The 56,269-nt window shown below is 66.4% G+C and carries 54 protein-coding genes (1 of these 54 cut by a window edge); 34 read left to right on the top strand and 20 right to left on the bottom strand.

The features are described from left to right. From AC5RW2_RS18840 to AC5RW2_RS18825, 4 genes are all read right to left on the bottom strand, one after another. On the bottom strand, positions 1–1,509 hold the 5' portion of the coding sequence (locus AC5RW2_RS18840; RefSeq protein WP_493963586.1) for a SulP family inorganic anion transporter. Its footprint begins 138 nt before the window's first position; 1,509 of the gene's 1,647 nt are visible here — the first part of the coding sequence; the start codon lies at positions 1,507–1,509; the stop codon falls past the left edge of the window. Then, entirely contained in the window at positions 1,506–1,910 is a 405-nt protein-coding gene (locus tag AC5RW2_RS18835; RefSeq protein WP_493963585.1) for an ArsR/SmtB family transcription factor, read from the bottom strand. The genes AC5RW2_RS18840 and AC5RW2_RS18835 overlap by 4 nt, the downstream gene beginning before the upstream one ends. Before the next feature lie 173 nt (positions 1,911–2,083). Then, the gene (locus AC5RW2_RS18830; protein WP_493963584.1) at positions 2,084–3,259 is read right to left on the bottom strand and encodes a cytochrome P450; all 1,176 of its coding nucleotides are present in this window, start codon (positions 3,257–3,259) and stop codon (positions 2,084–2,086) included. 187 nt (positions 3,260–3,446) lie between these two features. Continuing rightward, the gene (locus tag AC5RW2_RS18825; RefSeq protein WP_493963583.1) at positions 3,447–3,920 is read right to left on the bottom strand and encodes an HtaA domain-containing protein; all 474 of its coding nucleotides are present in this window, start codon (positions 3,918–3,920) and stop codon (positions 3,447–3,449) included. A gap of 219 nt (positions 3,921–4,139) precedes the next feature. Here AC5RW2_RS18825 and AC5RW2_RS18820 point away from each other — a divergent pair, with 219 nt between their 5' ends. Genes AC5RW2_RS18820 through AC5RW2_RS18810 form a run of 3 tightly spaced genes read left to right on the top strand, consistent with a single transcriptional unit; the run spans position 4,140 to position 6,864 of the window. Further along, entirely contained in the window at positions 4,140–4,328 is a 189-nt protein-coding gene (locus AC5RW2_RS18820) for a ferredoxin (RefSeq protein ID WP_127513154.1), read from the top strand. Further along, positions 4,325–5,866, top strand: coding sequence for a sugar ABC transporter ATP-binding protein (locus AC5RW2_RS18815; protein ID WP_494074337.1), 1,542 nt, complete (start codon positions 4,325–4,327; stop codon positions 5,864–5,866). The genes AC5RW2_RS18820 and AC5RW2_RS18815 overlap by 4 nt, the downstream gene beginning before the upstream one ends. After that, positions 5,863–6,864, top strand: coding sequence for an ABC transporter permease (locus AC5RW2_RS18810; RefSeq protein ID WP_493963581.1), 1,002 nt, complete (start codon positions 5,863–5,865; stop codon positions 6,862–6,864). Before AC5RW2_RS18815 ends, AC5RW2_RS18810 begins: the two co-directional genes overlap by 4 nt. A 357-nt stretch (positions 6,865–7,221) precedes the next feature. On the opposite strand, the gene AC5RW2_RS18805 is transcribed toward AC5RW2_RS18810, so the two are convergent. Continuing rightward, a complete protein-coding gene (locus tag AC5RW2_RS18805; protein ID WP_493963580.1) occupies positions 7,222–8,394 on the bottom strand; it encodes a sugar ABC transporter substrate-binding protein in 1,173 nt (390 codons plus the stop codon). A gap of 53 nt (positions 8,395–8,447) precedes the next feature. Continuing rightward, positions 8,448–9,629, bottom strand: a complete 1,182-nt coding sequence (locus AC5RW2_RS18800) for a cytochrome P450 (RefSeq protein WP_493963579.1) — start codon at positions 9,627–9,629, stop codon at positions 8,448–8,450. 352 nt (positions 9,630–9,981) lie between these two features. Between AC5RW2_RS18800 and AC5RW2_RS18795 the strand changes: the two genes are divergently transcribed. Continuing rightward, complete coding sequence (locus tag AC5RW2_RS18795) at positions 9,982–10,158, top strand: hypothetical protein (RefSeq protein ID WP_493963578.1); 177 nt, start codon at positions 9,982–9,984, stop codon at positions 10,156–10,158. 405 nt (positions 10,159–10,563) lie between these two features. Here the strand turns inward: AC5RW2_RS18795 and AC5RW2_RS18790 are convergent, their stop codons facing one another. The 3 genes from AC5RW2_RS18790 to pgm form a co-directional block, all read right to left on the bottom strand. Continuing rightward, a complete protein-coding gene (locus tag AC5RW2_RS18790) occupies positions 10,564–10,773 on the bottom strand; it encodes a dodecin (RefSeq protein WP_493963577.1) in 210 nt (69 codons plus the stop codon). A 165-nt stretch (positions 10,774–10,938) separates the two neighbouring features. After that, on the bottom strand, positions 10,939–12,264 hold the full coding sequence (locus AC5RW2_RS18785; protein WP_493963576.1) for a uracil-xanthine permease family protein: 1,326 nt from the start codon (positions 12,262–12,264) through the stop codon (positions 10,939–10,941). A gap of 126 nt (positions 12,265–12,390) precedes the next feature. Next, positions 12,391–14,037, bottom strand: a complete 1,647-nt coding sequence (pgm, locus tag AC5RW2_RS18780; RefSeq protein ID WP_493963575.1) for a phosphoglucomutase (alpha-D-glucose-1,6-bisphosphate-dependent) — start codon at positions 14,035–14,037, stop codon at positions 12,391–12,393. A gap of 153 nt (positions 14,038–14,190) precedes the next feature. Here pgm and AC5RW2_RS18775 point away from each other — a divergent pair, with 153 nt between their 5' ends. Then, positions 14,191–14,634: a DUF4190 domain-containing protein gene (locus AC5RW2_RS18775; protein ID WP_493963574.1), complete on the top strand. Its 444-nt coding sequence runs from the start codon at positions 14,191–14,193 to the stop codon at positions 14,632–14,634. 86 nt (positions 14,635–14,720) lie between these two features. On the opposite strand, the gene AC5RW2_RS18770 is transcribed toward AC5RW2_RS18775, so the two are convergent. The 3 genes from AC5RW2_RS18770 to AC5RW2_RS18760 all read right to left on the bottom strand — a co-directional run bounded on the left by AC5RW2_RS18770 (position 14,721) and on the right by AC5RW2_RS18760 (position 18,519). Next, complete coding sequence (locus AC5RW2_RS18770; RefSeq protein ID WP_493963801.1) at positions 14,721–16,124, bottom strand: peptide MFS transporter; 1,404 nt, start codon at positions 16,122–16,124, stop codon at positions 14,721–14,723. 195 nt (positions 16,125–16,319) lie between these two features. Next, the gene (locus AC5RW2_RS18765) at positions 16,320–17,702 is read right to left on the bottom strand and encodes an amidase (RefSeq protein ID WP_493951785.1); all 1,383 of its coding nucleotides are present in this window, start codon (positions 17,700–17,702) and stop codon (positions 16,320–16,322) included. Positions 17,703–17,775: 73 nt separating this feature from the next. Then, complete coding sequence (locus AC5RW2_RS18760) at positions 17,776–18,519, bottom strand: Type 1 glutamine amidotransferase-like domain-containing protein (protein ID WP_493963573.1); 744 nt, start codon at positions 18,517–18,519, stop codon at positions 17,776–17,778. A gap of 130 nt (positions 18,520–18,649) precedes the next feature. Here AC5RW2_RS18760 and AC5RW2_RS18755 point away from each other — a divergent pair, with 130 nt between their 5' ends. The 3 genes from AC5RW2_RS18755 (at position 18,650) to AC5RW2_RS18745 (ending at position 20,314) form a co-directional block, all read left to right on the top strand. Beyond that, positions 18,650–18,976, top strand: coding sequence for a rhodanese-like domain-containing protein (locus tag AC5RW2_RS18755; protein WP_493940158.1), 327 nt, complete (start codon positions 18,650–18,652; stop codon positions 18,974–18,976). Next, the gene (pheA, locus tag AC5RW2_RS18750; RefSeq protein ID WP_493951787.1) at positions 18,976–19,902 is read left to right on the top strand and encodes a prephenate dehydratase; all 927 of its coding nucleotides are present in this window, start codon (positions 18,976–18,978) and stop codon (positions 19,900–19,902) included. The genes AC5RW2_RS18755 and pheA overlap by 1 nt, the downstream gene beginning before the upstream one ends. Before the next feature lie 82 nt (positions 19,903–19,984). Continuing rightward, positions 19,985–20,314, top strand: a complete 330-nt coding sequence (locus AC5RW2_RS18745; protein WP_493951788.1) for a hypothetical protein — start codon at positions 19,985–19,987, stop codon at positions 20,312–20,314. Between the two features lie 42 nt (positions 20,315–20,356). Here the strand turns inward: AC5RW2_RS18745 and AC5RW2_RS18740 are convergent, their stop codons facing one another. After that, complete coding sequence (locus AC5RW2_RS18740; protein WP_493963572.1) at positions 20,357–21,442, bottom strand: diacylglycerol/lipid kinase family protein; 1,086 nt, start codon at positions 21,440–21,442, stop codon at positions 20,357–20,359. A 107-nt stretch (positions 21,443–21,549) separates the two neighbouring features. Between AC5RW2_RS18740 and serS the strand changes: the two genes are divergently transcribed. Continuing rightward, positions 21,550–22,839 carry a serine--tRNA ligase gene (gene serS, locus AC5RW2_RS18735; protein ID WP_493963571.1) on the top strand — a complete coding sequence of 430 codons (1,290 nt, stop codon included), beginning with the start codon at positions 21,550–21,552 and terminating at the stop codon, positions 22,837–22,839. Positions 22,840–22,967: 128 nt separating this feature from the next. Further along, positions 22,968–23,873 carry an HAD family hydrolase gene (locus AC5RW2_RS18730; protein ID WP_493951791.1) on the top strand — a complete coding sequence of 302 codons (906 nt, stop codon included), beginning with the start codon at positions 22,968–22,970 and terminating at the stop codon, positions 23,871–23,873. 66 nt (positions 23,874–23,939) lie between these two features. Here the strand turns inward: AC5RW2_RS18730 and AC5RW2_RS18725 are convergent, their stop codons facing one another. The 3 genes from AC5RW2_RS18725 to AC5RW2_RS18715 form a co-directional block, all read right to left on the bottom strand. Next, positions 23,940–24,365: a DUF1761 domain-containing protein gene (locus tag AC5RW2_RS18725; protein ID WP_493963570.1), complete on the bottom strand. Its 426-nt coding sequence runs from the start codon at positions 24,363–24,365 to the stop codon at positions 23,940–23,942. A gap of 93 nt (positions 24,366–24,458) precedes the next feature. Continuing rightward, positions 24,459–25,085: a hypothetical protein gene (locus AC5RW2_RS18720; protein WP_493963569.1), complete on the bottom strand. Its 627-nt coding sequence runs from the start codon at positions 25,083–25,085 to the stop codon at positions 24,459–24,461. A gap of 128 nt (positions 25,086–25,213) precedes the next feature. Continuing rightward, the gene (locus AC5RW2_RS18715) at positions 25,214–25,738 is read right to left on the bottom strand and encodes an inorganic diphosphatase (protein ID WP_493963568.1); all 525 of its coding nucleotides are present in this window, start codon (positions 25,736–25,738) and stop codon (positions 25,214–25,216) included. A gap of 162 nt (positions 25,739–25,900) precedes the next feature. Here AC5RW2_RS18715 and dacB point away from each other — a divergent pair, with 162 nt between their 5' ends. The 20 genes from dacB to AC5RW2_RS18615 all read left to right on the top strand — a co-directional run bounded on the left by dacB (position 25,901) and on the right by AC5RW2_RS18615 (position 47,187). Continuing rightward, positions 25,901–27,313 carry a D-alanyl-D-alanine carboxypeptidase/D-alanyl-D-alanine endopeptidase gene (gene dacB, locus AC5RW2_RS18710; protein WP_493963567.1) on the top strand — a complete coding sequence of 471 codons (1,413 nt, stop codon included), beginning with the start codon at positions 25,901–25,903 and terminating at the stop codon, positions 27,311–27,313. Between the two features lie 57 nt (positions 27,314–27,370). Then, the gene (locus AC5RW2_RS18705; RefSeq protein ID WP_493963566.1) at positions 27,371–28,543 is read left to right on the top strand and encodes a zinc-dependent metalloprotease; all 1,173 of its coding nucleotides are present in this window, start codon (positions 27,371–27,373) and stop codon (positions 28,541–28,543) included. After that, positions 28,540–29,652 carry a tRNA lysidine(34) synthetase TilS gene (tilS, locus tag AC5RW2_RS18700; RefSeq protein ID WP_493963565.1) on the top strand — a complete coding sequence of 371 codons (1,113 nt, stop codon included), beginning with the start codon at positions 28,540–28,542 and terminating at the stop codon, positions 29,650–29,652. Before AC5RW2_RS18705 ends, tilS begins: the two co-directional genes overlap by 4 nt. A gap of 15 nt (positions 29,653–29,667) precedes the next feature. Then, a complete protein-coding gene (gene hpt / locus AC5RW2_RS18695; protein ID WP_136785597.1) occupies positions 29,668–30,219 on the top strand; it encodes a hypoxanthine phosphoribosyltransferase in 552 nt (183 codons plus the stop codon). 157 nt (positions 30,220–30,376) lie between these two features. Next, positions 30,377–32,416 (top strand): ATP-dependent zinc metalloprotease FtsH, encoded by a 2,040-nt coding sequence (gene ftsH, locus AC5RW2_RS18690; protein WP_493951798.1) that lies wholly within the window; start codon positions 30,377–30,379, stop codon positions 32,414–32,416. Between the two features lie 10 nt (positions 32,417–32,426). Next, the gene (folE, locus tag AC5RW2_RS18685) at positions 32,427–33,035 is read left to right on the top strand and encodes a GTP cyclohydrolase I FolE (RefSeq protein WP_493951799.1); all 609 of its coding nucleotides are present in this window, start codon (positions 32,427–32,429) and stop codon (positions 33,033–33,035) included. A 26-nt stretch (positions 33,036–33,061) separates the two neighbouring features. Then, entirely contained in the window at positions 33,062–33,967 is a 906-nt protein-coding gene (gene folP / locus AC5RW2_RS18680) for a dihydropteroate synthase (RefSeq protein ID WP_493951800.1), read from the top strand. Between the two features lie 7 nt (positions 33,968–33,974). Beyond that, complete coding sequence (folB, locus tag AC5RW2_RS18675; protein ID WP_493951801.1) at positions 33,975–34,358, top strand: dihydroneopterin aldolase; 384 nt, start codon at positions 33,975–33,977, stop codon at positions 34,356–34,358. Continuing rightward, complete coding sequence (gene folK, locus AC5RW2_RS18670; protein WP_493951802.1) at positions 34,355–34,864, top strand: 2-amino-4-hydroxy-6-hydroxymethyldihydropteridine diphosphokinase; 510 nt, start codon at positions 34,355–34,357, stop codon at positions 34,862–34,864. Before folB ends, folK begins: the two co-directional genes overlap by 4 nt. Positions 34,865–34,886: 22 nt before the next feature. Next, positions 34,887–35,384, top strand: a complete 498-nt coding sequence (locus tag AC5RW2_RS18665; protein WP_493951803.1) for a DUF3180 domain-containing protein — start codon at positions 34,887–34,889, stop codon at positions 35,382–35,384. Continuing rightward, entirely contained in the window at positions 35,377–35,889 is a 513-nt protein-coding gene (locus AC5RW2_RS18660) for a PH domain-containing protein (protein ID WP_493963564.1), read from the top strand. Before AC5RW2_RS18665 ends, AC5RW2_RS18660 begins: the two co-directional genes overlap by 8 nt. Beyond that, a complete protein-coding gene (locus tag AC5RW2_RS18655) occupies positions 35,886–37,673 on the top strand; it encodes a PH domain-containing protein (protein WP_493963563.1) in 1,788 nt (595 codons plus the stop codon). The genes AC5RW2_RS18660 and AC5RW2_RS18655 overlap by 4 nt, the downstream gene beginning before the upstream one ends. Then, positions 37,657–38,574 (top strand): Rossmann-like and DUF2520 domain-containing protein, encoded by a 918-nt coding sequence (locus AC5RW2_RS18650; RefSeq protein ID WP_493951806.1) that lies wholly within the window; start codon positions 37,657–37,659, stop codon positions 38,572–38,574. The genes AC5RW2_RS18655 and AC5RW2_RS18650 overlap by 17 nt, the downstream gene beginning before the upstream one ends. Beyond that, positions 38,571–39,467 carry a pantoate--beta-alanine ligase gene (gene panC / locus AC5RW2_RS18645; RefSeq protein ID WP_493963562.1) on the top strand — a complete coding sequence of 299 codons (897 nt, stop codon included), beginning with the start codon at positions 38,571–38,573 and terminating at the stop codon, positions 39,465–39,467. The genes AC5RW2_RS18650 and panC overlap by 4 nt, the downstream gene beginning before the upstream one ends. Positions 39,468–39,517: 50 nt before the next feature. Next, positions 39,518–41,035 carry a lysine--tRNA ligase gene (gene lysS / locus AC5RW2_RS18640; RefSeq protein WP_493963561.1) on the top strand — a complete coding sequence of 506 codons (1,518 nt, stop codon included), beginning with the start codon at positions 39,518–39,520 and terminating at the stop codon, positions 41,033–41,035. Positions 41,036–41,037: 2 nt separating this feature from the next. After that, positions 41,038–41,196, top strand: a complete 159-nt coding sequence (locus tag AC5RW2_RS18635; RefSeq protein ID WP_493951809.1) for a hypothetical protein — start codon at positions 41,038–41,040, stop codon at positions 41,194–41,196. A 220-nt stretch (positions 41,197–41,416) separates the two neighbouring features. After that, positions 41,417–41,749 (top strand): histone-like nucleoid-structuring protein Lsr2, encoded by a 333-nt coding sequence (locus AC5RW2_RS18630; protein WP_493951810.1) that lies wholly within the window; start codon positions 41,417–41,419, stop codon positions 41,747–41,749. A gap of 166 nt (positions 41,750–41,915) precedes the next feature. Then, positions 41,916–44,414 carry an ATP-dependent Clp protease ATP-binding subunit gene (locus AC5RW2_RS18625; protein WP_493951811.1) on the top strand — a complete coding sequence of 833 codons (2,499 nt, stop codon included), beginning with the start codon at positions 41,916–41,918 and terminating at the stop codon, positions 44,412–44,414. Between the two features lie 133 nt (positions 44,415–44,547). After that, positions 44,548–46,668 (top strand): S9 family peptidase, encoded by a 2,121-nt coding sequence (locus AC5RW2_RS18620; protein WP_493963560.1) that lies wholly within the window; start codon positions 44,548–44,550, stop codon positions 46,666–46,668. Between the two features lie 9 nt (positions 46,669–46,677). Next, entirely contained in the window at positions 46,678–47,187 is a 510-nt protein-coding gene (locus AC5RW2_RS18615) for an amino-acid N-acetyltransferase (protein WP_493963559.1), read from the top strand. Positions 47,188–47,230: 43 nt separating this feature from the next. On the opposite strand, the gene AC5RW2_RS18610 is transcribed toward AC5RW2_RS18615, so the two are convergent. Next, positions 47,231–48,199, bottom strand: coding sequence for an HhH-GPD family protein (locus AC5RW2_RS18610; protein WP_493963558.1), 969 nt, complete (start codon positions 48,197–48,199; stop codon positions 47,231–47,233). Positions 48,200–48,286: 87 nt separating this feature from the next. On the opposite strand from AC5RW2_RS18610, the gene AC5RW2_RS18605 reads away from it, so the two are divergent. Further along, the gene (locus AC5RW2_RS18605) at positions 48,287–48,913 is read left to right on the top strand and encodes a hypothetical protein (protein WP_493963557.1); all 627 of its coding nucleotides are present in this window, start codon (positions 48,287–48,289) and stop codon (positions 48,911–48,913) included. Between the two features lie 17 nt (positions 48,914–48,930). On the opposite strand, the gene disA is transcribed toward AC5RW2_RS18605, so the two are convergent. From disA to AC5RW2_RS18590, 3 genes are all read right to left on the bottom strand, one after another. Further along, complete coding sequence (disA, locus tag AC5RW2_RS18600) at positions 48,931–50,004, bottom strand: DNA integrity scanning diadenylate cyclase DisA (protein WP_493940189.1); 1,074 nt, start codon at positions 50,002–50,004, stop codon at positions 48,931–48,933. A gap of 105 nt (positions 50,005–50,109) precedes the next feature. Then, complete coding sequence (gene radA / locus AC5RW2_RS18595; protein ID WP_493940190.1) at positions 50,110–51,477, bottom strand: DNA repair protein RadA; 1,368 nt, start codon at positions 51,475–51,477, stop codon at positions 50,110–50,112. Between the two features lie 29 nt (positions 51,478–51,506). Further along, positions 51,507–52,634, bottom strand: coding sequence for an FUSC family protein (locus tag AC5RW2_RS18590; RefSeq protein WP_493963556.1), 1,128 nt, complete (start codon positions 52,632–52,634; stop codon positions 51,507–51,509). Between the two features lie 274 nt (positions 52,635–52,908). On the opposite strand from AC5RW2_RS18590, the gene pstS reads away from it, so the two are divergent. The 3 genes from pstS (at position 52,909) to pstA (ending at position 56,217) form a co-directional block, all read left to right on the top strand. Further along, positions 52,909–54,021: a phosphate ABC transporter substrate-binding protein PstS gene (pstS, locus tag AC5RW2_RS18585; RefSeq protein WP_493963555.1), complete on the top strand. Its 1,113-nt coding sequence runs from the start codon at positions 52,909–52,911 to the stop codon at positions 54,019–54,021. Positions 54,022–54,175: 154 nt separating this feature from the next. Continuing rightward, positions 54,176–55,102 (top strand): phosphate ABC transporter permease subunit PstC, encoded by a 927-nt coding sequence (gene pstC, locus AC5RW2_RS18580; protein ID WP_493952508.1) that lies wholly within the window; start codon positions 54,176–54,178, stop codon positions 55,100–55,102. Further along, positions 55,102–56,217 carry a phosphate ABC transporter permease PstA gene (gene pstA, locus AC5RW2_RS18575; protein WP_493952509.1) on the top strand — a complete coding sequence of 372 codons (1,116 nt, stop codon included), beginning with the start codon at positions 55,102–55,104 and terminating at the stop codon, positions 56,215–56,217. Before pstC ends, pstA begins: the two co-directional genes overlap by 1 nt. Positions 56,218–56,269 lie beyond the last annotated feature (52 nt).

The raw sequence follows: 56,269 nt of genomic DNA, 5'->3' as shown, positions 1-56,269 counted from the left end.
ATCCTGGATCCCCTTGATGAGCACGGTGATGCCCCGGCGCTCCAGCTCCGTGACCAGGTCGGCAATGACCTTCGCCCCGGTGGCGTCGAGGATCTGCAGCTGGGACATCCGAATGATCACCACCTGCACGTTGCGGATAGCGCTGGCGCGTTCCAATACGCGGTCCGCCACACCGAAGAAGAGGGCGCCGTCCAGCCGGAACACGGCGATCTGTTCGTCGCCGTCCTGGGCCGGGCCGGGGATTTCCTCCCGGTGCACGCCGCTGGAATTGACCAGTGAGCGGAGCGCGAAGAACGCCGCTACGACGATTCCGATGACCACAGCCTGGATCAGGTCGAAGGACACGGTGATGATCGCGGTGACAATGAAGACGGTGGAGTCGGCGCGGGTGGAGCCCAGCACGCTGCGCAAGGTGCTGAGCGAGACCATCCGGAAGGCGGTCACCATCAGGACCCCGGACAGTGCGGCCAGCGGGATCTGGGAGACCGGCCCGGTGGCAAAATAGACCACCGCCAGCAACACCAGCGAATGCACGACGGCGGAGGCACGGGTGCGTGCGCCGGCCCGGAGGTTGACGGCTGTGCGGGCGATGGCTCCGGTGGCCGGCATGCCGCCGAAGAAGCCGGAGGCCAGCGAGGCCAGGCCCTGCCCCACCAGCTCCCGGTCCGCGTCGTAGGGCCCGGTGTCGGAGATGGACGCCGCCACTCTGGCTGAGAGCAGAGATTCGATGGCAGCCAGTGCCGCGATGGTCACGGCTGGTCCGGCCAGCGCGGCAACCACGGCCACATCGATGTCCGGCAGGGACGGGGCCGGCAGCGCACTGGGCAGGGCGCCGATCCTGGCGACATCCAGCCCGGCCAGCTGGGCCACCAGGGTGGCGACGATGATGCCGATGATGGATCCGGGCAGTTGCGGATGAATTTTTGGTGCCCCCAGCATGATGGCAGCCACGATCAGCACGAGGACCACGGGCCAGAACATGTCGGCCAGGGACGCGGTGCCCAGGGCTTGGACTGCGGAGACTGCCGCGTTCGTGCTCGGGCCCGGCGCGGTCCCGAATGCAGCCGGTACCTGCTGCAGAAAAATGATGACGGCGATGCCCAGCGTGAAGCCCTCGATCACCGGCCACGGGATAAAACTGACCGCGCGGCCCAGCTTCAGCACTCCGGCGACGAGCACCAAGAGCCCGGCCATCAAGGTCACCACGGCCAGCGAGGCTAGGCCATGGCTGGCGATGACCGGCGCCAGCACAACCACCATGGCTCCGGTAGGACCGGACACCTGGATGTTGGAGCCGCCGAAAACAGCGGCGACAATGCCGGCAATGATGGCGGTGATCAGACCGGAGGCAGCGCCCGCGCCTGAACTAACGCCGAAGGCCAGGGCCAGCGGCAGGGCAACGATGCCGACGGTAATCCCGGCCATGAGGTCGTTTTTCCACGTGCGCGGAAGCTGGGTGTAATCGGCGGCGCCGGGCAGCAGCGCAGCGGCTCCCTTCAAGGCCTTCACCGTAACGACGCCTCTTCGGCGGCGGCTCCTGCCGTCGACGGGGAAGCCTCGCCGGCCGGCGGGCTGAAGCCGGCGAGCTGCTGCGTGGCGGTGTGCAGGAGCTGCTGCAGCAGGCTGCGTGCAACGGTCAGCAGGTCGGCCACTTGCGGATAGGCCAAGCGGTAGAAGACCTGCACGCCGCGCCGCTGTGCCAGCACCAGGTTGTGCCGCCGCAGCACCGCCAGATGCTGGGACAGATTCGACGCTTCCTGGTTCGTGCCGTGCATCAGTTCCGTCACGGTCACTTCAGGGGAATCCGCGAGCAGTTCCAGCACCCGGATCCTTACCGGGTGCGAAAGTCCTTTGAACAGATTCGCTTTGACTTCATACAACGGGGCATCGGCGGCGGGAAAACGGTCCACAAGGTTCCTTCAGGAGTTCACTACTTTAGGATTCCATCATATAACCTTTCCCCCAGAGGCCCGGCGGGCAAAGAGACGCCCGCACCCTGGCCGGCTGCAATGCCTGACTGAGGGTGCGGGCGTGACCATGTGCGTGGAGATGTTCGCGAAGGATCAGATGCGGCCGGGACGGCTCAGGCGGGAACCACCTCAAGCACGGGCAGGCTGTCCAGACCGCGGCTGGAGTTGTTGATCTTCCGCACGCCCTCGCCGACAGTGAACGACTTGACCCGGCGGCGGAGTGCGTCCAGCACAGCGTAGGCCTCGAGCCGGGCCAAGCCCTGTCCGGCACAGCCGTGGATCCCGTAGCCGAAAGACAGGTGGTCAATTGGGTTGCGTTCCACCCGGAAGGTGTCGGGGTCCTCGTAATGGCGGGGGTCCCGGTTGCCGGCGTAGAAGAGGAGGGCAACCTGGGAGCCAGCCGGGATGATGGTGCCGTCGACGTCGACGTCCCGCGTGGTGCCGCGGCCTTGGGCGTGCATCAGCGCCTCATAGCGGAGCGTTTCGTTGAAAGCAGCCGGAATGAGCGAGGCGTCCTGCCGGAGCAGTTCATATTGGTCGGGGTTAGCGCCGAAGGCTGCGATGGCGTTGCCGATCGAGGCGATGGTCGTATCCAGGCCGGCTGCCACGTATTGGTGCACGATCTTGCCGCAGTTCGCAGCGGGAATCTCGCCGCGGTGCCCGGCGTCGAAAATGGCCCGGCCCATGCTGCCCTCAACGAGTTCCTCGCGCTGAAGCGTGGTGGCCCAGTGGAACAGTTCCCCGGCCAGCGGGAAGTTCTGTGCGGTACGTTCGTTCATCGGACCGAGCACATTGAAGGCCGCAGCCCCCCAGTCAAGGATCTTGTTGCGGACGTCGCCCTGCACACCAATGAGGTCCAGCACTACCTGAAGCGGCAGTTCGCGGGCGAGGTCGCTAATGGCGTCGAACGAGCCCCGTTCCACCACGCCGGCCACCAGATCATCGGCCTTCTGGTCGATGCTGGCCTTCAGCTTGCGCAGTGCGCGGGGGGTGAGGTTCTCTGTGAGGGCGCTCCGCAGAGCCTCGTGCTTTGGCGGATCCGTGGCCAAGCTGGTGCCGACCAAGGCGCCGTTCATGTCCGGATTGAACGCCACCGCCGTCGACGAGAAGGCCTCCCAGTTGCCGAGGGCTTCACGGATCTCCTGGTATCGGGTCAATACCCACACGTCGTTCTTTTCCAGCCGGACGGCTGCTGCCTGTTCGCGGAGTTCCGTGAAGGCCGGGTGGGGATCGAGCAATACTTCGTCGGACCAAAGGTCGATGTCGGACGTCTGCTGCACTGCAACCATTCCGTGGCACCTCGCATCTGTAAGGGCCGCAGGCAGCGGCACGCGCTTCTGCGGGGTTCGGGCATTGGGCCGTGGGCCGGACGGAGTCAGCTGACTCCATGTGTCCGGCACCACTATGGCTATCCAACGGTGTCAGCTCGCATAAGACAAATGAATGTTTTGAATTGGACGCATGCGGGGCGTGCATTCACAGCGGTCGGGAATTGGGTGGTGTGAGGTTCAGTCGCAACGGGCTCAGTGTCGTTCCTGCTGGGTACTGCCCGCCGAGCAGGAAGGCGCCTTCGCCGGTGAGAGCCGCCGAGAAATCGGCTGCGGCTGCCACTGTTTCAGGTTGGCGGGTCAGGCGGGCGATGGCCACGAACCGGTCCTGCCTGACGCCCCCGCGTTCGCGGACAAGCAGGACTGCGCCAGCATCATCGAAGTCCAGGCGGGGGTCCCGGAACTCGACGTCGAGCATGCCCCAGTGGCCGGTCAACCGGACGGAGCCGGCGAATGCCATGCTGCAGCCCGGTTCGGTCGTGGCTCCGGTATCCCGCAGGGGAAACCAGAAACCCTCCGGACGCCTGGCTGCGGGTTCGGTGACCTCGATATTGCCGTCGTCGAGGGACTCGATGTAGGCCGTCAGGCTCGTCTTGATCGGCCAGAGTATTCCTGCATCCATCGCTGCTCCCTGCGGTAGTCGTGCCTGAACCCGTTTCAAGCACGTGGTGGATGTTGACGATACAAGAACACCTCAGAGGTCGTTTCCAAGTCGTCTCCGCAGCATGGCTTTACTCTGTGAGTTTTCACACGACAGTGTGTATTCTGAGTGTAAGCAGGATCACACAGCCGTCTGGCTGCGGTGGAACGGTGCGGCAGCGCGGCCGCGAGGAGGCTCAAGATGAAGATCGTTGTTGACTGGCCCCGGTGCGAGGGGCATGGGCTGTGTGAAGAGGCAGCCCCTCAGCTGATGCACCTCGATGACGAGGGGGAACTGGTCGTAGACGTTGAAGACGTTGACGCTGCAAACCTCGAAGCAGCTAAGGCTGCCGTCCGAGTTTGCCCCGTGGCAGCCCTCCGGCTCGCATGACGACGGGCGGGCTACCAGCACGACTCGAAGTGCGCGGGTTGTCGAAAACGTTCGCGGGAGTAACCGTCCTCAACGACGCCCATCTGGTCATCGAGCCGGGAGAGGTGCACGCGCTCGTTGGCCAGAACGGTTCCGGAAAATCGACGCTCATCAAGCTCATCAGCGGCGTCTACCGCGCAGACCCAGGCGGGGAAGTTTTTGTCGACGGTCACCGCATCGGCACTCCGGTTAACCCCGGTGGGCTGCATGAGGAAGGCCTTGCCTTTGTGCATCAGGACCTTGGCCTAGTGAACGACCTCAGCGTGAGTGAGAACGTCCGCGTTGGGCGGCATGCGACCCGGCCGTTCACGGGTTGGATCGATAAGGCCCGGGATACTCAGGCAGTACAGGAAGCCTTCGACTTCCTAGGCGTCCAGATAGATCCGCATGCTAAGGTCGCCACGCTCAAGCCGAGCCAACGCGTCGCCGTCGCCGTTGCACGTGCGCTCCAAGAGCGCACACCTGGCAGCGGCGTAGTTGTCTTCGACGAGTCGTCCCGCGCCATTCCGCACGAGGCACTAGACGACTTCTACGGAATGATCCGGCTGCTCGCAGACCAAGGTACCGCCGTGCTGATCGTCAGCCACGACCTCAGGGAAGTGCTGCGGATCGCCGACCGGGTCTCGGCTCTGCGCAACGGCAACGTGGTGGAGATGGGCGTGCCAACGGCTGAACTCGACGAGGCAGCGCTCACCCGCCTGGTTTTGGGCCACAATGGCGAGCTTGACGATTACGCGAGTTCGATGTCCGCCACAGTCGGTGACGGCGGTGTTGAATTGCGAAACATCAGCGGCGGACGTATCCGGGACGTGAGCGCCCAGGTAAGGCGCGGCGAGGTGGTCGGCTTCACTGGCACTGTCGACTCCGGTCTGTCCAGCCTGGCCCCCCTGATCGGTGGTGCCATCCGCGGCCAGGGGCAGGCAGTGGTCGATGGAAAGACGCTCGATCTGGGTTCATCTTCCCCGTCGACTGCCTTGCGCGCGGGCATCGCCTACATCCCGCAGGACCGTCACGGTGAGGGCCTCGCGACCGAGCTCACCGTCGAGGAGAACGTGACCATCCCGCATCTCAAGATGAAGGGGAGTCCCTGGTGGTCGGGTGGACGGTGGCAGCGGTCCGAAACAAACGCTGTTCTTGCCGGCTTCGACGTGCGCCCTCATGATCCGCGCGCAGTGGTTGCCACCCTCAGCGGCGGCAACCAGCAAAAGGTACTGATGGGCAAGTGGCTGCTGGGCGGACCAAGCCTTCTAGTACTGGATGACCCGACGCAGGCGGTAGACGTTGGCGCGCGCGGCTCGGTGTTGCGTGCCACCAGGCAAGCGGCCGTCGACGGCGCCGCCGTCGTCCTGTGCAGCAGCGAACCGGACGACCTGGTGTCCGTGTGCGACCGCGTCCTTGTACTGAACGAGGGGGAAATGGCCGTGGAGTTGGTTCGCCCGTTTACAGCTAAAGACATTCTCGCCGCAGTATTCGGCGCTAACGATGGAGGACTCGAGTGAGTGCCACAACGACTACGCCAGTCCAAGCCCGACCGGAACCCGCCCGGCTCCGCAGGTTCTGGGCCATTGTGCTGCAGCGCTACAGCCTGGTGTTGCTCTGGCTGCTGATGATCATCGTGCTCATCATCGCGGTGCCCGGCGACGTCAGCGTCGTGAGTGCGCTGCGGGCGGTCCTAGGACAGCAAACACCCCTGATCTTTTTGGGCCTGGCCGTCGTCATCACCATGGCGGTGGGCGAGTTCGACTTGTCCTTCGCGGGGATCTTCGGAATCGCGGCAGTCACCGTCCCCGCCCTGGTGGTGCTGTACGGCTGGCCGTATCCGCTCGCGGCCTTGGCCGCCCTCGTCGTCGCTTTGGCCTTCGGGGCCATCAATGCCGGGCTGATTGTCGGTGTGGGAATCAACTCCGTCGTGGTGACCCTCGGCGTCTCCAGCGTGGCCGGCGGACTCGCGTTCCTTTTGTCGGGGGAGACGACGGTCAGCGGGATGGACCCGGCACTGTCGGGCCTGGCGCTGGGCCGGTTCCTCGGCCTCCCCTTGGTGTTCTGGTACGGCCTGGTGCTGGCGGTGGCGGTCACCTATGTGATGAGCGCGACACCGCTGGGCCGACACATGTTGTTCGTTGGCGCCAACCGCTCGGTGGCCCGGCTCGCGGGTGTGTCCGTCTCCCGGGTCCGCACCGGAGCCTATCTGTCCTCCGCATTGCTCTGTGGTTTTGCGGGTGTGGTCATTTCCACCGGCCTTGGCGGCTTCAATCCCGGCACAGCGACGACGATGCTGATGCCCACGTTTGCGGCCGTCTTCTTGGGTACTGTCGCGGTTGTTCCTGGTCGGTTCAATCCGCTGGGTACGTTGATTGCTGCGTACTTCCTGCTCACCGGTGTGTTCGGCCTGCAGTTGCTCCGGCTCACCGGCTGGGTCACCGAAGTCTTCTTCGGTGTTGCCCTAGTCGCAGCCGTCACCATTTCGTTCCTCCTGCAGCGCAGGGTCCGCGGCTGACTCCTCTCGTAGACGCGGAAGCCGCGGCCTGCCCGGTAGGGGCAGGCCGCGGCATTTAAGGGTCCTGCTGCCCGGGTCATCCTGCGAAACGCCGGACCGGCTGCGGGATGCCCGGACCGCCTGTGGGACACCGGACCGGCCGTGGGCCGCTAACTGTGCGGGCAGCGGACTGAGAAGGGCCGCCAACCTTGTCGCTCGCGACGGAGCCGGGGCGCGTCCATGGCAGCTCGGCCCGCGTTGCTTCGAAGATAACGCGAAAATGGCGGGTGCCCCGCAGCACTTTCGTACCTGCAGGACACCCGCCATCAGTCGGGCGGTGTTAGTCGGAACTGCGACAACCGCCGCCCATCGGATTGGTCAGTCCAGTCCCCAGAGCTTGGTGAAGCCCTCGCGGAAGGAAGCGTCGCCGTACCATTCGCCCGAGGCTTCGGCCTCCGGCGTCAGTGTCAGCTCCTTGGTGGCTTCCTGATTGAACAACATGCGGTAGGGGAACTTCAGGTTCTGCACGCTGGGCTGGCCGCTCATCATCCGCAGCGTTTGGTCAGCGGAATACCATCCCAACGCCTGCAGGTTGGTGCCCACTTCAGCGTTCATGAAGCGGCCGTCCGCCAGCAGCTGCATGACTGCGAGCGAACCCTCCATGCTGATCACCTTGATGTCATCCGGGCTGATGCCTGCCGACTGCAGACCCTGCTGGATCGGCTGCACCAGGCTGTCCGCCAAGGCATGGATATGGGTGATGCCGGGATTGGCCACCAAGGCGCTGCTGATCTGGCTCGGCAGCTTGTCCATCTGCCCGGTGTTGATCTCCTGGAAAGTCACCTTGCAGTCGGCGCACTTCTCCTTGTAGGTCGCGAGTGCACCCTGCTCCATCCACAGCTTGGTCGCCGGGGTGTCGGACAGGCCTACCGCAAGGACATCCGCCTTGGCGTTGGAGTCGGCAATGACCCAGTTGGCCATCCAGGCCTGCATTTCGATGTTGTCCGGCGACAGGTAGCCTACCTGCTTCGGGTCGCCCGGCCCGGCCGGAGCAACCTGGGTGTACAGCAGGGGGATGCCTGCCTTGGTGACCGAGTCAAACGCCACGCTGGCGAGTTCGTAGGGAACGGATCCGGAAATCACGGCCCCAGCGTCAGCTTGGACGGCCTGGTCGATGCACGTAGCGATGGACTGGGGGTTGGCCTTGCCATCGCACACTTGGAGGGACACGCCGGCCTCCCCGAGTGCCTCCTCCAGCGCGTCGGCGATGACGGTGAACATGGGCACCGACAAGGTTGCAGCGACGTAGTAGACCGTCTTGCCCGACAGGTCGCTGGTGTTTTCGAGCGCAGGTCCGGGGGCGGTGAACTCCCCCACGGGCTGCGAAATGGTGTCGACGATCTCTTGGGCTGCCTGTGCCGCGGGTGAAAGTTCTTCGGCCGGACCGGACGCGGCCGGTGCCGCATCCGAACCGGCGCCGCAAGCTGCGAGCGAGACCGCGGCCGTAGCCACGACCAGCCCGCGCAGCAGGTTGGTGATTCGTTTCTTCATGGTTTTCATTCCCTCTTTTCTTTTCTCCCCAAGGGGATGACTGGACGGCGCACTCATGAAATCAAGTGCGCCTGAAGCGGCAGATGCGCCAGGCCGTTGATCAGTGGGTGTTCACGCTGCTCGGGGGTGCCAGTGAGCTCGAACCTATCGACGCGCCGCAGCAACGAGGCGATGACGCTTTGCGCTTCCATTCGCGCCACGGCCTGGCCGACGCACCCGTGCACGCCATAGCCGAACGACAGATGGTCGACGGGGTTGCGCGATATGTCGAAGACGTCGGGATCGGCAAAATGCCGCTCATCCCGGTTGGCACTCTGGAAGTGGAGGAACACACGCGAGCCTGCCGGGATGGAGGCCTGGCCGACCTGCACGTCGCGCGTAGTGAGCCTGAAGAATCCCCGCACGGGTGACCACATCCGCAAGGTCTCCTCGAACAGGGGAGCACTTAAGGATGGATCCGCTTTCAGGGCATCCCAGAGGCGCGGCTCTTCGGCCATGACGCGGAGCAGGGCGCCCAGGGCGTTGGCGGTCGTGTCCAGGCCGGCAACCAACAAAGCATTCAGTTGAAGCTGCGCACTGTGCTCGGTGAGGACACCCGCATCGACTGCGTCAAGAACTGCCGCACCCCAGCTGCCCGGCCGGAGGCTCGAGCGGTTTGATATCGACGCGATCCAGTCAAGGAACGAGAAGACGGTCGGCATGTCGGCTTCCAGACGGGCATCGGCCGGGCCAAAAGTACGGTTAACCGCGTCCGAGCCTGCGAACAAGTGGTCCCGGGGCTGGTCCGGAATCCCGATCAGGTCGCCGACAATGCGGGCGGGAATGGCCCGGGCCAAATCCACCACACCGTCGAAAGCGCCTCGGCCGACCACTTCTTCGGTGATGGCATCTATTTCGCTGGCAATCCGGTGGCGCAACTTGGCAATGGCGCGCGGGGACGTTTGCGAAGCCAGCACCCCGCGGATCACGTCGTGCTCTGGCGGGTCGGTGGCAATGATCGCCCCGCGGATGGCGTCATTGGACGCGTCCAACAGGGCCACGCCCTCCGCCGAAGAGTAAGTTTTCCAATCGATGGCCGCCGCCCGTACTTCTTCGTAGCGCGTGAGCACCCAGAAGCCGTGCTCTTCAACGTATACCGCAGGACCCGTGGCCCGCAGCTCCCGCAAGAGCGACGGATCGCCCGTTGGGTCGAAGATGTCGATGCCTGTTGGTGGTGCGCCGGATGCGCTCGGCATGTCCGTCCTCCTCGACGATGCGGCTCGTCGCGAATCCGGCTGCGCCCTCGCGTGGAGCGTGAGATCCGTGGTGCGAGGGGCGGCGGGATGCCGCAACGTCGCGACAAAAGGTTCCCTGGTCTGGTTCGCCGGGCGGGGGGCCGCCAGCGGTTGGACGACAGCGTGGCACACAGGTGACTACATAGTCAACAGAATGGACATAATGTTGTGCGACTTTTCCGCGCGTCCGGGGCCTCGGCTTGGCTCCCGCTTACGTCGGCAGTCCGCGTGACGTCAGGAACGCGACCAAGTCAGACCCCGAGATGCACAAAATTTTGCGTTCCGTGCTTCCGCCAAGACGTCTCGCGCGCCATTGCTGCGCTTCGGGAGGAGGATCTTCGCCCAGGCCGACCAGCTCGTCGGCGAGGTGGTCGAAAAGGGCACTTTCGACGCGGTCACCGAGATCGCCCAGCAGTTTCCGGCCAGCGTCGTCGCGGACTTGATAGGCCTCCCCGAGGCACAATCGATCACCAAGACGGCGTCTGGCTGACGAACGGCTATCTGGTTGCGGGTAGGGACACCAGCGTCAACGCGCAGTCGAGGCTGCTCGCCCACTTCGCCGAGCGCCCTGACGTCTGGATGACCTCTAGCGGCATCCGGAACTCAATTCCAGCGGGTTTGAGGAATTTATCCGGCTCGAGTCACCGATTCAGGGCTTCTTCCGTGTAACCACCGACGACGTCGACTATGACGTCGTCATCCCCTCCGGCTCATGGCCCGCGTCGAGACCTTCGAGCCGGCGGGAGAATTTGTGCGGCGCGTCCATCCCATCATCCGTGGGTACGAAAGCGTTCCGGTGACGGTGCACCCCCGCCGGCCATGGGACAGCCGGCGCCGCAACGAAAGAGCGGGATCTTACACGGTGGCAGCCGGAAGCCCTTGTCGAGGCCCGCGGTTAGCTTTCGTGCCGGAAGCCGAGCTTGATGGTCACCTGCCAGTCAGCGACCTTGCCCTCGTTGAGGTGGCCGCGGACGGATTTCACCTCGAACCAGTCGAGATTTCGCAACGTCTTGGATGCTTCGGCTATGGCGTTGGAGACGGCGGCGTCGATCCCATCCGGCGACGTTCCGACAATCTCCGTGACGTTGTAAACGTGGTTGGCCATGCTTCCTCCTTGCGGACGTATCCGGGGCTGATACCCCGAGGATGCCTGCAACGCTAGCGGTGGGCCACCCCGCGGTCTAGGTCCAAAGGATGCGGGGGCATGTCAGCGCCAGGAGTTGGCCGCGCGGCATGGCCGAAGGTGTCCGCCGAGCAGGGACCCGGGCGGTCAGCCGAGCTTGGACGGTTTGACACCCTCGTCTTCGGCAGCGTCCACCGGTTCGGTGCCCCGCCAACGGGCCACCGCGCTCATGCCGTGGAAGATGATCAGTGCGGCCGCGGTGCCCAGCGCAATCCCTTCGAACGTCAGTTCGCCAACCGTCCAGGTGAAGTTGGCAATGCCGACCACCAGTGAAACGCCGGCCACTGCCAGGTTGATCGGGTTGGCGAAGTTCACCCGGTTCTGAACCCAGATCCGCACGCCGAGGATTCCGATCATGCCGTAGAGCACCACGCCGGCACCGCCCAGGACCCCGACCGGAACCGTGGCGATCGCGGCGCCGAACTTCGGGAGCAGGCTGAGCAGGATGGCGACGATGCCGGCCACCCAGTAAGCGGCGGTGGAGTAGACCTTGGAGGCTGCCATCACGCCGATGTTTTCGGCGTAGGTGGTGGTGCCGGAGCCGCCGCCGCTGCCAGCCAGCACGGTGGCCAGGCCGTCGGCCATCAGTGCGCGGCCGGTCACCGGGTCAAGATCCTGTCCGGTCATCGCCGATACCGACTTCACATGGCCGATGTTCTCTGCCACCAGCACCAGCACCACGGGAACGAACAGGCCGATCACGGAGATATGGAACTCCGGGGCGTGGAAATCAGGCAGCCCTAACCAGTCGGCGTGGCTGATGGCCGAAAAGTCTACTTCCCCCCGCAGGACGGCCACCACATAACCGACCAGCACGCCGATCAGGATGGACAGCCGCCCGAGCAGTCCGCGGAACAACACGGTCACCAGCAGGATCGCCACCACCGTGATCAGTGCGGTCACGGGTGCTTCGTCGAAGTTTCGCTTGGCCGTTGGCGCCAGATTGAGGCCGATCAGCGCCACGATGGCACCGGTCACTACCGGCGGCATCACTACGTGGATCCAATGCGTGCCGGCCCTGTGCACGATGAGGCCGACCAGGAAGAGCACGGCGCCGGCCATGATCAGGCCGCCGAGCGCTCCGCCCATGCCGTGCTGGTTCATCGCCGCGCTGATCGGGGCAATGAACGCAAAGCTGGAGCCCAGGTAGCTGGGGACCCTCCCCGCCGTGATGATCAGGAACAGCAGGGTGCCCACACCGGAGAAGAGCAAGGTGGTGGACGGCGGGAAGCCGGTCAACAGCGGGACCAGGAAGGTGGCGCCGAACATTGCGACCACGTGCTGGGCGCCGATCCCGATGGTGCGCGGCCAGGTCAGCCGCTCCTGCGGCCCCACCACTGTGCCCGCGGAAATGTTCTTGCCGTCGCCGTGCAACGTCCAGCGGAACGGGGATGACTTCACGGGCGTGCTCATGGTGGGCCTCTTAAGAGTCGGGGGAGTCAGTGGAAATATCCGCAGGACATCCTACCGCTCCAGCAGCCGCGCCGCGCCGCCGTGACGAGTCAAAGACGCGGCAACTCCGTGACCCTGCAAGCGCCCTCAGGCGATGACGGCGTCCACAATCGCTTTGGCCTCGGCCTGCACCTGCACCAGATGGTCCGGCCCGCGGAAGGATTCGGCATAGATCTTGTACACGTCCTCCGTGCCGGAGGGCCGCGCCGCGAACCAGGCGTTTTCGGTGGTGACCTTGAGCCCGCCGATGGCGGCGCCGTTGCCCGGCGCTTCGGTCAGCTTGGCGGTGATCGGCTCGCCGGCCAGCTCCGTCGCGGCCACGTCGGACGCGGAGAGTTTGGCCAGCGCGGCCTTCTGCTCCCGGGTCGCGGCGGCGTCGATGCGCGCGTACGACGGCGACCCGAACTTCGCGGTCAGCCCGCCGTAGAGTTCGGACGGCGATTTACCCGTGACTGCGGCGATCTCGGAAGCCAGCAGTGCGAGCAGGATGCCGTCCTTGTCCGTGGACCACGGCTTGCCGTCGAAGCGGACAAAAGAGGCCCCGGCAGATTCCTCGCCGCCGAAGACGCCCTCGCCGGAGAGCAGCCCCGGCACAAACCATTTGAAGCCCACTGGCACCTCAACCAGCCGCCGGCCCAGGCCGGCCGCCACCCGGTCGATCATTGAGGAGGACACCAGCGTCTTGCCCACCGCTGCCCCCGCCGGCCAATCCGGCCGGTGTGTGTAGAGGTAGTCGATGGCCACGGCAAGGTAGTGGTTCGGGTTCATCAGCCCGGCGTCAGGGGTGACAATCCCGTGCCGGTCCGCATCGGCGTCGTTCCCGGTGGCAACGTCAAAGGCGGCGCCGCCGCCGCGCACCGCGTTGATCAGCGAGGCCATGGCCGACGGCGACGAGCAGTCCATCCGGATCTTCTCGTCCCAGTCCAGCGTCATGAACGCCCACTGCGGGTCTACCGTCGGGTTGACGACGGTCAGGTCCAGCCGGTGCCGCTCGGCGATGGCGCCCCAGTAATCCACCGAAGCACCGCCCATCGGGTCCGCGCCGATCCGCACGCCGGCGGCGCGAATGGCGTCCAGATCCAGCACCTGCGGCAGATCGTCCACGTACGCGCCCAGGAAATCGTAGGTCCCCACCGCGCCGGAGAACTGCGCCTGCCCCAGCGTCATCCGCTTCACCCCGCGCAGGCCTGCTTCCAGCAGCTCATTGGCGCGCGCGGCGATCCAGCCGGTGGCATCCGAGTCCGCGGGCCCGCCGTGCGGCGGGTTGTACTTGAAGCCACCGTCGCCGGGCGGATTATGCGAGGGTGTGATCACGATCCCGTCGCCCTGCGCGTCGGGATGGGCGGCGTTGTGGGTCAGGATGGCGTGGCTGATAGCCGGCGTCGGGGTCCAGCCGGTGCGGGAATCGACCAGTACCGTGACGCCGTTACCGGCCAATACCTCAAGGGCTGTGTCCTGGGCCGGATCAGAGAGCGAGTGCGGGTCCTTGCCGACGAACAGCGGGCCCGCGATCCCTTGGCCGGCGCGGTACTCCACTATCGCCTGGGTGATGGCGGCGATGTGGTCCTCGTTGAAGGAGGCCTTCAGGCTGGAACCGCGGTGCCCGGAGGTGCCGAAGGCCACGCGCTGGGCCGGGTCGGCCGGATCCGGCTTGATGTCGAAGTAGGCGTCCCGCAGCGCGGTCAGGTCTACAAGGTCGCTGGGGAGGGCCACGGTGCCCGCACGGTTTGCCATGAATCAAGCATGCCAAAAAACCCAAGGATCCGTAGCGCTTTCCGGCGGATCCGCCGCGATAGCCGCACATTCGGGGCCCCGCCTAGACTGGTAGGGCACCCGCACCGCGGCTGCGCGAAGCAGCAAAACTACAACCCAGGGGGAATCCAGAGCATGTCCGGCACGGAGAACAGGCCGCCTTTCAACGATCCGAAGCACCCGGGCTGGTACACGGATCCGAACGCCGGCCAGGCCCTGCCGCAGCCGCCGTCGCTGCCCGATGCGCCCCATCCGTACGCCTACCAGCCCGGCCCCGACGCCCAGCCGTATACCGGCCAGCAGCCATACGGCGGCCCTGACTACAACCAGCCGATGTACTACACGCCGCAGGCTCAGCCGAAGGGCCTGAGCATTGCGGCGCTGGTGCTGGGCATCGTCTCCGTGGTGACGTTCGGCGTCATGTTCGTCCCGCAGATCCTGGCCATCGTCTTTGGCCACATTGCCCTCGGCAAGGAACCGGCCGGCCGCAGCCTCGCGCTGGCCGGATTGATCATGGGTTATGCGGTGACCGGCATCTGGTGCCTGCTGCTCTTCATCGGCGTCCTCGGCAGCATATAGCCGCGAAATTCACCGAGAACGACGGCGATGCCCGGGTGAGGAGCCAATCCTCACCCGGGCATCGCCGTCGTGGTGATGATCCGGTGTTAGCGGATGCCACCCATCAGCTTCTTCAGCGATGGCACGGCCGCGGCCAGGCCGATACCCAGGATGATCGCCACCACGCCGATGAAGCCGAAGTACGGGGCCTCATTCGTCGGGTCGTAGTAGCCGGCCAGGATGCCGGCCAGTGTGGTGCCCAGCGAGATGGAAAGCAGGAACAGCGCCACCATCTGGGTCTGGAAGGCCTTCGGGGCGAGCTTGGTGGAGACCGAGGACCCGGTGGGGGAGAGGAACAGTTCCGCCATGGTGAACAGGAACAGGATGCCAACCATCGCCAGCAGCGGGGTGGAGTTGGCGCCGCCGCCGGCCAGCGGAATGAAGGCCAGGAACGCCAGGCCCATGACCACCAGGCCCAGGGCGAACTTCATCGGCGAGCTGGGCTGCTTGGGGCCGAGCTTGGTCCACACGGCGGCGAAGATGCCGGCGAAGATGATGATGAACACCGGGTTGATGGACTGCACCCAGCTGGCCGGCATTTCCCAGCCGCCCAGCGAGCGGTCCAGCTGCTTGTCCGCATACAGCGCCACCACGGTGAACTGCTGCTGGAACAGCGCCCAGAACGCGGCGGACGCGATGAACAGCGGGATGAAGGCGTACACCCGCTTGCGCTCCACGCCGTCCACCCGCTTGCTGGAAAGGATCACCACGAAGTACACGACGGCGGCAATGATCGCCAGCCAGGCCATGATCGGGGCAAGGTTCTCAGCGGTGACCAAGCCGAAGGCCACCAGCAGCACCATAACGACGACGGCGGCCACGGCCACGGCAACGACCTTGCCGTAGTTGCTGCGCGGCAGCGGATTGGCCACGTGGTGCGAGGCCTCGGGGAGGTTCTTGCGAGTCAGCGCGTACTGGGTCAGGCCGATCGCCATGCCCAGCGCGGCCAGGCCGAAGCCGTAGTGGAAGCCAAGCTGCACCTGGGCCAGGCCGGTGAGCAGCGGGCCGAACAGGCCGCCGATGTTCACGCCCATGTAGAAAATGGAGAAACCGGCATCGCGGCGGTCGTCCTTCAGGCTGTACAGCGAACCGACCAGCGAGCTGGCGGTGGCCTTCAGCCCGCCGGAGCCGATGGCCACCAGGATCAGGCCGACGGCCAAGCCGACGCCGCCCGGAAGCACGGCCAGCGCGATGTGCCCCAGCATCACCATGATGCCGGTGTAGAAGAGGACCTTTTCGGAACCCAGAATGCGGTCGGCTACCCACGCGCCCAGGATGGAGGAGAGGTAGACGCCGCCGCCGTAGGCGCCCACCAGGCCGGTGGCGATGCCTTCGTCGATGCCCAGGCCGCCCTCGGCGACCGAGTAGTACATGTAGTAGAGCAGGATGCCCTGCATGCCGTAGAAGGAGAAACGCTCCCAGAGTTCTACGGAGAAAAGATTGGCCAGCATCCGTGGATGCCCGAAGAAGGTTTTGCCGGTTTGGCTGGACTTAATTGCTTGTTCCGGCTGCGGATTCCCGGACTGCACGGTATTGCTCACGGTGTTCAATTCTGACATTTAGCGACACGCGTTGTCATATCCTTGCCCCTCGGGGGCGCGGGTGCTACAGCATTTCCGCAGGTCAGCGCAGGGTTCTGCGGCGAGTCAGCGCACGTTCTCCAGCTGGGCGGCAACGGCCAGCAACGCGGCCTCGGAGCCCGGCCGGCCAATCAGCTGGACCCCCATGGACAAGCCCTCCTCGGTGGTGCTGACCGGCACCGCAACGGCGGGCAGGCCGCACACGTTGACCAGCGACGTGAAGGGCGAATACTGGCATTGGCGCATGTAGTCCACGTCCGCGCCGGCGGAGGTGTACCAGCCCACCGGCCGCGGCGTCTGGGCCAGCGCCGGAGTGAGCATCAGGTCGTAGCGGCCGAACTGCGCCCGGGTGTTCTCCTGGAAGCGTGCCAGCACGGACAAAGCTTCCGCCAGCACCTCGGGCTTGCGCTTCGCGGCCCGGCGCCGGAAGGCCCGGGTGAGCGGCATGAGCTGATGTTCGCGCCCGGCCTCCAGTTCCAGCCGGGCCAGGCCGGAGGTCCATACCGTGGCGAAGGCATCCGGGTAGCGGTTGTCGTAGCGGATCTCAGCGTCCGCCAGATCGTGACCCAGCCCCTGGAGCAACTCCATGGCCGTCTCAAGCGCCTGGCGCGCTTCCGGTTCCAGCCAGAGCGGGTAGGCGGACTCGAACGGCGAGTCGGTGCTCACGCCGATCCGGAAGCGGCCTTCGGCCCGGAGCGCGGCACCGAGGAAATCCGGTTCCCCGCCGGAGGCTGCCCGGGCCAGTGGTTCGTCGGCCATGGCATCCATGAGCAGGCCCGCGTCGGCTGCGGTGCGGGCCAAAGGGCCTGCCACCACCAGCTGGCCGGCATCGTCGCCGGTGGTGCCGGCGGGCAGCCGGCCGCGTCCAGGTTTGAGCCCCACCAGCCCGGTGGCGGCCGCGGGGATCCGCACCGAGCCGCCGCCATCCGAGCCCGGTGCGAACGGCAGCATGCCCGCGGCGACGGCGGCAGCGCTACCGCCGGAGGAGCCGCCCGGGCTCAGCGCAGGATCCAGCGGGTTGCGGGCCGGAGGCGCCACGCGGTTCTCGCTGTAGGAGGTCAGGCCGAACTCCGGTACCTGGGTCTTGCCCAGGGTGATGCTGCCGGCGGATTCGAGGACATCGACCAGCGGGTGGTTTGCCAGCGCCGGCCGGTGATCCAGTGCGGCGCTGCCGTGCGTGGTTGGAAGACCGACCACATCGCTGAGGTCCTTGTACGCCAGCGGGAGCCCGTGCAGCCGGCCCAGTGTTCCGCCGCGGGCCTGGTGGTCGTCCGCGGCACGCGCCTGCTTGAGCGCCTGGTCGGCACAGACCGTAATGAAGGCGCCGAGCCGCGGATTCAGGGCATCGATCCGGCGCAGGTAATGGTCGGTCAGTTCCCGCGCCGACACCTCGCCGCGGGCCACGGCGTCGCGCTGGGCAACGGCCGTCAAGTCGTGCAATGCAGTCATCGCCCGTAAGCGTAGCCCCGCGCCGCGGTCCGGGCCAATCCTGTTATGGCGTGCTGTGTGCAACCCGGCCGGTTCAGCCGAGGAAACGGGCGTCGATCGGTTCCTCCACCGCGATGGCTTCCGGCCCGTCGCCGGCCTGGGCGGTCACCCGGTAGGCCAGTTTGCCTTCGGTCTCGCTGACTGCCTCCGTCAATTCGATGCCGTGGTAGACCAGTCCCACGCCGTCGTCGGTGCAATGGGTTTCGCCCAGGATCCCGTCTGCCACCAGCCGGTGCACCAGCGGCCGGCGTTGTGGCTCGGAGTCGTAGTGGACGCCGTTGTCATAGGGCAGCAACGCCAGACCGTTGGTGACCGGCCGCAGGTCCGGGCCGAAGGAGTCGGTGGTACCGCCGCGGAACCAGCAGATGGAGCCTGCGGAGACGCCTGCCAGAACCACGCCGGCGTGCCACACCCGCTGGAAGATGGAATCCAGTCCGTGGACCCGCCACACGGCCAGCAGATTGGCCACTGAACCGCCGCCCACCCACACCACGTCCTGGCCGAGCAGGTGCTCCTCGATGTCGGGCACGTTCGGCATGGTGAACAGGTTGAGGTGGCTCAGGTTGTAGCCGGCCGTCCGGGCCGCCTCGTCCAGTTCGGCCTGGAACCAGCGCTGGTCGCCACCTGCCGTGCCCACGTGCGTCAACCGCGGCGCCCGCCCGGTTGCCCCTGACAGGTCGACGGCGTGGTGCACCAGATGGTTGAACGCCATCCGGCTGCGGACCCCGGCTTTGATTCCGCCGGACGTGGCCAGGATGGTCGGCTGGTCGGCGGCCATGGATACCCCTGTCTCATTAAGGTGCAGCGGACGATCCCACTATAGGCTTGTGATGCGGCCGAATTGCCGGGGCGCGTGCTAAAGAAATCATCAGCGGCGGCAGTGGCTGCCGCGCATTGCGGAGGTTGCCATGAGCGATGTCGAGAACGTGGACGTCAACAGTGTAGGCGGCGACGCCACCATTCTGGACGTGCGCGAGGACTATGAATGGGAAGCCGGGCACATCGCCGGCGCGGTGCACATCCCGCTCAACGAGTTACCCCTTCGGCTGGAGGAGCTGGACCCGGATGTGGACCTGCATGTGGTGTGCCGCAGCGGCGGCCGCTCCTTCCGGGCCACGGAGTGGCTGAACGGTAACGGATATTCAGCGGTGAACATCCACGGCGGCATGGGTGCCTGGCTGGATGCGGGCAAGCCCATCGTGTCGGAGAACGGGCAGGAGCCCCGGGTCCAGTAATGACCAGCGTCTATACCTTCCTGGGGCCGGAGGGCACTTTCACCGAAGCTGCCCTCCTCCAGGTCCCCGGGGCCGAAGACGTGCGCCGGATTCCGGCAGCCAATGTCGAAGCCGCCCTGGATGCGGTCCGCTCGGGCGAAGCCGGCGCAGCGATGGTTCCGATCGAAAATTCGGTCGAGGGCGGAGTCAGCGCCACGCTGGACGCGATAGCCGGCGGTGAGCCGCTCCAGATCATCGGCGAACAGTTGGTGCCCATCCGGTTTGTGTTGGCCGTCCGTCCCGGGACGGAGCGCCACGCGATCTCCGTAGTCTCAACCCATCCGCATGCCTGGGCCCAGTGCCGAACGTGGTGCAGCGCAAACATTCCGCAAGCGGAATATCTCCCTGCGTCCTCGACAGCGGCGGCGGGAGTGGGGCTGCTGGACCCGGGCGCCGGCCATCAGGCCGCGATCTGCTCGCCGCTGGTGGCCCGGCAGCGAGGCCTGCAGGTGCTTGCCGATGACATCGGCGACATTCCCGACGCCGTCACCCGTTTCATACTGGTCAGTCGGCCGGGCGCCCTCCCGGTGCCGACCGGAGCGGACAAAACCACCCTGGTGGTTCCGCTGCCGCAGGACCATCCGGGGGCGCTGGTCGCGATCCTGGAACAGCTATCCAGCCGGGGCGTGAACCTGAGCCGGATCGAGTCGCGGCCAACCGGACAGTTTCTGGGCGACTATTTTTTCAGTCTGGACGCGGAAGGGCATCTGGCCGAGGAGCGCGTGGCCGACGCGGTGCGCGGGTTGCACCGGCTTAGTCCAGGCCTGAGGTTTCTTGGCTCCTATCCGCGGGCCGACCGCCGCGGCCTCACGGTCCCGCGCAGCAACCAGGACGAAGCGTTCCTAAAGGCCGATGGCTGGGTCAGGAAACTGCTGCAGGCCCGCTGATCGCCGGCGGCGGGCTATCCGCCGGGTTGTTATGGTCAGTATGCTGAGGAAAACCGGCCTCGGGATCAAAGATCGGAGCAGCATGACACAGCAGAACGATAGGGACCAGTACCACGACGGCGAGCCGACACCGGAGGAGGCGCTGACCCAGACCTCCAGCGAAAGCCGCGTGGGGGACATCGGAGACCAAGGAAACGACCTGCGCTTCGCCGAGGAGCAGCAGTTGATCAATCAGCAGGCAGCCGGTGAATTCCCGATTCCGGCCGAGGAAGACCTGCAGCAGCCGGACGCGGACCTCCCGGCGTTGGAAGCCGACGAACAGGCGATCGACATTCCGGGCGAGGAGCTGCACGACACCGACCAGGGTGACGCCAGTGACGATCCGCTCAACGCCGGCGGAGACGACACCTAAACTCCCTGCCATCACCCGGCACCGGCAGCGGCTGCCCCCGTCCTACGTTGCGGAGCGGGCGCTGTCGGCTGCCGGGACCGACTCAGTGCGCACGGCCAATGACCGCGGCCTGACCTCAACGGTCAGCGACGTGACCGGCCCCGAGTGGTCGCCGTCGAGCTGGGTGCCCATCTGCTCGTGCGCGGTGATCCGAACCGTGCGGCCGCGATGGTATTCGATCACCGGAATCGGTGCGCTGTGTCGCACCAGGGTCTTGGCGGCAATCCAGAGCCAGCCGACCACGCTGCGCGGGCTGAGCACCACGATGTCCAGTTCGCCGTCGTCGATTTCCGCGGTGGGTATGAAATCGATCCCCGCCGGCAATCTCCCGCAGTTGGCCAGCAGGATGCTGCGTACCCTGCGCGGTTGGGCCGGGCCACCGTCGATGCTGACCATGACCCGCTTGCGGCGCCCGGCAAGGTGGCGGACACCGGCCTCGGAGTAGGCCACCCAGCCGAACCGGCGTTTGAGGTCGTCCCGGGTGTCGGCCAGCACATCGGCATCCACCCCGATGCCGGCGATCACCAGGAAACTGTCCCGGACGCGGGCTCCGGTGGCCTCGTTCTCCAGCGTGATGTCCGCAGTATCGATCACGCGGATGACACCGTGCAGCGCGACGTTGATATTGGCCTGCAGGGCACCAGGCTCAAGGCCCAGGTTCCGTGCCAGCAGGTTGCCAGTGCCAAGCGGCAGCACTCCCATCGGCACCTGGGTGCCGGACAATTCCGAGGCAACCACTCGGATGGTGCCGTCCCCGCCGCCGGCAATGACGACGTCGGCGCCCTCCTCCAGAGCGCGCCTGGCCTGGCCATGGCCCGGGTCGTCCAGAGTGGTTTCCAAGACCAGCGGAGGACTCCAGCCGACCGCTGCGCAGGCAGCTTCCACCTGGACGCGGGCCTCGGCCGCGCCGTTCTTCACCGGGTTCAGGATGAACACCACGCGCTGGTCGGGCAAGGCAGGGGGCGGCACCGGATCGACGGGCGCTGCCTCCGTGCGGCGCCGCGAGGTCCGGCGGACACCCCGCCACATCGCCACCAAGGCGGCAGCCGCTGCGGCTACGGTGAGGGCGAGTGTCCATTCGGCAGGCATGGTGCTCCTAGGATATCCAGCGCCGGCTCGAAGCAGCCTGCGGGACAGTTGCCGGTGCCGGGCGCCGCAGATCGAGGGCGCAACGTCTTTTTCGGTACCCTTAGCAAGTGATCGATGTAAACGAACTTCGCGCCAACCCAGAGATCTTCCGTGCCTCGCAGCGCGCCCGGGGCGCCGACGAGTCCGTCGTCGATGCCGTCATCGCCGCCGACGTGGCTCGCCGTGAAGCGATCAACCGGTATGAGGGACTGCGCGCCGAACAGAATGTCTTCGGCAAGAAGGTGGCGCAGGCCAAGGGCGAGGAAAAGGCTGCACTGCTGGCGCAGGTCAAGGAGTTGGCGGCATCGGTCAAGGAGGCGCAGGCGGCATCGGATGCCGCCCACAACCAGCAGGAGTCGCTGCTGCGCAGCATCCCCAACCTGATCGAGGAAGGTGTTCCCGCCGGCGGCGAGGACGACTTCAACGTGGTCAAGACTGTGGGCAAGCCCCGTGATTTCGGACCGGACGGCTTCGAGCCCAGGGACCATCTGGCCATCGGCGAATTGATCGGCGCCATCGACATGGAGCGCGGGGCCAAGGTCTCCGGCTCGCGCTTCTACTTCCTCAAGGGGGTGGGCGCCCGGCTGGAGATCGCGCTGATGAACATGGCGCTGGACCAGGCGGTGTCCAATGGCTTCATCCCGATGATCACCCCCACGCTGGTCCGCCCGGAAACGATGCAGGGCACCGGCTTTGATGTGGAGCACGACGACGAGATCTACCGCCTCGAGCGCGACAACCTGTACCTGACGGGTACTTCGGAGGTGGCGTTGGCGGGCTACCACGCGGACGAGATCCTTGACCTCTCCGCCGGCCCGACCCGCTATGCCGGATGGAGCTCCTGCTACCGCCGGGAGGCCGGTGCCGCCGGCAAGGACACCCGGGGCATCATTCGGGTGCACCAGTTCAACAAGCTGGAAATGTTCATCTACTGCCCGGTCGAGGAAGCCGCCGACGAGCACGCACGGCTGCTGGCCTGGGAAGAGGAAATGCTGGCGAAGGTGGAACTGCCCTACCGGGTGATCGATACCGCCGCCGGAGATCTCGGCATGAGCGCGGCCCGCAAGTTCGACTGCGAAGCCTGGGTGCCCACCCAGCAGGCCTACCGGGAATTGACCTCCACCTCCAACTGCACCACCTTCCAGGCCCGCCGGCTGAACATCCGCGAACGCCAGGTCTCGGCAGAGGGGGAGCGGAAGGGCACCCGGGCGGTCGCCACGCTGAACGGAACCCTGGCCACCACGCGCTGGATCGTGGCCATCTTGGAACACCACCAGAACGCCGATGGCTCAGTGAACGTGCCGGCCGCCCTGCAGCCCTATCTGGGCGGCATGGAGGTGCTGCCGGTCCTCGGCTGAAACCCGCTCCCGGAGCCTGTCTCCGGGCCTCTGCTGCGCGTTGCAGTCTCCCATCCGTTCACCTGCCTGTCATTCGCCGGTAGAAAACTCCCTACCGGTCCGTAGCTATCTCATGCTTCACTATATGGATGACAACTACAGCTGATAAGGCTCACGCTGGCATCGACGACCAGCGGATAGCAGCAGAAAACAAGACAGATCAGTCCAGCGCGGCCAGGCGGGACAATTTCGTCGAGAACGGGGCCCGCAAGCTGGTGGCCTTGGACGTGGATGGCACCTTGGTCAACCACGACGGCCACATGAGCGATGCGGTGCGCGAAGCGGCCCGCGCCGTCGTCGACGCCGGCCACGAAGTGGTCGTCTCCACCGGGCGGTCGCTGAATGCAACGCTGCCGATCATCGAGCTGATCGGCCTGACCAAGGGGTACGCGGTCTGCTCGAACGGCGGCGTCACACTGCGGATCGACACCTCGCTGGACAACGGCTACGAGGTGGAGGACCGGGTGACGTTCAACCCCGGCCCCGCGCTGCGGGTGATGCGGTCGAAACTGCCCACCGCCAAGTTCGCGCTGGAAGACGAGGAAGGCAACTTCCTGGCCACCGAACGCTTCCAGGACGCCAGCTTTGGCATCGAAGCCAAGGGCGTGGACTTCGAAACACTGCTGGAATCCACCGCCGTGCGCGTCGTGGTATCCAGCGCCGAGAACACTCCGGAAGAGTTCAAGGCAGCCATCGACACCGCCGGGCTCAAGGGAGTGACTTACTCAGTCGGCTGGACGGCCTGGTTGGACATCGCGGCCAACGGTGTGACCAAGGCCAGTGCCCTGGAGTCGCTGCGCCGGAAGCTGGACATCGAGCCGTCGCACACCGTCGCGATGGGCGACGGGCGCAACGACATTGAAATGTTGGACTGGGCAGCCCGCGGTGTGGCCATGGGACAGGCGCCCGAAGAGGTCATCGCCGTCGCCCACGAAGTCACCGGCACGGTGGAAGAAGACGGCGCCGCGCGCATCCTGCGCAGCCTGCTGGACTAAACCATCCAGGCCAGCCCGAGCCCCGGCTGCCGCCGCGCCCGGGGCTCGCTGGTTCTCACCGGCAGGTCAGGCTGCGCTGATCCCGAAGAGGCCGATAATCAGGGCCATGACGAGGAACGTGACCAGTTCGTGCACGATGTTCAGCACGGTGAGCCCGACCGGCCGTCCCTCGAAGGCGTCATGGGTGACGAACCGGGCTGCGGTAAAGCCGGCCCAGAGAATCACGGCGGTCAGCACGGTGTTCCAGAGGAAGTTGCCGCCATAGAAGTCCTGCGCAATGGCAGCCGAGCCCGCCAGCACCCAGGCACTGATGAAGCTGACAATGACGGTGATGATGATCGGGCGCACGGCGTTCTTGCTTTCACCGGGACTCACCTTGGCGACCTTCATCCAGTAGTTGCCGAAGACCTTCGGCGTGTACCAGATGAACCCGACGATCATGGTCGAAATGGTGGCCACGATGACCGCCCAGACGTTGATTTCAGGGACCATTTGTGCACTCCTTTGTTCCACGCCACTGACGGGAAGTCGGCGGCATCCTCCCACGGAGTCTAAACGCAGCAGATCTGTTGCAGTGCACGCCCGTCAGTAGGGCAGCGCGGCTGCCGGCAGCGAGCGGGGCCCGTAGACCAGGTCCAGCAGCCGCGCTGCTGCCGGACGGCAGGCCCATTCCTCCACCCAGTGCGACCGGACCACCGCCTTGCTCACGGCCTGGCTGGTAATGCCCAACTCCTCGGCAATGAACTTTTGCTGGCCACGCGCCCCCGGCGTCATCAGGTCCAGGACTTTCCACTCCGCGTCGGTTCGGGTGGCGACGATCTGGCCGAGCAGCCGCAGCACGGCTTCTGTTTCGGCTGCGACGTCCGAGTCGGGGCCGGCGACGGCCAGCGGGACGCGTTCGCCGGTTTTCTGCGCGCGGTTCACGGCGCGGCGCGCGTAGACCAGCCCGTACCCTTCGGCGTCCTTCATCTCCGACGGAAGCGGCAGCCGCAGTTCACCTACGCCTAGTCCCACATGCCAGCGCCGGCTGCGCAGCGCGATCAGCGCCGCGTCGATTGCCGTCGATGCTTCCTCGACCGCCCCGATGGCCTCGTCGCCGACGGAGCGCTGGAAGGGGATGGCCGCCGGCAGGTGGCGCAGCGACTTGATCAGCTCGGGCACCAGGTCGCCCACCTCGCGGGAGTCGCGCTGGTTGATGGTGAGCACATACATGGCACCAGTATTGCCTCCACCACGTCGGGAACAACCGATTTCGGTTGGTGGCGTGTCCGCTGCGCACCAGCTGGGCAGCAACGGCAGGCGGCCCGGACCTGCAAGGCCCGGACCGCCGTCGTTGTCAGCTAGACGTCGCGGCCCTGCGGCTCGTCGTCGGCCGAGTCCTCGCCCTGCGCGGCATAGCGCTTGATCGAGGCTTCCAGCTCGGCTTCGGCAGCGGCGCGGTCGGCCCAGCCCTCGGCCTTGACCCACTTGCCCGGCTCCAGGTCCTTGTAGCGGGTGAAGAAATGCTCGATCTCCTTGACCAGGAACTCCGGGACATCGGAGAGCTCCTGGATGTGGTCGAAGCGCTTGTCGGCCGGAACGCACAGCACCTTGGCGTCGCCGCCGCCGTCGTCGGTCATGTTGAAGACGGCGATGGGGCGGGACTCAACCAGCACACCCGGCAGCAGGTCAAAGTCCTGCAGCATGACCATGGCGTCCAGGGGATCGCCGTCTTCGCCCAGCGTGTCCTCGAAGTAGCCGTAGTGGGTGGGGTACTGCATGGAGGTGAACAGCACCCGGTCCAGGCGGAGGCGGTGGGTTTCGTGGTCGATTTCGTACTTGACCCGGGATCCCTTGGGGATCTCGATGGTGACGTCATGCTGCATGGCTTCGCTCCTGGGGACGTTCAGACTTTTGGCTTCGGCGCCGCCGGTGCACAACCGTTGCCGCCGCCGACTACCCTTAACGATATCGGTCCTGCCTTCGCGCCCCGGCATCGGGGTTGAGCCGGGCGTCAAGCAACAATCACAATCCGCAGGAGGGGCAGCATGGGGCGTGGCTTCCGTGCGCTCACCTCAGGGCTGCTGGCCGTGGTGTTCGCCGCGCTGGCAGTGCCGGTTGGGTTCAATCTGGCGCAGGCCATCGAGTGGCCTCAGCCGGAGCCGGTGATCAGCACGCCGGCGGCGCAGTTGCCGCCCACCGAACTGGATCCGCCGGCGGCCGGACCGAGCGGCACGGCGCCGCTGCCCGATCCGGCCCTGCTGAAGCCCGCGCTGGACAAGGCTTTGGCGTACGACGGCGCCGGCAGCTTTACCGGGACGGTCACCGATGCGACCAGCGGCGAGGTGCTGTACAACAAGGCCGCCGCCGACCCGGTGATTCCGGCGTCGAACTTGAAAACACTCACCGCCGTCGCCGCGCTGGAATCGCTTGGAGCGGACCGGCGGCTCACCACTGCGGTCAAGCGCGGCAGCAACCCGGGGGTGCTGTACCTGGTCGGCGGCGGCGACTCTTTGCTGGGAGCCGGGGAATCACGGCCCGGCGAAGTCTGGGGTGAAGCCGGGCTGGCAACGCTCGCCGCCCAGGCCGCCGGGAAATTAACCGCCAGTGGGTACACCGGAAAGCTGACCGTGGTGGTGGATGATTCGCTTTACTCCGGGCCGACCATCAGCGCCGCCTGGGATCCGGGCGACGTCCAGAACGGAGAAATCGCGCCGGTCTATCCGCTGGCACTGTACGCCGGACGCACCCAGGCCGACGGCGGCGGCGACCTGGTGGCCGATGCGGCCGGTTCGGCCGGGGCCGCTTTCCGGGATGCGCTGGCCCGCGCGGTAGCCGGCAAGGATCTGACCGTGGCGGCCAAGCTGGGTCGCGATGCGGCACCGGCGGACGGGACCGTGCTGGCAGAGGTGCAGTCCGCCCCCGTCGCCGACCAGGTGGCCTACATGATGCAGCACTCGGACAACTACGTCGCCGAGGTCCTGGCACGCAACACGGCCGTAGCAATGGGAAAGCCAGGCTCCTTCGGCGGCGGCACCGAGACCGTGCGGGAGGCGGCCGAACGGCTGGGCATTCCGGTGGAGGGCATGGTGCTGGCCGATGCCAGCGGGCTCTCGATGAAGAACCGGGTCAGCCCCGCCCAGCTGGCCGCGGCGGTTTCCTTGATCGCCACTGCCCAGGATGCGGACCTGCGGGCAGGAATCGGTTCGCTGCCGATCGCCGGCCTCTCCGGCACCCTGTCCGGACGGTATCTGGACGCCAACAAAGGCGGCGCCGGCCTGGTCCGCGCCAAGACCGGCACACTGAACTCGGTCACATCGCTCAGCGGCTACGTGGCCAGCAGGGACGGACGGCTCCTGGTTTTCGCCTTTGTGGCCAATGGGCTGAACGGATCGATCGACGCCGCCCGCACGGCCGCCGACCGGGCCGCCAGCGTGCTGGCCGGCTGCGGTTGCCGCTGACCGGGCACCGATCCGGGAAAGGGCCGGTAGTGACCGGCTTGGCGGTGATGTGATCTGATGGGACGCATGGACAGCAGCACACCCGCCCCCAGTGAAACCGGCGCCTCCTCTGGCCCGCCCCCACGTCTGGTCAACTGGGAACTGGCCGCCTCCACCGCAGCAAAACTGACCCCTGCCGGCCCAAAGATGAAGGGCACGGAAATCCGCGGCGCAGTGGAAGAGTTGCGGCGGCTTGCCGAGGAATCGGTGGACCACGTGCACCGCATCACCGGCCTGGATGCCGCCCGCGACCTCCGCGATTCCGAGGTGCTGATTATCGACCGCGCGGCCTGGTCAAAGGCCAACGCCCGCAGCTTCGAAGTCATGCTGGCCCCGGCCCTCACCGCGCTCGCCGAGAAGCGCCCGGACCAGCTCAAGAGCGCCACCACGGCCGTTGGCAGCGCGGTCACCGGCACCCAGATGGGCGCCATCCTCTCCTTCTTGTCCAGCAAGGTGCTGGGCCAGTACGACCCGTTCTGCTCGCTGCTGCCCGGCGGCCCCGCGGCCGGCCGGTTGATGCTGGTGGCGCCGAACATCGTGACGGTGGAACGCGAACTGAATGTGGTGCCGTCCGACTTCAGGATGTGGGTGTGCCTGCACGAGCAGACGCACCGGGTGCAGTTCGCTGCGGCGCCTTGGCTGCGCGACCACATGATGGAGCAGATCGGCGAACTCTCGTCGTCACTGGTGGAAAAAGCGGACACCTTGGGCGACCGGCTGCAGCAGGCCGTCAAGGCCGCCGTTGCCGCAACCAGGGACAGCGGCAAGGACGACGGCGCAGGGCCGGGTTCTTCGCTCAAGGGTTCCATCCTGGAACTGATCCAGGGCCCGGAGGAGAAGGCGGTGTTCTCGCACCTGACGGCCGTGATGAGCCTGCTGGAGGGCCACGCCAACGTGGTGATGGACGCGGTGGACTCCTCGATTGTTCCGTCCGTGAAGACCATCCGCCAGCGATTCAACGCCCGCGGCCAGAGCCGCAGCGCGCTGGAGAACTGGATCCGCAGGCTGATGGGGCTGGACGCCAAGGCACGGCAATACTCCGACGGTGCCAAGTTCGTCCGTGCCGTGACCCGGCAAATCGGCATGGAAGGCTTTAACGCGGTGTGGGAGCGCCCGGAAAACCTGCCCACCGAAGAAGAGATCCACCATCCCGACCTGTGGATCAGCCGCATGGACCTCAGCCGCGCATGAGCGGTGTGGCAGCGGACCGGCGCAAGCCCCGGCTCCACCCGCGGGTGGGGGCCGTCCGGCACCAGCTGCGCCAGGCATTGGAAGAGTTTGGGCCGGCGCCTGCCACCGCGGACTCCGTCGACGCCCCGCTGTTGCTGGTGGCCTGCAGCGGCGGGCCGGATTCGCTGGCCTTGGCCATCACCGCGGAATTCTTCAACCGGCCCGCGCGCAACGGCGTCCGTCCCTACCGGGTGGGAGCCGTCGTCGTCGACCATGGATTGCAGGCTGGCAGTGCCGAGGTGGCCGAGGGGGCACGGCTGCAGCTGGAATCGCTGGGCCTGGCGCCGGTGCAGGTGCGCCGCGTGAGCGTGGAATCCGCCGGGATGGGGCCGGAGGCCGCGGCGCGGACGGCACGCTACGCAGCCCTGGATGCTGCGGCGGCGGAACTCGGGGCGGCGGCAGTACTGCTGGGGCACACCCTGGACGACCAGGCCGAACAGGTGCTGCTGGGCCTCGGGCGCGGTTCCGGCACCCGCTCACTGGCCGGCATGCCGGTGAAGCGTGGCCAGTACCTGCGTCCGTTCCTGGCGCTGCGCCGGCGGGACACCGAAGAAGTCTGCGCCGTGGCCGGACTGCAGCCCTGGCACGACCCCAGCAACACGGATCCGCGCTTCATGCGCTCGCGGATCCGGACCCGGGTGATGCCGTTCCTGGAGGACGAAATGGGACCCGGCGTGGCGGAGGCACTGTGGCGTTCGGCCCAGATCCTGGCCGCGGACGCGGAATACCTGCAGACGCAGGCGGCCGAAGAATACCGCCGGGTGCGGCTGGTGACGCCGGACGGAGTGGAGTTGCAGCGGGACGGCATGGAACGGCTTCCGGCCGCCATGAAGCACCGCGTGATCGCCTTGGCGGCCGCCGAATTGGGTGGGGAGAATCCCAGCTACGAACGGCTGCAGGCGGCCGAAACGCTGCTCCGCCGCCAAGGTTCCGCCGGTCCCGTGCAGTTGGCCGGATTCGTCAGCGTCTACCGGCGGACTGCTGCCAATACGGTTCCCCAAGATGGCACCGGCTATGGCAATCTTGTGTTGAGAACAACTGGCCGCAGCCCCGGTCAGTCAGACCGCTAGACCCGGGAGCAAGTGGTGGATTCCAACGACGTCCAGGCAGACCTCAAGCACGTCCTCTACACCAAGGAGCAGATCCAGCAGCGCATTACCGAGCTGGCTGCCCAAATCGATAAGGATTATGAAGGACGCGATCTGCTGATCGTCGGCGTCCTCAAAGGCGCGGTGATGGTCATGGCAGACCTGGCGCGTGCCCTGCACAGCCACGTTAAGATGGACTGGATGGCTGTCTCCTCCTACGGCTCCGGCACCCAGTCCTCGGGCGTAGTGCGGATCTTGAAGGACCTGGAGACGGACCTGATGGGCAAGCATGTGCTCATCGTGGAGGACATCATAGACTCCGGCCTGACGCTGTCCTGGCTGAAGACCAACCTGATTTCCCGCGGTCCGGCCAGTGTGGAAATCTGCACACTGCTGCGCAAACCAGATGCAGCCAAGGTGGAGATCGACGTCAAGTACGTCGGCTACGAGATCCCCAACGAATTCGTCGTGGGCTACGGGCTGGACTACGCCGAGCGTTACCGCAACCTGGACTTCATCGGCACGCTGGCGCCGCACATTTACGAATAACCGCTGCGCCGTCTTCCGAACACCACGCTACGCCGAGAGGGAACTAATCGGCTCCGCCGAGCGTGAATGAAGACGGACGGTGTATAGCTGTAGTAGCCCACCGGGCTGCCATCACGCGCGGACAAGCAGGAGGGACGGGCGCAAGCCCCCAAGTCGCATGAAATTGAAGAACCTTTTCAAGGGACCAATCATCTGGATTGTCCTGGTCTTGGTCATCCTCCTGATCGCCGTACCCAACCTGGCCGGGCCGCAGTCATCGCGGGTCGATACCAGCGTGGGACTTTCGCTGCTGCAGGACAAGAAGGCGGAACAAGCCCGGATTAACGACGGCGCGCAAAGCGTCGACCTGACGCTGCGGGACGATCTGGTCATCGACGGCGCCAACAAGGGCAAATCGGTCACCTTCTTCTACAGCCGCGACCGCGGACCGGACATCGTGGACGCGATCAACGCCTCCGGCGTGGACAACTTCACCGACCAGCCGGTGGAGAACAACTGGTTCATGAGCTTCATCAGCCTGATCCTGCCCATCCTGATCATCGGCCTGATCTTCTGGTTCCTGCTCTCGCGCATGCAGGGCGGCGGCTCCAAGGTCATGCAGTTCGGCAAGTCCAAGGCCAAGCTGATCTCCAAGGACATGCCCCAGGTGACCTTTGCCGACGTCGCCGGCGCGGACGAGGCGGTGGAGGAACTGCACGAGATCAAGGAGTTCCTCTCCGAACCGGCCAAATTCCAGGCCGTGGGGGCCAAGATCCCCAAGGGCGTGCTGCTCTACGGTCCTCCCGGTACCGGCAAGACCCTGCTGGCCCGCGCCGTGGCCGGCGAGGCCGGCGCACCGTTCTTCTCCATCTCCGGTTCGGACTTTGTGGAGATGTTCGTGGGCGTCGGTGCCTCCCGTGTCCGTGACTTGTTTGAGCAGGCCAAGGCCAACGCGCCGGCCATCATCTTCGTGGACGAGATCGACGCCGTGGGCCGGCACCGCGGCGCAGGCGTGGGCGGCGGCAACGACGAACGCGAGCAGACGCTGAACCAGTTGCTGGTGGAGATGGACGGCTTCGACGTCAAGACAAACGTCATCCTGATTGCCGCCACCAACCGTCCCGACGTGCTGGACCCGGCGCTGCTGCGCCCGGGCCGCTTCGACCGGCAGATCTCCGTGGAGGCCCCGGACCTGGAAGGCCGCCACCAGATCCTGCAGGTGCACGCGGCCGGCAAGCCGATGGCCCCCGGCGTGGACCTGCGGTCGCTGGCCAAGCGTGCGCCCGGATTCACCGGCGCCGACCTGGCCAACGTGCTCAACGAAGCAGCGCTGCTGACCGCTCGCTCCAACGCCCAGCTGATCGACGACCGGGCACTGGACGAAGCCATCGACCGGGTGATGGCCGGCCCGCAGAAGCGCTCGCGCGTGATGAAGGAGCACGAGCGCAAGATCACCGCGTACCACGAAGGCGGCCACGCGCTGGTCGCGGCCGCGCTGCGCTACTCCGCCCCGGTCACCAAGGTCACCATCCTGCCCCGCGGCCGGGCCCTGGGCTACACCATGGTGGTGCCGGAGGATGACAAGTACTCCGTCACCCGCAACGAGCTGCTGGACCAGTTGGCTTATGCCATGGGCGGCCGGGTGGCCGAGGAGATCGTCTTCCACGATCCGTCCACCGGCGCCTCGAACGACATTGAGAAGGCCACCGGCACCGCGCGGCAGATGGTCACGCAGTACGGCATGAGCGAACGCGTGGGTGCCGTGAAGCTGGGCCAAGGCGGCGGCGAGCCGTTCCTGGGACGTGACATGTCGCATGAACGCAACTACTCCGACCACGTGGCGTTCGTGGTGGACGAGGAAGTTCGCCGGCTGATCGACGACGCCCACGACGAGGCCTACGCGATCCTGACCGAGAACCGCGACGTGCTGGACCGGCTGGCCCTGGCCTTGCTGGAGCGCGAAACGCTGAACCAGCGCGAGATCGCCGAAATTTTCCATGATCTGCGTCGCCGCGACCTGCGCGACGTGTGGCTGTCCAAGGAGACCCGGCCGGTCCACGACATCCCGCCGGTTGTCTCGCGGCGGGAGCGTGAAGCTGCCGCCAACGGCCAGCAGGAAGAAGAAAGCCATGCGGCGGTGATCGTGGACCCGAATCCGGCCGGCGGAGACCTGCCGGAGGACGACGGCCGCGGCGGCGTTTTGGGCACCAGCGGCTAGGATCGCATACGTGACCGAATACGATGACGTCGTTGCGGAGCTGGAGTTTGACCCGCAGATCGACCTGCCCCGGATCGAGAAGGCGGTGCGTGAGATCCTGATCGCCGTTGGCGAAGATCCGGACCGCGAAGGCCTGCAGGAAACCCCCCAGCGGGTTGCCCGTTCGTACGCGGAGGTGTTTGCCGGATTACACCAGGATCCGGCCGAGATCCTCGGCACCACGTTCGACATCAACCACGAGGAAATGGTGCTGGTCAAGGACATTCCGTTCTACTCGACCTGCGAGCACCATTTGGTGCCCTTTCACGGCACCGCGCATATTGGCTACATCCCGTCGCATGAAGGTAAAGTGACCGGGCTGAGCAAGCTGGCGCGTCTGGTGGAGATTTACGCGCGCCGCCCGCAGGTGCAGGAACGGCTCACCACGCAGATCGTGGAGGCGCTGGTCAAGTACTTGGAACCCAAGGGTGCGATCGTCGTCGTCGAATGCGAGCACATGTGCATGTCCATGCGCGGGGTGCGCAAGCCGGGGGCCAAGACGGTCACCTCGGCCGTGCGCGGCCAGTTGCGCGAGCAGGCCACCCGGGCCGAGGCCATGAGCCTGATTATTGGACGATAGCGAAGAGATAGAGACGGTAGAACTAGATGGATTCACTCGCCGCAGTCCCCGGAACCGGGCCCGCAACCTCGCCCCTGCCCGTGCTGCGCAAGGCACGCCAACCAAAGAAGTTTGCGGACCTGCCCACCGACCGTGCCATCGTCATGGCCATTTTGAACGTGACGCCGGATTCGTTCAGCGACGGCGGTGAGCACGCCAACAGGGAAGCGGCGATCGCCTACGGGTTGAAGCTGCTGTACGGCGGTGCCGACATCATCGACGTGGGCGGGGAATCCACCCGCCCGAACGCTGATTCGATCACCCCGGCCGAAGAGCAGCAGCGCATCCTGCCGGTCATCGAGGCGCTGGCCAAGGCCGGTGCCCTGATCAGCGTGGACACCATGCACGTGGAGACCGCCGCGAAGGCGCTGGATGCCGGCGCAGCCATAGTCAACGATGTGTCCGGCATGACCTTCGACCCTGACATGCCAGCCCTGGTGGCGGAGCGGAAGGTCCCCTACATCCTGATGCACCGGCGCGGCGACGCCCGCCATGCGGATCCGAAGGCGGACTACCAGGACGTGGTGGCCGAGGTCCTCGCGGAACTGACGGACCTGCGCGACAAGTTCGTTGCCGCCGGCGTGGCGCCGGAGCAGATCATCCTCGATCCGGGCCTGGGCTTCTCCAAAAACGCTGAACATAACTGGGAACTGCTCCGCGCCACCGGGCAGTTCGCCCAGCTGGGACACAAACTGCTGATCGGTGCTTCACGCAAGCGGTTCCTCGGGTCGTTGCTGACTTCTGCGGGCAAGGCTGCCGCGCCCAAGGAACGCGACGAGGCAACGCTGGCGGTCTCCGCACTGGCCGCGGCCAACGGCGCCTGGGGCGTGCGTGTGCACGACGCCGGTGCCACCCTTGACGCTGTCAAGGTCGCCGCCGCCTGGGCCAAGTAGGGCGGCCATGGCGGCGGGACAGCCGGCGCGCCCGGACATCATCAAGCTCACCGGCATTTCCGCCGTGGGCTACCACGGCGTGCTGGAACAAGAGCGGCATGACGGGCAGCGGTTCATCGTGGACGTGGCCTTGCACACGGACATCCGGCCAGCGGCAGCCGGCGACGACCTGACGAAGACCGCCAACTACGCCGAGCTCGCGGACCAGGTGGAAGCAATCATCACCGGCGAGGCGCTGCAGCTGATCGAAACCCTGGCCGAACGGATTGCGGACCACGTGCTGCGCACCTTCTCCGTGGCGGCCGTGGAGGTCACCGTCCACAAACCCCAGGCGCCCATCCAGGTACAGTTCTCCGACGTCACGGTCAGCATCTACCGGGAGCAGCCATGAGCGTGCGCGCTGTCCTGGCGCTGGGCAGCAACCTCGGCGAACGCAGCGACACGCTCTCGCACGCGGTGGCGGACCTGGTGGACACCCCCCATGTGCGGCTGCGTGAAGTATCAGCGGTGGTTCAGACCAAGCCGGTGGGCGGTCCCGAGGATCAGCCGGATTACCTGAACATGGTGCTGGAAGTGGAGACCGACTTGGATCCGCACCAGCTGTTGGCCCATTGCCAGGCAGTGGAGAACAAGCACCACCGCACGCGCGAAGTGCGCTGGGGCCCGCGGACACTGGACGTGGACATCATCACCTACGGCGACCTGACCCTGGACGACGAAGACCTGACCATCCCGCATCCGAGGGCACACGAACGCGCCTTCGTTCTGGCACCCTGGGCGTGGATGGACTCGAACGCCACGCTCAACGGCGTACCGGTAGGCGAACTGGCGAAGGCGGCCGGGGACTTGGACGGCGTAGAGCCTTACGAAGCCGAACCGTTCGAAGCTGGTCAGTAGTGTCCGGCGGAGTGGGGGCTTCGTGAGGACCATCAGGTACCGCGCTCTGGCGACCATCGCCGTCGTCACCGCGGCGCTGGGATGGCTGGGCAACCAGGTCACCGAGCGCAACGGGCTGCCGGTGCCGTTCCTGCATCTCTCCTCGCTGGTCACGATGGCAGCCATCGCCGTCTTCACGCTGGTGCTGGGCCTGAAGGTGCGCCGCTGGCGCAACGGCAAACGGGACAAGGAACTGAATCCGGTGCTGGCGGCGCGCACGCTGGTGTTGGCCCAGGCCTGCGCCTATGCCGGTTCGCTGATCTTCGGCTGGCACGCCGGCATCCTGGTGGAACAGCTCGTCCTGCTGCTCTACCGGCCCGGCCTCGGTGCGCTGCCGTCCGTGCTGGCTATGATGGGCGGTGGCCTGATCATGGTGGTGATAGGGCTGGTGGTGGAGCGCTTCTGCAAGCTCCCGCCCGAAGACACCGACGTGGCCAAGAACAACGGAACCGAGGCCCAAGGCGAGGGGGAGTATGCCTAGCGAAGCGATCGATCCGGCAGGGGTCAGCTGGATCCGGGTCTCGCCCAAGTACATCACCGTGGAACTGATCGGCTGGGCGATCCTCACCGTGGTGGAACTCGCCGTGCTGTCTGTTCCGCTGGTCCTGATGCTGGCCGGCGTGTGGCCCGATTTCCCGGCCTGGCTGGCCTGGCTGCTGAGCGTGGGCACCCTGGTGATCCGGATCTGGATGGGACTGTTGATCCCGCGCCAGGTCAGGGCCATCGGCTACGCGGAACGGGACGAAGACCTGCTGATCCGGCGCGGCCTGTTTTTCCAGCGCGTCATGGTGGTTCCCTACGGCAGGATGCAGTACGTGGACGTTGCCGTGGGCCCGCTCCAGCGCGCCTTCGGCCTGTGCTCGGTGAAGCTGCACACCGCCAGCCCGCAAACCAATGCCAGCATTCCGGGGGTGCCGGCGGCCGAAGGCGCACGGCTGCGCGAACAACTCTCCGACCGCGGACAGGCAAGGCTGGCCGGGCTATGACCATTCCCGGCAGCACCGGGCAGGACCCGCTGCGCGGGCGGGGACCGGATGCGTCCGGCGAAGTGGTGCCGGCCTCCCAAGGCGTGCCGCTCACCCCGGACACCACCGGCTCCTGGCACCGGGTGCATCCGATTTCGCCGCTGGTGCGCGGCTGGATCGCGCTGGCGGCAATCGCCTACTTCTTTGGCCGCGACTGGTTTGAGACCGTGTTCCGCGGCGAGGAGTTCTGGGGGCTTACCGGCGGCCGCGCCGTCTGGACCGTGCTGGTCGTGGCCGGTGTTGTCCTGCTGCTGGTGGCCGGGTTCTTCCTGTCCTGGTGGTTTACCCGTTACCAAGTGACCGACGACCACGTCCGGGTGAACTCTGGCGTGCTGTTCCGCCAGCACCGCCAGGCCCGGCTTGACCGGGTGCAGGCGATCGACGTCATCCAGCCCCTGCTGGCCCGGATCTTCGGCCTGGCCGAACTCAAATTCGAGGTGGCCGACGCCGGCGAGTCCGCCGTGCGCCTCGCGTACCTTCCGCTGGCTTCGGCGCAGGAACTTCGGGCCACTATCCTGGCCCGGGCCGCCGGACTGACCAGTGCGCCGGGCCATACCCAGGAACCGGTTCCCGAGGCCCCCGAACAGCAGATCCTGGCCGTGCCGGGCAGCCGCATTGTGGGCGCCGCTCTGCTCTCCGGCACCACGGTGTTCCTTGCCATCATGCTGGCCGCGGCGGTGCTGTCCACCTTGGTGTTCGATGCCGCGTTCGGCCCGGCTCTGCTGCTGCCCGCCGCGTTCGGTGTGGCCGCCGGCTATTGGTCAACCTTCAGCACCGGCTACAACTTCCGCGCCGCCCTCTCCCCGGACGGCATCCGGCTGCGCTACGGGCTGCTGGAGACCCGGGCGCAAACCGTTCCGCCGGGCCGGGTGCAGGCGGTGGAAATCATGCAGTCGCCGCTGTGGCGGTTCAAGGGCTGGTACCGGATGCGCGTCAACGTGGCCGGCTACGGTGTCAGCACGGAGAATTCCGGGGCCCGCACCACGTTGTTGCCGGTAGGTACGCAGCAGGAAGTCATGCAGATGCTGGCCCTGGTGCTCCCGGATCCGGGCACCGAGGATCCGTTCACCGTCTTCGCCGCGGGCTTGGACGGGATCGCAGCCACCGACCAGGACGACGGCGGTGCCTCCGACGGCGGCTTTGTCACCTCGCCGCGGCGCGTGCGCTGGCTCTCTTGGCTGACCTGGCGGCGCAACGGTTTTGCCGTGACGGGCACCGCGTTGCTGGCCCGCAGCGGACGTCTGTGGCGCAGCCTCGCCGTGGTGCCGCACGAGCGAACCCAATCCATCGCGCTGCACCAAGGACCGTTGGCCCGGCGCCTGCACGTGGCCGACCTGCGGCTGCACACCACCGCCGGGCCGGTCACGCCGGTGGTCTACCAGGTCGACGCGGATACCGCCCGCCGGCTCTTCGACGAGCAGTCGGCCCGGGCCGCCGCCGCCAGGCGCCGCAGTCTTCCCGAGCGCTGGCTTGAAGCCCGACCCGACTCCACGCCCGAATCCCAGCCTGAATTCGCGCCCGAACCCCAGCCCGAATCCTCGGCCGAACCCCGGCTCGAACTCGCCCCCGAACCGCAGCCCGAATCCTCGGCCGAACCCCGGCCCGAATTCAGCAGCGGGCCGGGATCTGAGGAAACCAACGAGCGCCCGGGCGGCAAAGTCGGTCCCGGCCAGCCGGACGGACACCAACGGCCGCAGAACGGACCCCAACCGGAACAGGAGAGCCGCCATGGCGGGCAGCACTAGGCCCGGCCGGCTGGGCATCGGCGTCATCGGTGCCGGCAAGGTCGGGGCCGTCCTCGGCGCCGCGCTGCGCGGAGTGGGGCACGCCGTCGTCGGCGTTTCCGCAGTGTCAGAGGACAGCAAGGAGCGGGCGGAGAACCTGCTGCCCGGCGTGCCGGTACTGCAGATCCCGGAGATCGTTGAACGGGCCGAACTGGTCCTGCTGGCGGTGCCGGATGATGCGCTGCCGGAACTGGTGGACGGCCTTGCCACGGCCGGGGCCTGGCAACCTGGCCAACTGGTGGTGCACACCTCCGGACGCTTCGGCACCGGCGTGCTCGCGCCGGCACGGGCGAAAGGAGCCATCCCGCTGGCCATCCACCCCGCCATGACCTTCACCGGCATGAGCCTTGACCTGGCCCGGTTGAACGACTGCAGTTTCGGGGTGACCGCCGAAGCCACGGTGCTGCCGATAGCGCAGGCGCTGGTGGTGGAGATGGGCGGCGAACCGGTGGTCATCGCCGAGCGGGACCGCACGCTCTACCACGCGGCCTTGGCGCATGCCTCGAACCATCTGGTGACTATTGCGGCGCAGTCCGCCCAGCTGCTGGCCGAAGCCGGCGTGGAGCAGCCGGACCGGGTGCTCAGCGCGCTGATGCGGGCCTCCCTGGAGAACGCGCTGGCCTCGGGTGAATCGGCACTGACCGGGCCGGTGGCGCGCGGCGACGTCGGCACGGTCCGCAGCCACCACGAAGCGCTGCTGCGCCGTGAAGTGGACTCGGGCAGCACCGACATCCGGCTAGCCTACGAAGAGCTGGCCCGCGCCACCGCCCAGCGCGCCCTGGAGCGGGGCCTGCTGAAAGACGCTCAGGCCACTGAAATTTTGGACATCCTGGCCCAAACACATCCGGAGGAGAATCCGTGACCCGTCCGCAGCTGGTGGAAACCCAAGCCGAACTGAAGGAAGCCACCACCGGACTCCTGGCAGCAGCCGGGGCCGGTGGCCGGCCGTCGCTGGGCCTGGTACTGACCATGGGTGCGCTGCACGCCGGCCATGCCGCCCTGGTGCGCGCCGCGCGGCAGACGAGCGACGTCGTCGTGGTTTCCATTTTTGTGAATCCGCTGCAGTTCGGGGAACAGGAGGATCTGGACCGGTACCCGCGCACGCTCGAGGCCGATCTGGACCTGCTGGCGGAGTGCGGCGCGGACGTGGTGTTTGCGCCGGGTGTGGACGAGGTCTACCCGGGCGGTGCGCCGGTGGTCAGGATCACCGCCGGGGAACTCGGCGCGAAGTTCGAAGGGGCCTCCCGTCCCGGCCATTTCGACGGAGCGCTCACCGTGGTGGCCAAGCTGCTGCATCTCGGTTTGCCGGCCGCTGACGCGGACTACCGGACGTATTTCGGCCAGAAGGACGCCCAGCAATTGGTGCTGGTCAAGCGGATGGTGGCAGACCTGAACTTCCCGGTGGAGGTGGTGGGGGTGCCCATAGTGCGCGACGACGATGGGCTGGCTCTCTCCAGCCGCAACCGTTTCCTCTCCGAAGCGGAGCGGGAGGCCGCGCTGGTGCTGTCACGCAGCCTGGCGTACCTGCGCGGACAGGCAGACCGCCATGAAGCCCTGGACATCGACGGCGCCCTGGCCATGATCGACTCCGTGCCACAGGTGCGGCCGGACTATCTGGAAGTGGTGGACCCGTCGACCCTGGAGCCGCTGGCCTTCAACTGCCGGGAAACCCCGTTCACCGGCGAGGCCCTGGCGCTGGTCGCGGCAAAGGTCGGTCCGGTGCGGCTGATCGACAACGTGCAGCTGGGCTACTGAGCCAGGGGCGTTTGGCTGGCCCGGCCCGGGTACCGGTACCCTTAACTACCGTGACCCGCGAAAATTCCCCCACCCCACATCCCGCAGCCGAGGCTGCAGACGCCTCCGAGCAGATGCACGTGCGCATGGCCAAGCGCGCCAAACTTCTGGAACGCGGTGTGGAGGCCTACCCGGTGGGTGTGGACCGGACCCACACGCTGGCCGAGGTGCGTGAAAAGTACGGACACCTGGAGGCGGATGAAACCACCGGCGACATCGTCGGGGTGTCCGGGCGGGTGGTCTTCATCCGCAACACCGGAAAGCTTTGCTTTGCCACCTTGCAGGAAGGCAACGGCACCCGGCTGCAGGCCATGCTGAGCCTGGCGAACATCGGCGAGGAAGCGCTGGCGGACTGGAAGGCGCTGGTGGACCTGGGCGACCATGTGTTCATTCGCGGCGAAGTCATTAGCTCCAAGCGCGGCGAGCTGTCCGTCATGGCCGACACCTGGCAGATGGCCTCCAAGGCGCTGCGACCCCTGCCCGTGCTCCATGCTGGCCTTAACGAAGAGACCCGCGTGCGGCAGCGCTACGTGGACCTGATGGTCCGCGACGAAGCCCGGCAGATGGTGTACACCCGGGCGGCCGTGATCCGTTCCATCAGGGACACCCTCCACTCCCACGGTTATGTGGAAGTGGAGACGCCCATGCTGCAGCTGATCCACGGCGGCGCCACGGCCCGCCCCTTCGAAACGCACCTGAATGCGTTCAACCAGGACATGACCCTGCGCATCGCCACCGAGCTTTACCTCAAGCGTGCGGTGGTCGGCGGCATTGACCGGGTCTTTGAACTCGGCCGGATTTTCCGCAATGAAGGTGTGGACTCTACGCACAGCCCGGAATTCACCACGCTGGAAAGCTACGAGGCCTATGCCGATCAGTTCGTGATGGCCGACCGCATCAAGGAGATGATCCTTAATGTGGCCGACAGCTTGGGCACCCGCGTGCTTGAAACCCCGCAGGGCACCATCGACCTTAATGGAGAATGGCGCTGGCTGGGGGTCTACCCGGGATTGTCCGAGGCGGTGGGCCGGGAAATCACCCCGGAGACCGGCGGCGATGTGCTGCGCCACATCGCCGACGAGCACGACGTGAAGATCGATCCCAAGTGGGATACCCAGAAAACAGTGGTTGAGTTGTTCGGCGAAATCGTCGAGCCCACCCTGCTGCAGCCGACCTTCGTCTACGATTATCCGCCCGCGGCGCAACCGCTGGCGCGAAACCACCGGGATAAGCCGGGGCTGATTGAAGCGTGGGATCTCATTATCGGCGGAATGGAACGCGGTACAGCGTTCTCCGAACTGATTGATCCGGTGATCCAGCGCGAACGCCTGACCGAGCAGTCCCGCCTGGCAGCGGCCGGCGACGAAGAGGCCATGCAGTTGGACGAAGACTTCCTGCGTGCCCTCGAATACGGCGCCCCGCCGATGGGTGGCATCGGGCTGGGCATTGACCGGTTGGTGATGCTCTTCACCCAAGTCGGAATCAGGGAAACCATTCTGTTTCCGCTGCTGAAGCCGGAAGTGGGTTAAACATGGAATATCTGTGGGTACTCGCGCCGTCGCTTGGCGTCGGACTCCTGTTCTATTTCGTGATGAAAGCCATATTCAATGCCGACCGCAAAGAACGCGAAGCATTGGCGGAGGCGGAGCGTGAAGCCGATAGGCGCGGCGCCGAAGACGGCACCGAATAGAGGCGGACAACCCCGGACGATTTCGATCGTCTGGGGTTTCTCCTTTAAGCACTACAGCTAATGTGGTTTGGGCTACATTATCATCAAACCGATATTGCCCATGCAGGATTCTCTCGACTTTTACTAATCTGTCCGTATTGCCTTCAAATGGAGTGTGCGCAATAATCAATTTGGCTTGGTAATCCCGGCCAAATAGATCCACTCACTAAAGGAGCCTTCCGTGGCGCAAGAAGTAAAAATCATTCTGGTTGACGATCTGGATGGTGGCACGGCGGATGAAACGATCCGCTTCAGCATGGATTCCAACAGCTACGAGATTGATCTTTCTTCAACGAATGCCGCGGCCCTTCGCGACGCTCTTAAGCCGTACATTTCCGCCGGTCGGAAGATTCCTTCCCGTGGTGCAAGGGCCGGCAAGCCGGCCAGCAGCACCCGCAGCCAGGATGCCTCGGCAATCCGGGCTTGGGCGCGGGACAACGGCTACAACGTCAGCGACCGCGGTCGCGTGCAGTCTGAGATCATCGAGGCCTACAAGGCCGCCCACGGGGGATAACGGGCGGCCCGTTCCCTGACGGGCACATCGATCGGCGGGGCGGACAGTCAACTGTCCGCCCCGTTTTGCGCTGTTCCGGCAGGGCATTACCCCTAGGGCGAACAGACCTCCCAAGAGGCAGTCGGGCACGTAGCATCAAAGTACGCAGTAGCTAGGAGTGTGCGAGATGTTTGAGAGATTTACCGACCGTGCCCGTCGCGTTGTCGTGCTGGCTCAAGAAGAAGCCCGCATGCTCAACCACAACTACATCGGCACCGAACACATCCTCCTGGGTTTGATCCACGAGGGTGAGGGCGTTGCCGCCAAAGCACTGGAGTTCCTCGGCGTCTCCCTGAACGGCGTTCGTGAGCAGGTGCAGGAAATCATCGGCCAGGGCCAGCAGGCTCCGAGCGGTCACATTCCGTTCACGCCGCGCGCCAAGAAGGTCCTGGAGCTGTCGCTGCGCGAAGCCCTCCAGCTTGGCCACAACTACATCGGCACCGAGCACATCCTGCTGGGCCTGATCCGCGAAGGCGAAGGCGTGGCCACCCAGGTGCTGGTCAAGCTGGGCGCGGACCTCAACCGCGTGCGCCAGCAGGTCATCCAGCTGCTCTCCGGCTACCAGGGCAAGGAGCCGGTCACCGCCGGCCAGCAGCAGGAGGGTACTCCTGCCGGGTCCGTCGTGCTGGACCAGTTCGGCCGCAACCTGACCCAGGCCGCGCGTGAATCCAAGCTCGACCCGGTGATCGGCCGCGAGCATGAGATGGAACGCGTCATGCAGGTGCTTTCCCGCCGCACCAAGAACAATCCGGTGCTGATCGGCGAGCCCGGCGTCGGCAAGACGGCCGTGGTTGAAGGCCTGGCCCAGGCCATTGTCCGCGGCGACGTGCCCGAGACCATCAAGGACAAGCAGCTCTACACGCTGGACCTGGGGTCACTGGTCGCCGGTTCCCGCTACCGCGGTGACTTCGAGGAGCGGCTGAAGAAGGTCCTGAAGGAAATCCGGACCCGCGGCGACATCATCCTGTTCATCGACGAGATCCACACGCTGGTCGGGGCGGGTGCGGCCGAGGGCGCTATCGACGCCGCGTCCATCCTCAAGCCAATGCTGGCCCGCGGCGAACTGCAGACCATCGGTGCCACCACGCTGGACGAGTACCGCAAGCACATCGAGAAGGACGCCGCGCTGGAGCGCCGGTTCCAGCCAATCCAGGTTGAGGAACCGTCCGTGGAGCACGCCGTGCTGATCCTCAAGGGCCTGCGTGACCGCTACGAGGCGCATCACCGGGTGTCCATCACCGACGGCGCCCTGGATGCCGCCGCTCATCTGGCGCACCGCTATATTTCCGACCGTTTCCTGCCGGACAAGGCCATCGACCTGATCGACGAGGCCGGCGCCCGGCTGCGCATCCGCCGGATGACCGCTCCGCCGGAGCTCAAGGACATCGACGAGCGCATTGCCCAGCTGAAGAAGCAAAAGGAATCGGCCATCGATGCCCAGGACTTCGAGGGTGCCGCCACGCTCCGGGACCAGGAGAGCAGACTGCAGGACGAACGGGCGGAGAAGGAACGCGCCTGGAAGTCCGGCGACCTGGATGAAATTGCCGAGGTCGACGAGGACTTGGTGGCCGAAGTGCTGGCCAATTCCACCGGTATCCCGGTGTTCAAGCTGACCGAGGAAGAGTCCAGCCGCCTCATGCACATGGAGGCCGAGCTGCACAAGCGCGTGATCGGCCAGGACGAGGCGATCAAGGCGATCTCGCAGGCGATCCGGCGCACCCGCGCCGGCCTGAAGGACCCCAACCGCCCCTCCGGCTCGTTCATCTTCGCCGGACCGACCGGTGTCGGCAAGACCGAGCTCGCCAAGGCCTTGGCGGAATTCCTCTTCGGTGAGGAAGACGCGCTGATCACCCTGGATATGTCCGAGTACTCGGAGAAGCACACCGTCTCGCGGCTTTTCGGTGCCCCTCCGGGCTACGTCGGCTACGAAGAGGGCGGGCAGTTGACCGAGAAGGTGCGCCGCCGCCCGTTCTCCGTGGTGCTCTTCGACGAGGTGGAGAAGGCCCACGCGGACCTGTTCAACTCGCTGCTGCAGATCCTTGAGGATGGCCGCCTCACGGACAGCCAGGGCCGTGTCGTGGACTTCAAGAACACGGTGATCATCATGACCACCAACTTGGGCACACGGGACATCTCCAAGGGCGTCATGACCGGCTTCCAGTCCGGCACGGACACGAAGACCGGGTACGAGCGGATGCGCGCCCGGGTCCAGGATGAGCTCAAGCAGCACTTCCGGCCCGAGTTCCTCAACCGCGTTGACGACACGGTGGTCTTCCCGCAGCTGAGCGAGGAAGAGATCGTCCAGATTGTGGATCTGTTCGTCGAGCGGCTGCGCAAGCGGCTGACTGACAAGAACCTCAAGATCGAGCTGAGCGATCCGGCCAAGGTGCTGCTGGCCAGCCGCGGTTACGATCCCACGATGGGTGCCCGTCCGCTGCGCCGGACCATCCAGCGGGAGATTGAGGACCAGCTCTCGGAGAAGATCCTCTTCGGCGAGTTCCATCCCGGCGAAACCATCCATGTGGACGTCGACGGCGAGGGCGATGAGGCAACGTTCGTCTTCACCAGCACCGGCGCCCCCAAGGCGATCGAGGAAGTTCCGGACACCCCGGCCCTGTCCCAGTAGCCAGCACTGCGAACGGAGGACCCCGGCTTCGGCCGGGGTCCTCCGTGTTAACCGTCCGGACGCGCGGCGGTGCGCCGAAAGCGATTTGAACCGCAATCTGTGATCCGTGGCACAAGTAGTGTTTACTGAATCCATGAGTTCTGAAGCACTTACTTCCGATATGCGGTCGGAGGCACCCCTCCAGCCGGCTCCAGCCACCCCCTTCCGCGACCTCGACCGCTACATCGCACTGCCGCGGCTGGGGTCGCTGGCGCTCAGCCCGGACGGCAGCCGGCTGGTTACCTGCGTCAGCGTGCTGAACTCCGCCGCCACCGAATACGTCTCGGCCCTCTGGGAGGTCGATCCCGCCGGTGAGCGCCCTGCCCGCCGGATCACCCGCAGCTCCAGAGGCGAGTCCGGGCCAGCCTTCGCCCGCAACGGTGATCTCTACTTCACCTCCGCCCGCCCAGGTTCCGATGATCCCGCTGAAGAGCCGGTTCCGGCACTCTGGCGCCTGCCGGCGGCCGGGGGCGAAGGCCGAGTGGTGCTGTCGCGTCCGGGCGGCGTCGCCGCGGTGCGCTGTGCCCGCGAAGCAGACACCGTGGTGGTCGATGCCCAGGTCCTCAGAGGTTCCGACGATGAAGAGGGCGACGCGAACCTGCGGACCGCCCGCAAAGACAAGAAGGTCTCCGCGATCCTGCACTCGGGGTATCCGGTGCGCTTCTGGGACCACGACGTGGGACCGGGGGAGAAGCGGCACTTCGTCCTGCAGCAAGCCGCTGATGAAGCACCGGCGACCCTGACCGTGGATGACGAGCCGAGCGGCAGCCTGCGCAACATCACGGACTGGGCCGGCAATTTCCTGATGGAAACCGCGGCGGAGCTCAGCCCGGACGGCACCACCCTGGTAGTCAACCTCCGGCAGCCGCGTCCACGAGGAGACGCCCGGAGCGTTCTGGCCGCGGTGGACACAACCACCGGCGGGCGGCGGATCCTGCTGGAAAGCCCTGACACCGACTACTCGCCCGGTCCGGTCAGTCCGGACAACGGAACCGTGGTGGTGGTCTGCGAATCCGTCTCCGGGCCGGATAAAATTCCTTCGGTCCGCCTGGCGCTGCTCCCGCTGGCCGGCGGCGAGCTGCGTCCGCTGGCCGCGGACTGGGACCGCTGGCCGCACCCCGCCGCCTGGCTGCCCGACGGATCGGGCCTGCTGGTGACAGCCGATGACGGCGGCCGCGCTCCGTTGTTCTGCATCGACGCGAGCACCGGCTCGGTGCGCAAGCTGACGCACGACGATGCGGCGTACTCCGACGTCGTGGTCAGCCCGGACGGACGGTTCGCCTACGCGCTGCGCAGCTCCTACCTGTTTCCGCCGGAGCCGGTGCGCATTGAGCTGTCCTCCGGGGACACCACCCTCCTGCCCGCGCCTGCGCCCCGGCCGGAACTGGGCGGACGGCTGGAAGAGATCACGACGACGGCCGGCGCCGATGGCGCGCAGGCCCCGGTACGCGCCTGGCTGGCGCTGCCTGACGGCGCTTCCGCGCAGAACCCTGCGCCGCTGCTGCTGTGGGTGCACGGCGGCCCGCTCGGCTCGTGGAATGCGTGGAGCTGGCGCTGGTGCCCGTGGCTACTGGTGGCCCAGGGCTACGCCGTGCTGCTGCCTGACCCGGCTCTCTCCACCGGCTACGGGGACGACTTCATCCGCCGGGGCTGGGGGCAGTGGGGCCAGGCGCCGTACACAGACCTGATGGCGCTCACCGACGCCGCCGTGCAGCGGGAGGACATCGACGGCTCCCGGACGGCCGCTATGGGTGGTTCCTTCGGCGGCTACATGGCCAACTGGATTGCCGGGCACACCGACCGGTTCCGGGCCATCGTCACCCACGCCAGCCTCTGGGCACTGGACCAGTTCGGCCCGACAACTGACGTCTCCCCGTATTGGGAGCGGGAGATGACCCCGGAGATGGCACTGGAGAACTCCCCGCACTTGCATGTGCAGAAGATCAACACGCCGATGCTGGTGGTGCACGGGGACAAGGACTACCGGGTACCGATCGGCGAGGGGCTGCGGCTCTGGTACGAACTCTTGTCACGGTCGCAGCTGGCCGCGGGAGAGGACGGGGAGACGCCGCACCGGTTCCTGTACTTCCCCGACGAGAACCATTGGGTGCTCTCACCGCAGCACGCCAAAATCTGGTACTCCGTTGTCTGCAACTTCCTGGCCCGGCACCTGCTGGACCAGGAAACGGAGCTGCCGGCCGAACTGGGGCTTTAGACTGACTGGGTGACCGACGCCTTCAAGATCCGACCCGCCCGCACCTCCGACGTCGCGCATATCCGCCGCCTGGTGAAACCGCTGGCCGATGAGCGGGTGCTGCTGGAGAAGGAAGCGGTGGCGTACTTCGAAGGCATCCAGGAGTTTCGGGTCGCCGAGACGCCGGAGGGCGAAGTGGTGGGCTGCGGCGCCGTGCACGTCATGTGGGAAGACATTGCCGAGGTCCGCACGCTGGCCACCGCGGCGCACTGGCGCGGCAGGGGAGTGGGCCACGCCTTGCTGGATGAACTCATTAGCGCCGCCAAGGAGCTGGGCGTCAGCCGCGTGTTCTGCCTGACCTTCGAGGTGGACTTCTTCACGCGGCATGGTTTCGAAGTGATGGCCGACCAATCGGTGGTGGATCCGGACGTGTATTCCGAACTGCTGCGCTCAACCGACGAAGGTGTGGCCGAGTTCCTCGACCTGGCCCGGGTCAAACCCAATACGCTGGGCAACACCCGGATGATCCGCAAGCTGTGACCGGCGGGCGCGCTCCCGGCGGAAACGCACCGGCTCCGTCCGGTCAGCCGGGAAGACTGATGCCGCCGCATGCCGTGACGGCCAGCCCGTCCGCCAGCAGCCCGTCCAGGGCACGGGCCAACTGTTCCTCGCCGGCCGGCAGGGCGCGAAGCGCCGCCAGGGGCCTGTGGTAGCCAGCGGGCAGGGCCGCCAGCTCAAGGGTGCCCAGCAGGATCTCGCGCGGAACGGATGATTCCGCTTCGCGCAGGACGGCCATCATGGCGCCGCGGACCTGCCGGTCGGTGCCCGCCCAGGCCTGCCCCTTGGGTACGTAGTGGGCTTCCGGACGCCCGGCTGCCACCCAGGCGCAGCGGTCCATCACCGGGCAGGCGTCGCACCGCGGCGACCGCGCCGTGCAAACGAGGGCACCAAGTTCCATGGCGCCGGCGTTCCACTCTTTGGTGCCGCTGGCCGGCATCAATTCCTGCGCCAGACGCATCTCGGCGGCGCTGAGCGTTGGCGCGGGGAGGGCAGCGCCGGTCACCAGCCGGGCGTGCACGCGGCGGATGTTCGTGTCCACCACGGTTTCCGGCAGCCCGAATGCGAAGGATGCCACCGCAGCTGCCGTGTAGGTTCCGACGCCGGGCAGTTCCAGCAGGCTGCCGTGGTCGTCCGGCACGCGGCCGCCGTGCCGGTCCACGATGGCAGCAGCTGCGGCATGCAGGCGCAGCGCACGGCGGGGATACCCCAGCCGTCCCCAGGCCCGGACTGCTTCGCCGGCCGAATCGGCGGCGAGGTCGGCCGGGCGGGGCCAGCGCTGCATCCACTGCTCCCAGACCGGCAGCACCCGGACCACAGGTGTCTGCTGCAGCATGAATTCGCTGACCAGGATGCCCCACGGGTCGCACTCCGGGCGACGCCAGGGCAGATCCCGGGCGCTGGCCGCAAACCAGTCGCGGACACGGCGGTGCAGCAGGCCGGCTTCTGCCGGTTCGATTGAAAAAGCCGGAGCGGCGGCGTCGGGACGGGGCATGGAACTCCTACGGTGTGACCAACCAATACTGTACTGCCCGGCGTGGTGGTGACTGGCCGGGCCGCTGCGGTCTCTTAACCTTGAGGTATGGCAGGCAGCGGCACATCCGGCGGGCGCGGACGGGGATCATCCGTCCGGCGGCCCAGCCCTGCAGTCTACCGCCGCCGGCGCCTGGTGGCGCTGGCCTTGGCCGTGCTGGTGGTAGCCGCCATCGTGGCTGCCGGATCCTGGGTTGCCAGCCTGGTGGGAGTGGGACAGGAAGAAGCCCCCGCCGAGGCGGCCCCGGCGGCAGTTCCCAGCTCCCCTGCCCCCAGCCCCGCAGGCACTGCAGGCTGTGAAGACTCAGACGTGGTGGTGCGTGCCCAAACCGACGCCCCGGCTTACGGAAGCGGGGAGAACCCCACGCTGATTTTGGAAGTGGCGAACAAGGGCAAGAGCCCCTGCGAAGTCAACGTCGGTACGGACGCGATGGAATTCTTGGTCACCAGCGGCGACGATCGCATTTTCTCCTCCGCGGACTGCCAGGTGGACGCCGAGGCGTTGATGATGACCCTTGAGCCGGGCATGAGTGAGCAGGCGCGCTTTACCTGGGAGCGGAACCGGACCGCGCCGGGCTGTACCTCGGTGGAAGCCAAACCGCAGCCGGGCACCTACGTCCTGACCACCAAGCTGGACAAGAAGTCCAGCAAGAAAACAGTGTTCGAACTGCGTTAGCGCAGTCCCCGGGGAACCTAAAGGAACCGGTCCAGCAGGCTGGTTTCGGCAATCCGGGACAGGCCCTCGCGGATCACGCGTGCCCGCTGCTCGCCGATGCCGTCGACGGCCATCAGGTCGTCGATGTTGGCGGCCATCAACGACTGCAGGCCGCCGAAGTGATCCACCAAACGGTCAGCCACCGCCCGCGGCACCGACTTGACCCCCGCCAGCAACCGGTAGCCGCGGGGCTGGACCACGGCGTCCAGTGAGTCCTGGCCGGGCTGGATGCCGACCACGCTGGCGACCCGGCCCAAATCGATCAGATCGTTTGACGTGAAACCGCGCAGTGTCTTGAGCGCGGTGTCGACGTCGATGCCGCCTTTAATTTCGGCGTAATCGCGCAGAATCATTTCACTGTCCGGACCCAGCCCCGAGGTCAGCTCGTCCAGTTGCAGCGAGAGCAGCCGGCCGTCCACGCCGAGCTCGAGTACGTATTGGGAGATCTCGTCGGAGATGCGGCGGACCATTTCCTGCCGCTGCAGCGTCACCGCCACGTCCCGCACGGTGACCATGGCCTCGATCTCCAGCGCGGACAGCGAGCCGGTGACCTGGTCCAGCCGGGCGCGGTACCGCTCCAGAGTGGCCAGCGCCTGGTTGGCGCGGGCGAGCACCGGCTCGGAGCCCTCCAGGACATGCCGGATGCCTTCGACGTACAGTGCGATGATCTGCATGGACTGGCTGACCGAAATCACCGGCAGCCCGGTCTGGATGGCGACACGTTCGGCGGTGCGGTGCCGGGTGCCCGACTCCTGGGTGGCAATGGACGGGTCCGGGACCAGCTGCACGGCGGCCTTGACGATGGTCCCCGCGTCCCTGTCGCAGACGATGGCGCCGTCCATCTTTGCCAATTCACGAAGTCGGGTGGGCGAGAACTCGATCCCGATGTCGAACCCGCCGCTGCTGATCCTTTCCACCTGCTGGTCGTAGCCGAGCACGATGAGCGCGCCGGTACGCCCACGGAGGATGCGTTCCAACCCGTCACGCAGCTGGGTTCCCGGAGCTACACGGGCCAGTGTCGCCTTGAGGGCGTCCTCGGGGCTCTTGACCATGTGGGCGTTTCCTTAGGGCAGGCGGGCATGGGAGCGGGGCCGCCGTCCGGACAGCCTCAGGCTCCATGATAATGCCGGATCCCGGCTATCCTTCTCCCCGGGCGTTCAGCGGAACAGCGTGGACAGCGCTTCGGAGACGGTGTGAACCTCCTTAACCGTGAATCCGGCCGGAACCTGGCCTGTTCCATCCGGGGAAGCCGGAACGATGGCGTGCGTGAACCCGAGCCGTTCGGCTTCCTGGATCCGCCGTCCGATTCCCGGCACCGGCCGCACCTCGCCGGCCAGGCCAACCTCGCCGAAGGCGATCAGTTGCGCCGGCAGTGGCTGGTTGGTTTTTGCGGAGGCGATGGCCAGCACGGTGGCCAGGTCGGTCGCCGGTTCGCTCAGCCGGACTCCGCCAACCGTCGCTACGTAGCTGTCGTCCTTGTGCAGCGACATGGAAGCGCGGCGCTGCAGCACGGCCATCATCATCGCCACGCGGGAAGAGTCCAGCCCGCTGGTGGCTCGCCGCGGTTGCGCGTTGGAGGTCTCAGCGAGCAGGGCCTGCACCTCCGCCACCAGGGGCCGCCGACCTTCGAGCGTGACGGTGATGCAGGTGCCGGAGACCGGGTCCTTGGTCCGGGAGACGAACAGGCCGCTCGGGTCGGTCAGCCCCTCGATGCCACCCTCCGTCAGATCGAAACAGCCGACCTCGTCGGTGGGGCCATAGCGGTTCTTAACCGCGCGCACCAGCCGCAGCCGCGAATGCCGATCGCCATCGAACTGGCACACCACGTCCACCAGATGTTCAAGCAGCCGCGGCCCAGCGATGGAGCCATCCTTGGTCACATGCCCCACCAAAATGGTAGTCATGCCCTTGGTTTTGGCGGCGTTGATCAGCGACGCCGCGACCTCGCGCACCTGCGTCACCCCGCCGGCAGCGCCTTCCACCGCACTGCTGCTGAGCGTCTGGACCGAATCGACGATCAACAGCGACGGCTGCAACTGCTCCACATGGCCCAGCGCGATGCCCAGGTCCGTCTCAGCGGTCAGATAGAGGTTGTCCGCCACGGCGGAGATCCGTTCGGCCCGCAGCTTGACCTGGGCCGCAGACTCCTCGCCGGTCACATACAACACGTCGCGATCCTGCCTGGCCACCCGTGCCGCGACATCGAGCAGCAGCGTGGACTTGCCGATGCCTGGCTCGCCCGCCAGCAGGATAACCGCCCCCGGCACCAGACCGCCGCCGAGCACCCGGTCCAGCTCGCCCACCCCGGTGGCGCGGAAGGCGGCGTTCGTGGCATCAACGTCAGCGATCCGTTCGGCCGGCCGGGAGACCGCCGCCGCAGCCGTGGTGCGGGCCGCCACAGGGGTCGCCTCTTCAACTGTTCCCCATGCCTGGCACTCGCCGCAGCGCCCCACCCATTTTGCCGTGCTCCAGCCGCACTCGGCGCAGCGGTAGGCAGGGGATTTGGAACGGGTCTTGGTGCTCATGCACCCAGCGTATCCGGGGCGAAAGACAATCAGAGTTTGGGCAAGTAGGACGCGGCGTCGTCGTGGCTGAGACCGGCAGCCTCGAGCAGATCCACCATCAGCGGCCGGAAGACCAAAACCAGGCCCTCTCCTTCCATGGTGGCTATGCCCAGATGCTTGGGGTGCAACCGGGTGGCGATCTCGGCCAGATCGTTCCTGGCCCCCGAGAGCCGACGCTCGCGCGCTCCGGAATCGCGGTCGGAGAGGCCTTCGGCCAGGATTTCGACGGCTTCGGCTGTTTCTTGCAGTACTTCGGAGAAGGCTTCGATCGCTTCGTCCGTCATGGCCGCGTGGTTGATCACGGAGGTTAAGCGGCGGGAGAAAACCCGGCTATTGCGCATGGCCAGATCGGCCATCTCCGCCGAATCCTGCAGGTCCCCCACTTCATCGCGGTGGCGGCGGTAGGCCAGGGAGATCCGGGCAACCTCCCGCGCCGAGGAGAAGCTGCCGCGCACTTCGTCGATCAGCGGCTGGCTGGCCCGCGCCCGGACCAGTGCGTGCCATGCCTTCGTGGAGTCGCTCTGTGCCAAGGCATCTGAGCACTCGCGCAGCACTCCGGACAGTTCGTCCAGCAGTTTCTGCAGGTGCGAGCGTGGTTCCGAACGCGGGTCACCGGGAATCAGCATGGTCACGATCAGCGCGAAGGCCCCGCCGATGACGGCGTCCAGGCTGCGGGTGAAGGGTCCGCCAACCGGCGCGGGCAGCAGCACCACCAGCACCGACTGCAGCGCCATCTGGGTAGTGAAGATGGTGCCGCTGTCCAGAAACCTGGCCAGCAGGATGGAGACCAGCAACACCAGGGCCGCCTGCCAGATGCCGGGGCCGAGGAAGTGCAGCAGCAGGTCGCCGACGGTGATGCCCAGCGTGCAGCCGATGGCGACTTCGAGCACTTTGCGCACCCGTGGTCCTTTGGCGAAACCGAGCGCGATGATGGACGAGGTGGCTGCGAACAGCGGGCCCTGGTGGCCCAGCACCTTCTCGGCCACGACGTAGGCGGCGACGGCGCAGAAGGTGATCCGCAGCGCGGGCATGAACGAGGACTTGCTGCGGCTGAAGCCGGCGCGCCCTCGCCTGCGCAGGAAGGACCGGGCCTCTGTCAACCGGGTGCCTGCGCTCATGCTCTCAGTCTAGGCGGGGCCGATCGGAGATTCTGCCGGACCCCGATCGTTGCGCCGGAGTCTCCTGGCTGAACCGGGGTCCTTAGTATGAGGCCGCTCACGAAGGCAAGGCCTGCACGCGGTTCGTTAGCAAACGGTCCGGTGTTGTTCACTTTGCGTTCACTTTAGTCGTGCACATTCTTTACGTGGCGCCCATAGCGTCAAAGGAGCACGACACGGGGGCGGAAACGTCCGGTCGTCGTGATCCGTTCTCACCCTGAAAGGGACCATACTCGTGAAGGCAATTCGCATCGGCCGCGCGGCCGCCGTCCTCTCCGTTGCAGTACTGGCACTGACCGCATGTGGCTCGGACAACGCCACCGGAAACCAGCCAGCTGCCGGCAGCACCGAGTCCGCGTCGACCGTTTCCGGCACCCTGTCCGGTGCCGGCGCTTCCTCACAGGATTCCGCCATGCAGGCCTGGATGGCCGGCTTCACCGCGAAGAACCCAGAAGCCAACGTGCAGTACTCTCCCGATGGCTCCGGCGCCGGCCGCGACGCGTTCCTCGCTGGCGGCGTGCAGTTCGCCGGCTCGGACGCCTACCTGGACGACGAAGAGTGGAAGCAGGCCCAGGAGGTCTGCGGCCCCGACGGCGCGATGAACATCCCCGGCTACGTCTCCCCGATCGCCGTTGCCTTCAACCTCAAGGGCGTTGACTCGGTGAACATGGACGCCGAGACCATCGCGAAGGTCTTCCGCGGCGAGATCACGAAGTGGAACGACGAAGCCATTGCCTCGCAGAACGAGGGCGTCGAGCTGCCCGATACGGCCATCACCGTGGTGCACCGCTCCGACGAGTCCGGCACCACCGAGAACTTCGTGGAGTACCTGTCCGCCGCCGCCGGCGATGTCTGGACCGACGAGGTTTCCGGCGACTGGCCCGCCAAGCTGCAGGCCGAGAACGCGCAGGGCACCTCCGGCGTGGTCTCCACCACCACCGCCACTGACGGCGCCATCACCTACGCGGACGCTTCCGCAGTGGGCGGACTGGGCACCGTGAAGGTCAAGGTCGGCGACGAATACGTCGAACTCAGCGCCGAGGCAGCCTCCAAGGCCGTCGAGGTAGCCACCCCGGTTGAGGGGCGCAGCGACGTCGACATGTCCCTGGACCTCAAGCGCGACACCACCGAGTCCGGCGCCTACCCGATCGTGCTGGTTTCGTACCACATCTACTGCTCCACTTATGCTGATCAGAACACCGCAGACCTGGTCAAGGCCTTCGGCAGCTACGTGATCAGCGAAGAAGGACAGAAGGCCGCCCAGGATTCGGCCGGCAACGCTCCGATTTCTGAGACCCTGCGCGAGCAGGCCCAGAAGGCTATCGACTCCATCTCGGTGAAGTCCTAATCCTTAGCGAGTCCCGGTTGGCCCCGCGCCGTCGCAATTTTGACGCGCGGGGCGCAGCCGTGTTCCGGCCCGGCAAGATTGCCGGGACGGGGCGAACCAGCAAGACTGGCAGAACCGCCAGACGAAGTACAGAAGGAACCCGAAGGGTTGTGAAGTGTCCCAAACATTGACCGAGACAGGCAAAGGCCGGGCCGGCGACAAGGTCTTTTCCGGACTGACGCTTGCCGCAGGGTGTCTGATCCTCTTTGTGCTGTTCTGCGTGGCGGCGTTCCTGCTCTGGCAGGCTCTGCCGACGTTTGGGGCGGACGCCGCGGCGATCACCGGCGGAAAGGGCTTCTGGGCCTACATCTGGCCCATCGTCATCGGCACCTTGATCGCCGCGGTCATTGCCTTGGTGTTGGCCACCCCGGTGGGAGTGGGCGTGGCCCTGTTCATCTCCCATTACGCGCCGCGCCGGCTGTCCAACGGCCTGGGTTACGTGGTTGACCTGTTGGCCGCCATTCCGTCGGTGGTCTACGGCGCCTGGGGCATCGCGGTCCTGGCCCCGGCATTGGTTGGGCCCTACACCTGGCTGGCAGAAAACGCCGGCTGGATCCCGATCTTCGAAGGCCCGGCCAGCCAGACCGGCAAGACCATGCTGACGGCCGGCATCGTGCTGTCCGTGATGATCCTGCCGATTATCACCTCGCTCAGCCGCGAGATCTTCCTGCAGGCACCCAAGCTCCATGAGGAGGCCGCCCTGGCCATGGGGGCCACCCGCTGGGAAATGATCAAGATGGCCGTCTTCCCGTTCGCCCGGCCCGGCGTGATCAGTGCCGTGATGCTGGGCCTGGGCCGCGCGCTCGGCGAAACCATGGCGGTGGCTATGGTCTTGTCCGGCGGCGCGCTGATCCCCAGCCTGATCAAATCGGGCAACCAGACCATCGCCGCGGAAATCGCGCTGAACTTCCCGGAAGCGTACGGTTTGCGGCTGTCCGAACTCATCGCCGCCGGCCTGGTGCTGTTCCTCATCACCCTGGCCGTGAACATGATCGCCCGCTGGATCATTAGCCGGCACAAGGAATTCTCGGGAGCCAACTAATGCCCACATTGCTCACTGACGCCCCCGCGCCGACCAAGCGCAATACACTCACCAAGAACCAGATGCCCGGCTGGGCCATCTGGGCGGTCGCAGCAGGCTCGCTCGTTCTCGGCGCGGCGCTGTCCTCGCTGACCGGCTTCAACCTGGTCTCCTGGGCACTCTTCTCGGCCGTGATCTTCGTGATTGCCGGCTATGTGGTCACGCTGTCGGTGGAGGGTTCCCGCAAGGCCAAAGACCGCTTCGCCACCAACCTGATCTTCGCCGCCTTCATCATTGCCGTGGTGCCGCTGATCTCGGTGATCTGGACGGTGCTGCAGAACGGCATCGCCGGACTGAGCTACAACCTTGTCTTCACCTCCATGAACGGCATGACCGGCATGGTCGACAACGACACCGTCGCCAACGGAACCGAGGTGCTCGGCGGCGCCTACCACGGCATTGTCGGCACGCTGCTGATCACCATGTGGGCCACCATCATCTCGGTCCCGATCGGCCTGCTCACGGCGGTCTACCTGGTTGAATACAGCAAGGGCGGCCCGCTCTCGCGCGGCATCACGTTCTTCGTGGATGTGATGACCGGCATCCCGTCGATCGTCGCCGGCCTGTTCGCCGCCGCGCTGTTCGGCCTGGTTTTCGGGCCGAGCACCCGCACCGGGTTCGTGGCCGCCGTCGCGCTCTCCGTGCTGATGATCCCGGTGGTGGTCCGCTCCACCGAGGAAATGCTCAAGATCGTGCCGAACGAACTCCGCGAGGCGTCCTATGCGCTGGGTGTGCGCAAGTGGCGCACCATCCTGAAGGTGGTCGTGCCGACAGCGATTTCGGGCATCGCCTCCGGCGTCACCCTGTCCATTGCCCGCATCATCGGCGAGACCGCCCCGCTGCTGGTCACCGCCGGCTTCGTCAACAGCATCAACTGGAACGTGTTCGGCGGCTGGATGACCACGCTGCCAACCTACATTTACCGCCAACTGATGAACCCGACCTCGCCCACCAATGTGGATCCCAGCATGCAGCGCGCCTGGGCGGCGGCGCTGATCCTGATCATCTTCGTGATGCTGCTGAACCTGATTGCCCGGCTGATCGCCCGCATCTTCGCCCCCAAGACCGGCCGCTGAGCCAGAACCAAAGAGAAGGAACCCCATGTCCAAACGCATCGACGTCAAGGAC

The sequence above is a fragment of the Arthrobacter sp. B0316-1-20 genome (assembly GCF_059091865.1).
The sequence above is the reverse complement of the archived record's forward strand: the minus strand, read 5'-3'. Positions and strand labels throughout refer to the sequence as shown.

What these genes read in the sequence shown, in the direction of transcription:
- AC5RW2_RS18720 (WP_493963569.1), bottom strand. Translation starts at nt 25,085, where the DNA reads ATGTATGTGCTCACCATCAACCAGCGCGACTCCCGCGAGGTGGGCGAC.
- AC5RW2_RS18740 (WP_493963572.1), bottom strand. Translation starts at nt 21,442, where the DNA reads ATGCCTGCCGAATGGACACTCGCCCTCACCGTAGCCGCAGCGGCTGCC.
- AC5RW2_RS18755 (WP_493940158.1), top strand. Translation starts at nt 18,650, where the DNA reads ATGAGCGATGTCGAGAACGTGGACGTCAACAGTGTAGGCGGCGACGCC.
- ftsH (WP_493951798.1), top strand. Translation starts at nt 30,377, where the DNA reads ATGAAATTGAAGAACCTTTTCAAGGGACCAATCATCTGGATTGTCCTG.
- AC5RW2_RS18605 (WP_493963557.1), top strand. Translation starts at nt 48,287, where the DNA reads ATGGCAGGCAGCGGCACATCCGGCGGGCGCGGACGGGGATCATCCGTC.
- folK (WP_493951802.1), top strand. Translation starts at nt 34,355, where the DNA reads ATGAGCGTGCGCGCTGTCCTGGCGCTGGGCAGCAACCTCGGCGAACGC.
- AC5RW2_RS18590 (WP_493963556.1), bottom strand. Translation starts at nt 52,634, where the DNA reads ATGAGCGCAGGCACCCGGTTGACAGAGGCCCGGTCCTTCCTGCGCAGG.
- AC5RW2_RS18825 (WP_493963583.1), bottom strand. Translation starts at nt 3,920, where the DNA reads ATGGATGCAGGAATACTCTGGCCGATCAAGACGAGCCTGACGGCCTAC.
- AC5RW2_RS18650 (WP_493951806.1), top strand. Translation starts at nt 37,657, where the DNA reads ATGGCGGGCAGCACTAGGCCCGGCCGGCTGGGCATCGGCGTCATCGGT.
- radA (WP_493940190.1), bottom strand. Translation starts at nt 51,477, where the DNA reads ATGAGCACCAAGACCCGTTCCAAATCCCCTGCCTACCGCTGCGCCGAG.
- AC5RW2_RS18785 (WP_493963576.1), bottom strand. Translation starts at nt 12,264, where the DNA reads ATGAGCACGCCCGTGAAGTCATCCCCGTTCCGCTGGACGTTGCACGGC.
- folB (WP_493951801.1), top strand. Translation starts at nt 33,975, where the DNA reads ATGGCGGCGGGACAGCCGGCGCGCCCGGACATCATCAAGCTCACCGGC.
- pstA (WP_493952509.1), top strand. Translation starts at nt 55,102, where the DNA reads ATGCCCACATTGCTCACTGACGCCCCCGCGCCGACCAAGCGCAATACA.
- AC5RW2_RS18815 (WP_494074337.1), top strand. Translation starts at nt 4,325, where the DNA reads ATGACGACGGGCGGGCTACCAGCACGACTCGAAGTGCGCGGGTTGTCG.
- AC5RW2_RS18760 (WP_493963573.1), bottom strand. Translation starts at nt 18,519, where the DNA reads ATGGCCGCCGACCAGCCGACCATCCTGGCCACGTCCGGCGGAATCAAA.
- AC5RW2_RS18620 (WP_493963560.1), top strand. Translation starts at nt 44,548, where the DNA reads ATGAGTTCTGAAGCACTTACTTCCGATATGCGGTCGGAGGCACCCCTC.
- AC5RW2_RS18765 (WP_493951785.1), bottom strand. Translation starts at nt 17,702, where the DNA reads ATGACTGCATTGCACGACTTGACGGCCGTTGCCCAGCGCGACGCCGTG.
- AC5RW2_RS18775 (WP_493963574.1), top strand. Translation starts at nt 14,191, where the DNA reads ATGTCCGGCACGGAGAACAGGCCGCCTTTCAACGATCCGAAGCACCCG.
- AC5RW2_RS18635 (WP_493951809.1), top strand. Translation starts at nt 41,038, where the DNA reads ATGGAATATCTGTGGGTACTCGCGCCGTCGCTTGGCGTCGGACTCCTG.
- pheA (WP_493951787.1), top strand. Translation starts at nt 18,976, where the DNA reads ATGACCAGCGTCTATACCTTCCTGGGGCCGGAGGGCACTTTCACCGAA.
- AC5RW2_RS18800 (WP_493963579.1), bottom strand. Translation starts at nt 9,629, where the DNA reads ATGCCGAGCGCATCCGGCGCACCACCAACAGGCATCGACATCTTCGAC.
- AC5RW2_RS18805 (WP_493963580.1), bottom strand. Translation starts at nt 8,394, where the DNA reads ATGAAGAAACGAATCACCAACCTGCTGCGCGGGCTGGTCGTGGCTACG.
- AC5RW2_RS18610 (WP_493963558.1), bottom strand. Translation starts at nt 48,199, where the DNA reads ATGCCCCGTCCCGACGCCGCCGCTCCGGCTTTTTCAATCGAACCGGCA.
- disA (WP_493940189.1), bottom strand. Translation starts at nt 50,004, where the DNA reads ATGGTCAAGAGCCCCGAGGACGCCCTCAAGGCGACACTGGCCCGTGTA.
- tilS (WP_493963565.1), top strand. Translation starts at nt 28,540, where the DNA reads ATGAGCGGTGTGGCAGCGGACCGGCGCAAGCCCCGGCTCCACCCGCGG.
- AC5RW2_RS18725 (WP_493963570.1), bottom strand. Translation starts at nt 24,365, where the DNA reads ATGGTCCCTGAAATCAACGTCTGGGCGGTCATCGTGGCCACCATTTCG.
- AC5RW2_RS18790 (WP_493963577.1), bottom strand. Translation starts at nt 10,773, where the DNA reads ATGGCCAACCACGTTTACAACGTCACGGAGATTGTCGGAACGTCGCCG.
- pgm (WP_493963575.1), bottom strand. Translation starts at nt 14,037, where the DNA reads ATGGCAAACCGTGCGGGCACCGTGGCCCTCCCCAGCGACCTTGTAGAC.
- AC5RW2_RS18770 (WP_493963801.1), bottom strand. Translation starts at nt 16,124, where the DNA reads ATGCTGGCCAATCTTTTCTCCGTAGAACTCTGGGAGCGTTTCTCCTTC.
- dacB (WP_493963567.1), top strand. Translation starts at nt 25,901, where the DNA reads ATGGGGCGTGGCTTCCGTGCGCTCACCTCAGGGCTGCTGGCCGTGGTG.
- AC5RW2_RS18730 (WP_493951791.1), top strand. Translation starts at nt 22,968, where the DNA reads ATGACAACTACAGCTGATAAGGCTCACGCTGGCATCGACGACCAGCGG.
- AC5RW2_RS18715 (WP_493963568.1), bottom strand. Translation starts at nt 25,738, where the DNA reads ATGCAGCATGACGTCACCATCGAGATCCCCAAGGGATCCCGGGTCAAG.
- AC5RW2_RS18830 (WP_493963584.1), bottom strand. Translation starts at nt 3,259, where the DNA reads ATGGTTGCAGTGCAGCAGACGTCCGACATCGACCTTTGGTCCGACGAA.
- AC5RW2_RS18820 (WP_127513154.1), top strand. Translation starts at nt 4,140, where the DNA reads ATGAAGATCGTTGTTGACTGGCCCCGGTGCGAGGGGCATGGGCTGTGT.
- AC5RW2_RS18660 (WP_493963564.1), top strand. Translation starts at nt 35,377, where the DNA reads ATGCCTAGCGAAGCGATCGATCCGGCAGGGGTCAGCTGGATCCGGGTC.
- folP (WP_493951800.1), top strand. Translation starts at nt 33,062, where the DNA reads ATGGATTCACTCGCCGCAGTCCCCGGAACCGGGCCCGCAACCTCGCCC.
- AC5RW2_RS18625 (WP_493951811.1), top strand. Translation starts at nt 41,916, where the DNA reads ATGTTTGAGAGATTTACCGACCGTGCCCGTCGCGTTGTCGTGCTGGCT.
- AC5RW2_RS18745 (WP_493951788.1), top strand. Translation starts at nt 19,985, where the DNA reads ATGACACAGCAGAACGATAGGGACCAGTACCACGACGGCGAGCCGACA.
- AC5RW2_RS18655 (WP_493963563.1), top strand. Translation starts at nt 35,886, where the DNA reads ATGACCATTCCCGGCAGCACCGGGCAGGACCCGCTGCGCGGGCGGGGA.
- AC5RW2_RS18705 (WP_493963566.1), top strand. Translation starts at nt 27,371, where the DNA reads ATGGGACGCATGGACAGCAGCACACCCGCCCCCAGTGAAACCGGCGCC.